This is a genomic window from Enterobacter sp. BNK-13, from assembly GCF_048685015.1.
Taxonomy (GTDB): Bacteria; Pseudomonadota; Gammaproteobacteria; order Enterobacterales; family Enterobacteriaceae; genus Enterobacter; species Enterobacter quasiroggenkampii.
Genome location: NZ_JBLQTP010000003.1, coordinates 1 through 57,039 on the forward strand (window position 1 = coordinate 1; position 57,039 = coordinate 57,039).

Here is a 57,039-nt window from a genome sequence, read left to right on the forward strand (position 1 = left end):
GAGCGCTGCGACAAAATCAGCGCTCTGCCCGGTCAATGCCGAGCCACGGGCAAAATCAGGCGCGCTGAGCGCGCTATGGCGGGCGCGGTCCATCTGCAGCATGTCGCTAAAAAAGGCCTTGTTGTCGGAATTTGTGTCAGCAAACGCGGACACCGAACCGGCCAGCACAATGGCCGGAAGCAGGGAGAGTCGCTTCATAGGTGGTCCTTCAGAGAAAAACGCAGTTCCGTTTACGCCAGAACAGGTAGCCGAAGTTACGGCGATCGTTAGGTAAGTTACGTCCGGTCTCCCAGCGCATCACGCTGCGGCCCACCGGGTGGCATTGTCCGGCGTCAGGGTGTTTGTTCACCATCTGATAGCGCCAGCGCTCTTTCGGGATAATCGGGGACGGATACTCAAAGCAGACCGCTGTGTTCTGCCCAATGGAATTCATGATGAGACCTTCACGGTGCAGCTTGAAGGCCATGCGCTCGGCGACCAGCAGCGACGACTGCAGCGGGCTGTACTCGTTGGAGGTATAGCCGGTAAACGGGTACATCGAGCCCTGGGAGCCTGCACACCAGAACAGCACGTCCAGCGGTTTACCGACCAGGCTCGCCGCTGCATCAGCGGCGCAGGCGGCCTGGGCTATCGTATTGCTGAAGAGCACCGCCTCGGGGTTGATAATAATGCTGAGGCTGCTGTCGTTCCACATCGGATCAAGTTCGGAAAGATACGCGATATCCAGATCGCCGCCCTGCAGACAGCCCGCAGAGGTAATGATATTCAGCCAGTATGTCAGCGGGTATTTGTACCAGTGGACGTGATAGAACGCCCCCGGGGATTCACCATCCTCCTGCGACCCCGTCCCGGTACCAACATTGCCCACGCCCAAGTTAAAGCCGCCGAGATTCACCATGCAGTACGGCGAGCGGGTCACATCCGCCAGTGCCATTGGCTCCCAGTACCCCATCGCCATACCCACGCGGTACAGGATTCCCATCGGGCAAATCTGTATCGGACTTGACGGGTTCGCCGTATCCGGCTGCGAGCCGGAGGCAACCGCCACATTACCAATCGTGACCGGGAAAATGCACTCCCAGCAGATATCGGTGATCGGGTTAACGAAATTACCCTCGCACTCCACAGCGCTGGCGGATGTGGCAGACGACCAGAGCAGGCCGGACACTGTCAGACAAAGAACGGAGAACAGCCTTCTCATTGATGCCCTCCCGCCGGCTCCAGCGCAAAGGTATCAACGCGCAGCGACCTTTTATCTTCCCCCAGGGTTACGCGCGCCGGTACCGCAGTGAGCTCAAAGCGGCGTGACATCGAGCCCTTCTGATCGAAGAAGATCCGCTCGCCCAGCGCTTTTGTCGCTTCCCGGATATCCCCGTTAACGAGAATGACGCGGTACACCATCGTGTCAGGCTTCTGCGCCTTCATCCAGGCCAGATGGGCAGGATTGTCACCGTCGATAAAGTAAAGCGTCTGGTTGAACGGCACGGTATCCAGCGGGTTGATTACATCCCCCTTGCGTGCAAACAAGCGCCCCTGATGATCGGCCATATCTTCCGCCACGGTGTCATCGACGGATTGATGTAGTGGGTGCGGTTCTCGCGGGCAATGGTCAGCCCTTCAACCGGATCGGGGCGCAGGGATTTTTCGATGATCTGCTTTTTATAGGCTTCCTGCTGCATGTCCAGTTCACCGCTGTCCTGCATCGCCTGCAGGCGGGTATTGATGGTGGTGAGCATGTCCTGTTCAGCAATGGGGTAAAGTTCGCCCCAGGTTCCGAGGTCTTTTGCTACTACAGGCGAAAAAGCAATTACCGTCAGGAAAAGTATCGTTCCAGTATGTTGCACATGGGCTCCATAAATTTTGATTTGCATTACGCCACTAAGTTGCACACCATTAGTGTGTAACTGCATACGTGTAAAAAATCATATTTGAAGAGGGTTCTATGTCACATCAAACGCTTCAGCAAACAGTCAAGAAAAGAACAAATGTCACAATTACGGCCAGCCTGCTAAGTGAGGCAAAAGCAAGCGGCATTAATCTTTCTGCATTACTTGAAGATGCACTGCAGGAAAAGCTCAGAGCATCCAGAAGAGAGCGCTTCCTTCAGGAAAATCAGGCTGCATTTGCCCCTCTCATAATGCTTTTATCGAAAAAGCCGGGCTGTTTTCTGATGATGAAGGTGTTATTTGATGGCTCAGTTCGATATCTATCGCAACAAAGGAAAAGGCCGGGAGCACTATCCCTATTTTATGGCTCTTCAGCATGACCTCTTTGAGGGGCTGAGCACCAGAATTGTCGTACCGCTGACAGCTAAAGAAAATTTGATCCCTGTAGGACGAATCCACCCGGTTGTGAATATCGCTGGCAATAACTTCGTCATCCTGACAGATCTGATGACCAGTATTGAGAGCAAACGCCTGGAAACGGCTCCGGTAGCGACAGCCAGCCATTTGCATACTGAGATTGTTAGTGCCATCGACCTGCTAATAACGGGCATCTAACGTGTCCATTCAGTCATACGCTGACTGATATCACCCTGAATTTCAGTGGTGATATCCGGTACGCCGGATACCACGGCAGGTTTAACCAGAATCAGCGCCGAATGACGTTGCTGATAGTCCGTCAATGCGTTATTCAGCGAGAAGGTGAAGCGGCTGGTCAGAGCTTCCAGCTCGCCCTCTTTCAGTTCACGCGCCCGGTGGCCTGCTCGGTAAACCGGTCGATGGTCGCCTTCATGTCAAAAGACACAATGACCGGCGCCCGCCACGAAATCATCGCTGACGTCACTGCCGCATTCAGCGCGGTCACGGCCAGCACCACCAGGCCCAGATTGCGCAGACACTGGCGCTTTGCCTTTTGACGGCGGGTCAGCGGCGGTTTACCTGACGTCACATCGTCTGCTGACTGTCCGGTCGTTAATGCTGTATTACCCATTTTCCTGTCCTTTTCGTTCACTGTGTAACTCATGCCGCCATCTCCCACTCCTCAAGCTCCCGCATCTCGTCCGGGAAGTTTCGCCAGGCGAGTTCGTACACCGCGTCATGAATGCTGACGCCCTCTGCCCGACGCTGCTGTATAAACTCAAAATCCTTACCCTGCGAGCTGAACATCGCGCGGCTGAGCGGGTCCACGAACAGACGGTGAAAGCTGCAGGTGTCGTTAATGCGCAGCATGAAGGAGCTGAACCACTGGCGTTTCGCATCTCCGAACTTGCTGATGATGTCGCGCTCCATCTCGCTGAACTGGTTGGGGCGCCATCTGGTTATAGGCCTTGAACTCGGACGCGTCCTGCTTGAGGATCACCTTGAACGAGGAGTTACCCCAGGCAGCTTTTGCCGCCGCAGAAGCTTCATCCGCATCGAAGTCCTTGATGTTCTGGCTGATGGTGATAAACGCCCCCATATGGCGGCGCACCGTGCGGTAGCCGGTCTCGATAAACTGCCCGACCTTGTCGTTTTTGAAGTTGAGGAGCTTCCAGCCCTCATCGATGGTGCAGCACTTCTTCATGCTGCGCGGCGTGCGGTACATCTTGTCTTCTATGTATATGATGAGGGAGAACATCACCGCGATAAGCAAATCAGGCTTATCGTCCAGGTCGCCCAGCTCCAGCACCACAAAACGCGCATCGTCGCTGAGTGACGGTTCATCGCTGTTAAAGTAGTCGCCGTAGACCCCGCCCTGGCAGTATTTGCCCAGCAGTGTGATGACCTCATCCAGGCGGCTGGCGATTGTCGCAGCATTCTGCTGCATGGCCTCTTCACGCGCCGCACGCATCTGCACCACCACGTCGTCAATGCGGGCTTTGTTCTGCTTCTGGTCGTCGTAAGCGCGCTTCACCGCGCCCAGCAGAAGCTCCAGATGCACCTCATCAAGATTGCCGTTGGGGCTGGCCAGCACGGCCAGCTGGTCGCGGATACGCTCGGCTGAGGTGTTGATATTGCTGATATTGGCAAACGGGTTGAACTTGAGGTTGGAGCCCTTGAGGTACACCCCGCCGACGTTCTCACAGAAGGACTTGTAGCCGTCCCCCATATCGAACACCCAGCCAATCCCGCCGGACTCGAGCACGCTGCGTAAAATCGGCTGCACCAGGTTAGTCTTCCCTGCCCCGGAGGTTCCGCTCACCGCCATGTTGTAGTTGGTATTTCCCATTCCGTCGCCGTAGATGTCCAGAAACGACAGCTGGTTACGATACGACGGTGTCAGCAATCCGCCCGGACACAGACGGTTATCCGCCACCACAGGTGCAAGATTGACGACCTGACGACTTTCAGCGCGACAGGTCGCCCCGCCCATCTTGATGTCGTCCCACAGGTCTTCGGCATGGATAAAGGGAAGCATGGCTATCCAGTTGCGGAACTGCATATAGTCCGGTGAAATCAGCTCGATGCCGTTCTTCTTGAAGGTGTTGATGACCTGCTGCTCGCAGACCAGCGCAGCTTCATCTTCATCCGGACAGAACGCCGTCACGTTGAAGTAGTAACGTACCAGGCAGGTTTCATTTCCGTTCAGACGCTCGCGGATTTCCTTCCACTCCTGCGCCTGCTTGGTTACGGCCGGGAACATCTTCGCGTAGGCGGAGTTCGCCTTCTTGTCCCGGTCCATATACTTGCGGGTCGCTTCCCCCTGCGAGGCGGTCTGCTCTTCCGCCTCCATCACGAAGGTGATTACAAACGGGCTGGAGATACTCAGGTCCGGATGCAGCAGGTTGGCCAGATTGTCCCCGCCCATCCACAGCAGGAAGATGTCCGGGTTATGCTCCATCATGAAGTTCATGGCCCGGGTGGACGTCTGCGCTTTCTCGCCCGGCTTGCTCAGGTTAATCAGCACGTGATCTGGTTTCACCTGCAGGTCTATCGACTGCTCAACACAGCGCTGGTGAAACTCATCGTATTCACCCACCTTCACCGGCTTCGCGTACAGCTGATCGTGACGGTGGTTGATCATCGAGCTGACGAGATTAACCAGGCCCTGCGGGTCGGCGGGCTGGGTGGAGATTTTCGCCGCATCGAGGGAGGCGCGCAGCACTTTCATGGTGTGGGTGATTTCGGTCATCGCCGACGCGCTGTTTTTCTTCGCCTTAACCGCGTATGAGATATACAAGCGATAGTCGCGCAGCGTCAGCGGCAGACGTGGCGGGTTGTTAAAGGACTTCTGCGCGGCCCGCTGATAGTAGGCGCGGGTGATATGGTTAAACTTCTCCGCGTGCTCCCCCTCCCAGCGGAACTGCGAGAGGCCCTCATCCATCTGCTCGCCAATTACCTTGGACGATACAAGGTGAAACGCAATCGGCGTTTTGCGCGGGAGCTTGCTTTTCACCATGTCTTCCAGCACCTGCACAATCTGCTCGTTCGCCCCGATAAGCGGCGTGGCCTCCAGCAGGAACCCGATCGTCTTACGGTTAATAAACAGGCCGGACTCTTTGTCATAGTCGCGGTACGGCAGCACGCTGGTCAGCTGCGGGAAGTCCATGTTGGCCAGGCTCTGCTGCATCTGCGCCGCGCCGTCTTTCTCCTTTGCCGCCGAGGCCAGCCTGCTCAGAATGTTGAATATCTCTTTCATCGTAAACCTCAGTTAATGCGCACGGGCATGACCCACGCCGGACCACTGGTCACGAACGAGATACGCCCGGGCTGATGAAAGGCATCGCTGCTGTCGACCCAGGGTGCCACCCAGACGGTGGCGATATGCTCACCGGCCCGCTGCGCGCGAACCGTTCCGGCAGATGAGGCGGGTAACACGGAATACACAGGTGCGGATGACGCCGGTTTGATGGCGGGTGGCGTGGTCGTGGGTACCGACTGCGCGGGAACATTATGGGATGACACTACCGGCAAGGTGCGCGGCAGTTCAGCCAGGGAAAGCGTTGCGCCCGCAGCCGGCTTTCCCGGCGCGTCGCTGCCGGTTTTATCCCGTGCCAGCTGGTTGGCCTTGCTCATGGTCATACAGCGGTCGGAGGTGGTGGCATCGCAGTCAAAGTCACTTTTAACGCCCGCGCAGCCGCTCAGAAGCAGGATGCAGCCTGCCAGTATTAAGTAAGGTTTAATCATGTTTTAAATCCTGAATGAGGGGTGGTCATGGCGAGTAAAGAACTGACGAGGGATAAACCGGAACGTCAGTTTTCACGGGATTTTTCAGGGTCGTCCAGCCGTCTTGTAAAGCTGTAACGTTCACGTTCAGCCTGTTGGCACCGGAAAATGGCCAGCGCTTCCTTTTCAGCGTCAAGCCATACCGCAACGTCAACCGGCTCTATAACTTTCTTTCCGTTCACTGTCCTGCAAAGCGTTTCGAATGCACCCTTGTCATGTGGCTGATACCCCTTAAGCCTGGCGTTGATTCGTCCCGCCCATGTCGCTGGTATCCCTGACATTACGCACCGGGCTACCACACTGCCGGCAACGCTACAGACAGCCGAAATGATCAACGCCTCCTCTGAGGAAAAGACATCTGACAGATATAACGTCACTGCAAATAAACAGATGAAGCTGACAATCAAGAAGTACACCAGTCCACGCCGGAATGGTTTTTTACCGGCCTGCCATCGCACCAGATCCCTTTCGATGAGCCTCAGCTCGCTTTCACGTGACACTCTGATTTTCCTCCTGTCGGTTAAATGGTGGTTTGCTCTGATCAGTCATAATGTGAAGCCGGAAAGATAAGGGTGCGCTTATGCCGTAAAGGCAGTCGGAGCGCTCTTTTTCTCAAGCAGGTCCTGAATGAGCATCAGCTCCTGGACGATACAGTGCGCCAGGGCTTCTTCGGGATAAGGGTGAGCCAGCATGGCCGGGTCGCGATAGATTTCCATATAGCCGCCAACGGGGATATCCATAGAGGTTATCAGCGCCAGCATCCAGTCCAGGCGGTTTGCCGGACGGGAGGAGTAACGCAGTACCAGCCCGACAGCCGCCAGAGTGGCGCCCACGCAAACCAGCAATGGCGCACTGACGGCAACGGTGACAATCCCGGCGAACGCACCGCACTGCAGCGCCAGCTGCTGACGCGGCAGCGGCATATGTCGATGGCTGATGCGATACAGCAGTTCAGCCCGAAGTTGTTCAAGATTACGGCGCAGGTTAAGCAAATCTTCGTGCCCATAAGACTCAATATGACGAACCAGAGAGGCTTTCATCACTGCCCTCCGGTAAAACCAGCCAGTCGCCGGGTCAGGCTGAACCCCATGCATTTCAGCCCCTTCTCCCGCGCGGCCTGACAGTCCACACAGGTGGTCACGCCCGGCAGCGCCAGGCGGCGCTTTTCCGGGATGGCATTACCGCACCCGCATTCGCGGGCGCTCTCGCCGGTACGCTTCTGCGCAGATGCCAGTAACGCCTGCGCCTGTATTTCGTCGAGGAGCGCCATGCGCTCCTGCATCTTGTCCAGTACATCCGACATACTCTCTTCCTTCTGATGCGTCCGGACACGCTACCGCCCATCCCTTTCACGTCTTTCAGGGCACCGACCGCTCCGGATTGTGGTGGCTGCAACCCGCAGCCGGGTGAGGGTTTACTGCTCTTCAGCGCCGGGAACGGGCGCAACGGCGTCCCCCAGGCGGAAGTCGCCGAGGCTTTTCAGCATTTCAGTGGTGGATGACTGCAGAGCCGGCTGACGTGGTGCAGCCGGTTGCGCGGTCTGCTGAGAAGAAGAGCGTTTAGCCTTCTTCGCCGCCAGTTCCTGTACGCTCTCCAGCTGGAAACCGTCCTGGAACACGAGCGTCACTTCATTACCTGCGCCAATAGGAATGACCGGGTGATACTGCTCGGCGCGTTTGATGTAGTAGTCAGACAGGGTTTTGGCGGCGGAGCCGGTTCCCCCACCGACCCCGGCCCCGATAATGTCGCCCACGCCCGGACTGGCGGTCGCCCCGATGCCCACGGAGGTGGACGAGGCGCTTTCGATCCCCTTCCCGATACCGTCGATAAAGCCCGCCCCACCGGCATAAAGCAGGATCTGGCCGTTACGCATCACCACCTCCCCCTTGATGCCGTTCTTGCCCATAAAGCCGACGTGTCCAGCAATCTTCTGGTCAATGGTGTCCTCACCCATCTGGCAGCTGATGGAGCGGGTGCGCACTTCAGCACGCTCGCTGGAGACGTCGCCGTAGGCTTCGAGCGTGACAAAGCACCCTCGCAGGTCGTACTCCCCGTCGTTCGGCATCTGCACCTTGCCGGTCAGGCGGATTTGCATCGGGACGGTGTTTTTGTTACCGGTCACGGACGCGTTGGCATCTGCTCCTTCAATGACGATGGCTTCCGCGAAGCTGCCGGAATGTATCCAAGGAAACTTAGGCTTAGCGATCAGGTCTTCGGGGCTGTCAAATGCAGTGATGTCCATCGCGCCCTCGCGTATAACAGGCGTATAGACAGGTGCGCCGGGCTGTCCCGTTGAGTGATTACCGGCTGGCCAGAACGTTGTAGGTGGTGGAACTGCACCACTGCCGGACTGCATGCCGGCGCGCGTGCCGCCAGGGAACGGCTCGCCGTTAATGCCCTGTTCCGACGTTTTGCCGTACTCCTCAAGTTGGGTCTGCAGCAGCTTGTTGTCGCCCTCCAGTTCCCCGATGCGTGCCTGGCTGCTTTTGAGGTCCTTCGACAGGGTCTGCATCTCCGCGCGCAGACTTTTCAGCTCCTTCTGCGTTTGCTTGTTGAGGTTCTGCGCCTCAGCGATGGCAGACTTCTGCACCTTACCGTCAAAGGTGTGGTTCACCACGCCGGTCATGTCCGGCGCAGGCTCGCGCGGAGCCTGTACCGCCTTCGTTTTTTTCGCACTCATCGTGGACAGGTACCAGGCCCCGGCACCGCTGGCGCCCATCCCCAGCGCAATCGCCACCAGGAGCGCCACCTGCTTTTTGCGCACAGCCTTATTCACGTTGGCCATCAGGACTGTCCCCCCGCGTCACGAATGATGAAGACGCGCAACGTGGCTCCCGCCATCAGCGTGCTGGCCTGGCTGTCAAACATCACGGAGCGTACGCCCGGCTTCCAGAAGTCCTGCTCACGCAGCTTCACGCCGTAGCTGTGGGGATTGGTGATGCGAATGCGGTCAATACGCAGCGCGTGGCCCGTCCATGCCTGTTCGGCAACGGCCTGCAGGCGGGCCGGTACGGCGATACCGGAAGCATCGGGCTTCACGGGGGTATACCCGTCAGGCAGGACTGACTTCATCGCCTGGTTGTTCAGCGACAGCAGCAGCGATTCGTATGGCTGGGCAGTTTCCCAGACTTTCGCCTCAGGCGTACTGACAGGCATATCCCCAATCAGGCGATAGACTTTCCCCTGCCCTTTCACCGGCGTGGCGGCAACGGGGAAGGTCTGTCCCTTGCGGGTCTCGACGTAGAAGGTGAAGGGCTTATCGGCTACTGCCGTGAAGACCACGGCACCGGATGAGGTAAGACGCTTATCAGATAGCGAACCTGCCGGACCAGAAATAGCCGACACGACGTCCCCCGGGATGTGGATCATGTTGGGGTTGGTGGAACTGACGGACAGCGTGAACTGTCCGTTCTGAGGTAGGGTCAGCGTGCCGGCCGGTACCGCGCTGGCGCTGGCCTGCACAGGCAGGGCAACGCTCAGTGCGGTGGCGACACAGACCGCCATCAGGTTATTTTTCATTGTCGACCTCCACGAAGCGGGCAATGCGGGTCAGCCCGTTGTGGTATTCCAGGTCAAGACGGAACTGCTTGATTTCTGTGTCAGGCCGCGCGGTACCAATCCATGTTTTCAGCACGCCGCGAATATCCACGCGACCACTTGCCGGATAAACGGTAATGTCGGTCTGGTAGAACGCGGAGTTAACGCTGTTGTCCTTGATACGCTTTGACTCATCATCCAGAACGCTGGTGAAGTTCTGAAGGGTTTCCGTTTTGACGTAGGAGAGAAGAAACGCGTGGTTCATGTCCACGGTTTCCGGGGACACGTTAAGGCGCAGAGCCAGGAATGACAGGGTCATCATGCGAAGGTAGTCCGCATCAGCCTGATTTTCTGAGACAGAGAACGGCGCGTTGTACTGCATCGGCGTCACAATCACCGGACGCTTGTGAACAAGATCGATATTGGTGAACGCCAGACGCGCCACGGCCACAGCCAGAATAAAGATGAGGAGGATAAGACCGCCGATAATGAAGGACACCAGTCGGGTGGTGTTATTACGGGCCGTAATATGCATAAGGGTCCCTGCCGCTATTTAATCCATTTCCGGTAACTCGAATCAGGAATAAGTTTGTAAACGACGCGCAGCAGCTCGATGGGCAAATACCAGTAGCACCAGTTATAAAGCCATTTACTGCTCTTTCCGCGTTTCGCTGTTCGAATTAACTGCCACAACACGACGGCGACAACCATGCCGAACATGTAGCTCTTGTTGAGCATTAAAATCCCGCCAAAGACAGCTGCGGGAATAAATTCATCAAGAGGCAGACCCAGAATACGGGTCTGCTCAGACAGTGTTTTAGGGAAACGGTATTTATCTAAATGGTTCCCCTCCATTGTTTAACTCACATAAGAGAAGCCAACGGTGGTGAAAATAATGACAACCGCGAGACCCATCAGAACCATCAGGTTCTTGGTCTTAATGTACATACCGATACTGACAATAATCTCAGCAATAATAACGCACATCAGCACAAGCGAATCGGCGCCGAAGGTAGCAACAACATCATCTTTGCCTCCAGCCAGTAAATCGCTACCAGCGGCATTCGCAACAGACGGCGCAGCAGCCATGATTGCCATCATCGCAATGGATGCTTTATGACGACGAAACGCTGCCTTCAGATAATCCATTGCCTTATTTGAAGACGCACGAATCCCTTTGGACATTGAAGCCAATTTCATGATAATTCCTCTTTAACGGATTTTAAATTTTCAAAAGCGGCAGACAAAGTCATACCGACTCAGAAACCTAAACAGAATTCTGAAGCTGTAGATTTGCCTTTATCCTCATTGCTAATTAAAGATTTTATCAATCACTTTCATTACGAACATATACATTTGGATCAATCATAGTTGCCTTCATATCTAAATGATCTTCAATACGCAATGCTAATTCTTTTCCTATTCGCCTTCCGGATTTAGCCGCTCTTGACTTCAGATCGTTATATACATACCCCTCAAGATAGACAGAAATACGTTTGCCTCTAGGGATTTTCTTTAAAGCTTCAAGATCTATCACTGTAGCTCCTTCATCTCATTGATTTTATGAATATTATGCACTAAAAAAATGGAGCTGACCTGTCCATGTTTGGACAAATTGTAAAGACCGTAACTCGATGATATATAGAAATAAACCCTAGATTATTAGTAAAACCTTTGGACAGTCATTTGACTTTTATCAAGAAAAGTTAGTGACCTAGGTCACATACAAAAAAGCCCCATTCTTGTGAATGGGGCTTGCTATAACTTCCGTTTTATCGCCTTATCAAATACGTCAGAAGGATAAGTTTAAGTTTGTTCCCGGCGATGACTCGTAGCATATCAGGGTTAGATATGCCGTACTGCTCAACCATGTCATTCAACGCCCTGGTCACAGTACGCTCGTTGATCTCAAGGTCTGCTGCTATCTCCTTTTTGGTTAACCCATAACCAAACAAAAGGAAAATTGCTAACTTGTTGTCAGTTAAGCCAGGAAAGTACTTGCTTAAAACTACTAGCTCGCTAGGATCGATGATAGCCATCTTAACCTCACTATTTTATCCGATAGGTTATTGGTGGTCAGCGGTAGTGAGGGTTGCCGCCCTTACTACCGCGTCTTCTTAGATATTAAATATCATACTTTATGTTTCCCTTTAATATTACTCTCCTTTTGGTTTCACTAAAGTCAAATGCATTATACTAAACACGTACGTGATTGCTATATTTCAAAACGAAATATCACCTGCCTTTACAATACCACTCATCCAAAACTTGATGTTCATCACCTCATTCATTTTCGCTCATCACCAACATCAACAACACCTAAACAATCAAAAGATATGAAGAACTAATTTCTTAAACTTAATGCATCAAGGAATTCTAAGTTAAAATATTTCAAATCACAAAAAGTGACATATTCCAGCTTCAAATAACACCCTGTCACTCAGCATCGTCTTCCAGACGCGGATAAAACCGCTCTACTTCCGTTGCCGCATGGTCACGAATTCGTAATTTCATCTGCTGAAGTTCCTCCACTGTCAGATTCCCTTTCACCGACAGCTTCAGTAACTCGTTTGATATACTGTTAGTTTTAACCATATATTCCAGCATGGTTCGGTTAAATTCAGCCTGATTGAATCCGCCCTTGCCCCGTTCAAGCTGAATACAGTACACCCGAATTCCCAGTTCAATCAGCATTGAGGCCGTACTGGATATACTCGCATCCTGTATGCTCGCCCCACCCTGGCGCTTTTCTTCCACAATGTCATTTATCTTATCCAGTGCGGCGTTATTGACGTAAACCTGAATTTTTGGCATATGAAATTCCTTATTGACGGTTCGAAATTAACGAAATAAATATCTCAGGAAAATAAAAACCTGGAGAGTCACTATAGATTCCAGGTTTCTAAAGATGGAGTCGTGACACAGGTCAAAAGGAATCCATTTTTTTCAATTTTAGGATTCTATTCCAGACCCCAATCTTTCTAACTAACTGACTGAAAATAAAGAGTCGTTTACGAATCCATGGCGACCCTAACGGGACTCCATCAGGAGTCGTTGGAGAATCTATCCCGCTTAGAACTCAAATATAAACACGCACAAATTTCACATAAGTAAATGAAGTTAAACGCGTATCATGCAAGATGAAATCTTGCGACGGGTGTGGGGTTTGGGGGCTAAAGAGCAGGCTAGTGGTAATAGCGGTCATCATTCGGCTAGGGGTATTTCGGGCTGACCTGTTTTTGGGTAACATGGCCGACAGGCGAGTTTCTGGATAAAATGGAGAATATCAGGGATGACTGTCAGGGCTATTTTACTGCTGGTTTTGGTGTTGCCGTTCTGGGCTGTTGCTGACTGTTACGACCTGGCAGGACGGGATTATAAAATTGAACCGGACCTGCTGCGTGCGATTTCATTCCGGGAATCATCATGGCGGGATAACGCCCTCAACTACGTTTCGCCAGACAGTTACGCAATAGGCAGAATGCAGATCCATTCTCAGAACTTTAATCACCTGTCGCAGTTCGGGATCACGCCGGAGCATTTAAAAAATGATGTATGTATGAATATTTATACGGGCGCGTACTATCTGGCGATCGCGTTTAAACGCTGGGGTTACTCATGGCGGGCCGTTGGCGCATACAATGCCGGGTTTAAAGATGATCCGACGCAGGAAGCTAAGCGGCTTGAATATGCTGAAGAAGTCAGGCAGATGTATGACGGGATAAAGCGGAGTAATGCATCATCTTAACAATCTGGCTGACCGTATCAGCCAGATTGTCGTGCCAGTCAGATCACCAGTCGAAGGTTTCCTCTCCCTCCACCGGATTTGTATCACAGTCAAAATGAATATACATCGCGTTATATTTTCGCTGCATGTGATACACAAATTTCCGCAGAGATTTCGACAGTCCGGCCTGTTTCATTCTCAGAAGCGGATGATGCATACTGCCGATATCCGGAATATAACCGTATGTCGCATCGAACACCCACGGAATACTTTCCCCTCCTGACGCAATATCTTTCAGGGTGAACGCATCCTGTTTTTCTAGATGTGCCGTTGAACAGAAAATCAGTTTCATCATCATTGTGATGTTCCTCCATGAAATGTGAAAACGCCACCAACGTGGCGTAATGGTATTTAATCGATAGCGCGAAAAATCAGAAGAGCCTCAGGATGTTTTATGATGCTGATATAATCCTTCAGCGCATCCTGACGTTCGACCAGTAACTGGCATGTTCTGGCATATTTCTCTCCCATCGCTGAGGCTTTCCATGAAAGTGAATTCAGTATCATCAGAGTCGCTATTATTCCGGCAGCATCAGCACTGACCTCCCCTTCAAAATAATTACCCAGCACACAAATCTTGTATGTGTCGTCAAAATCAGGCGCAATGTACCCGGTCGTTTTCAACCTGACGGCTTTATGAAGTGAAGTTTCACCCTCACTCCCTTCAGGTATAACAAAATAATTCCAGTAACCACCCTCATAATCTGAGTGTCGGGTCAGCCAGTCCATGATCATACTTTCACCCACCGGAGAAAAAAACAGTTCAGGGATATAACGCAACCGGTTTTCATCCGGCACGATAAGGCGCAGTTCTGGTTTTTTACTGGCAGGCTCACCTGACAGCACACAGATAAACTGGCCAGTGTTATCCTGAATTGCCAGCGGCAAGCCTTTTACCGTCCAGACTTTTACTGATGAATTATCAGTTTCACTGCTCATGCTAAAAGACTCTGCACTTTCAGGAAGCGTGAAATATTCAGGCTGCGTCTGATTTTCAGCACAGGCGAGGATATAGCAAACCAAATCGGCAAACTGAACCGGCGTTATTGCTTCCGTGTTTTCATCGCATCTTTTGGCAGATTCAGCAGCGGCGGTTTTATTGTCTGGTGTGTGCATTCTGGTTTTCTCCTTTTCTGGTGATGTTTCCATCTCCCGGTGAGTTCGTTGCGGAAACCTTCATCTGAACCGCAACTGGTTGAACCTACTGAACCGGACCCAGATGTAGAAGTAGGTGGGTATAAATATGCGCTTGTTAATCGCCCAGCTGGCATTAGTGCGGTACCAGAGGGTCAGCTGTACTGCCACGGCATGATGAAGGCACTCCATATCATGACTACGCACGTCACGGTGTCATTACCTATAATTGCCAGCTTAACGATGAGGAGAAACGTCAGTTTGAGCTCAAGTATCTTCCAGCTGAAAGCGAATACCCTGATATAGCCTGGGAGTTCGTGGACAAAGATTTATATACATATGCCGCTGAATACCTTCAGATGTCGGAAGAAAACAAGGGTACATTTGAAAAAACGGCGCGCTCAAGGTTCAGAAAAGAGATGGAGATGATAGCGTTCCCTAAAGGCGCAGCCGAAGCGTTGATGATGAAGAAAATCGTAAATGCATTGGCAGAAAAAACTGTAAGCGAACCTGTACCTGAGCCGGAGCCAGCACCTGGACCATCAGAGGCAGACAATGAAGCTAACCAGGCCATTCAGTTACTGAAATCCATCTTGGCTCTGGAGTCCAGTGATATGGGACAACTCCCCGAAGCCCGCTGCCAGGTACGTAGCGCGGTTTCTTCACTGCAGAATGCTGGTCGGTTCGAAGAAAATGAAAGTCTGGTTAATTCCGCTGCACGGCATCTATCTGATCTGCTGGTAGCGATCCAGAGGAACGGAGGTGTAGCGTGAGATTAAGCGCACTTGAACGCCTTGACCTTACCGATAAGCTGGATGAGCTGATTGTCAGCGCGACGTCCGCAAATGGCCTGGCTCTGCTTGATCTAAACGACGAAATAGAACAGGTGATGGAGCTATTAGGGTATGGCGCAGCGGCAGTAGAACCGGTACCTGATTCACCAGCTGTTGTTCCTCAAATCGTCACCGACTTTTTGGCTGGAGCCTTTATCAAGCAGTCACATTCCGCGTTCCTGGAGACGTTACGAAACTTGTCGGAGTTTGTGGGGCAATTCCTTACCTTGGATGAAGTTAAGGAACAATCCGAGAACTGGATTGAGGATAGTGGTTTCGCGCTTTGAAGATAGGCCCCATCCGGGGCCTCCTGTCAGCTGCATCCACGAATGTTGTGGCAACTTGAGGCTAGATGATGTCTGATGATGCTTATTGATGTAGTTAAGTATTGTTTATTCGAAGAATATGGTACTATTTTTAGCACATAGATAAAGATTCATAATTTACTACTACTATTATACAAGGACGCATTCATGCCTGTACTGTTAAGGGGGGACTCAAATATGCCAGTAATGCCTATGACGTTTTCTCCTAGCGCTGTTGCACGTAGGTTTGAAGTTCTGAAAGAAGTAACCATACAGGATACCCTGTACCAGGTACTGTTTGACAGAAAAACTCCATTCGCAGCAGTTATCGAAGCAACTCCTTCTATCGTTAACGATGAATTGCGTCACAAAGTCGTAGCTACCTTAGAACTTCAGCGCCGTCCACAGCTTGAAGGCGTTCTGGTTAAAAAGTTCTGGGAAGATTGCGATGTGGCCCAGATTGAAGGCGTTGTAGTAGATGGTGCAATGCGAGACGTCGGCTTGGCCACGTTCGTTTACGAGACTGTCGCCATTGAAGCAGATATGACCCTGCTTAGCGATAATGAGCAATATGCTGGCGGTAAAGCCCTTTGGCAACACATTGCTCGCCAATCTAAAGACCTGGTAGTCTTCATCCTTGATACTGACTCTGCGCGATATCTGCCATTTGACGGCGACCGTATTGAGTATGATGGCAAGAGCATCCCAGAGTCTGAGATCTGGAGTGAACACCCAGACATCAGTAAGCACGGCGTAGTGCTCGTTGCTGAGTCCCGCAATAAAAGCAACGCGGTAGCAGCTTAACTCGTCGCTGGCTTTGAATAAGTGGCTCCCACAATGGGGGCCATTTTTGTTTCTACCCCCTCAAATCACATACTCCCTGACCTGCCCCCAAGATTAGATACAACCTTCTGTTAGTAATGTCAGTTGGTTTTTCTTCATATTTCCCGTTTCGCCAGTCCGCTGCAAATTCAGCTGGCGTCTGGCAATCCAGCGATGAATGTGGACGGCACTCGTGATAATCCTGCCGCCAGTCGTTAATGATTTTCCTGGCGTGAACGATATCGCTGAACCAGTGCTCGTTCAGGCATTCATCTCTGAATCGGCCGTTAAAGCTCTCAATAAATCCGTTCTGTGTCGGCTTGCCCGGCTGGATAAGCCGTAGTTCCACTCCATGCTCAAAAGCCCATTGATCGAGCGCGCGGCAGGTAAATTCCGGGCCCTGATCGGTTCATATCGTAGCCGGATAACCGCGAAACAACGCGATACTGTCCAGAATACGCGTGACCTGAACGCCTGAAATACCGAAAGCAGCGGTGATCGTCAGACACTCCTTCGTGAAATCATCCACACAGGTAAGGCACTTGAGCCTGAGACCGTTTGCCAGTGCGTCCATAACGAAATCCATCGACCATGTCAGGTTCGGCGCATCCGGACGTAGAAGCGGAAACCGTTCGGTCGCCAGCCCTTTACGGCGTCGTCTGCGTTTTACGCTCAGTCCATTAAGGTGGTAAATGCGGTATACCCGCTTGTGATTGACGTGAAGGCCCTCCCGACGCAGTAGCTGCCAGATGCGCCGGTAACCAAAACGTCTGCGTTCAAGCGCCAGTTCAGTGATACGCCCTGATAAATGTGCATCAGCAGATGGACGCTGAGCGTCATAACGGCAGGTCGACAGGGACAAACCTGTAAGTCTGCAGGCACGACGTTGCGACAGACCGGTCGCATCACACATCAACACCACGGCTTCCCGCTTTTGGCCTGTCGTCAGTATTTTCGCCCAAGAGCCACCTAAAGCGCCTCCTTATCCAGCATGGCTTCGGCAAGCAGCTTCTTGAGGCGGGAGTTCTCCTCTTCAAGCGACTTAAGTCGCTTTACCTCAGGAAGTTCCATGCCACCAAACTTCTTGCGCCAGGTGTAGAAAGTGGCATCGGAAATGGCATGCTTACGACAGAGCTCCCGGGCAGAAACCCCGGCTTCCGCTTCGCGGAGAATACTGATGATCTGTTCGTCGGAAAAACGATTCTTCATGGGGATGTCCTCATGTAGCTTATGAAGACATTACTAACATCGGCGTGTGTTAATCAACGGGGAGCATGTCAGCGTGGTTTGCCTTCTGTCGTCGGCCCTGTCGAAACAGAAATGAAGTAGATCCCCAGACAAAGGGAGTTTTGCCATCTTCTTATAAGGCCCCTTAGCTCAGTGGTTAGAGCTGTCGACTCATAATTGATAGGTCGCCGGTTCGAACCCGGCAGGAGCCACCATCATCCTTAACAGCGGCCAATGCATAACTCTTACTTGAACGAAGCTTCGATGGATGCGATTGGGCCTTTCAAGCGATACAGGAGCCCTTCTAATGCGTTGATAGCATTAACCAAAGGCTGATAGATTTTTTCCTGCCTAGACTGGCTCTCGCTCTGAATACGAGCCACATGGGCGTTATATACAGGCCTCATTCTATTCTCGGCCTCATTCTCATCGTCGTGCCGGATTATCCAACCAGTATCAAATCCTCGCATTCCGCCATAACGGCCACGATATTCCGAGAACGAAGCTCTGGTATTGATAGCGAAGTTGATCTCTAGATGGACTTTAGGGCCTATCTCATCCCTCACGCGTACTTTCTCGACCTTAAGATCGCTTATGGTCTCGTCTTCCATCTCGTGGAGTTTTGACAAGCAACCGTTGAGTAATTGCAGACCTTCAACTACAGCGTCTACCAAATTAGGGATTTGGTTTGGTTGTTTTAGATCCAATGCCTTCACAGACCAGAATGTTGTATAGACTGCGACAAAACGGGATATGACGACAAATTCATTCCAAAGATATCTGGCATCAGAGTTAATGGCGGCCTGTATTTCAGAAGCTGTTCTGTTAAGCAACTGCTGAGTATTCTGCTCCAGTAGGTCATCATAACGACCAGAGTTTTTGTATTGCTTAAGATTTCTTATGGCAGTGTCGACATCGATAACTATGGCTCTTGCCTCAACTGCCATTAACTCCTGATGCACATAGTTTTCAATTTGGGCTACGGCATTAGCGAGATCTTCCTTTGTTGCTAATGAGCCTGTAATTCCTTTTAGTAGCTCCTTAACTATCGTTTCACCGGCTGACTTACCAGCGGCAGTTGCAAACGCTATCAATAAATCATCAATTCCAACCATATTGGCCTCGACAATGAAATTGTAGTTATTGGTACCGAACCAAGAGAAGTTCGGCATTGCTGTTGTGTAGTTTTTGCTGGTGGCGGTACGCCACACGGAATGAGTATAGATAGCGGCTTAGAAAGTTTCCGCAAGGTCGCTCAGCTGGTGGTTTAACGTGAGGTGAGTATCGGTGTGGACTGACCCCACCCCGCTAGACAAATTCTGTCCTCACGACGAGGCCTGTTCAAAGGCCTCCGGACTGACGCCGCCGAGGTGGCTGTGGCGCCGGGCCCGGTTGTAGAACACTTCAATGTAATCGACGATATCGGCCCGGGCCAGATCCCGGGTTTTATAGATACGTCTTCTGATCCGTTCTTTTTTCAGTGAACTGAAGAACGATTCGGCCACTGCATTATCCCAGCAGTTACCACGCCGGCTCATACTCGGGCCAGATTAGTGGCCCGACAGAAGCGCTGCCAGTCGTCGCTGCCGTACTGGCTGCCCTGGTCTGAGTGTACGATGACCTCGCCGTCCGGTTTTCGCCGCCAGACGGCCATCATCAGCGCGTCGAGTGCCAGTTCGCGTGAGAGAGTGGGCTTCATCGACCAGCCGACCACATTACGGGCGAAGAGATCGATAACCACTTCCAGATACAGCCAGCCCTGCCAGGTGCGGATATAAGTAATATCTGTGACCCAGACCTGATTGGCCCGGACAACAGTAAACTGCCGCTGCACGCGATTAGGGGCAACCACTGAAGGTCGGCCGGCGATACGACGCGGCGCTTTATAGCCGCGCACGGCTTTGATCCGGTTCAGTTGCATAATACGACCCACCCGGTTTTTGCCGCAGGTCTCCCCGATTTCGTTCAGGTCGCCATGAACCCGCCGGTAACCGTATACGCCTCCGCTCAGTGAATATGAGTCACGGATAAGCGTTAGCAGGCGCTGGTTATCTTTATCGCGTGCCGAGAACGCGGGTTATGCAGCCACGCGTAGAACCCGGCCCGGGCGACATTCAGTACCCGACACATTGTCATCACACCCCATACAGTGCGGTGCTCATTGATAAAGCCGTACTTCAGTCGGGCTCCCTTGCAAAGTACCGCGCGGCCTTTTTCAGGATATCCCGTTCTTCTTCGGTGCGTTTTAGCTGCGCCCGTAGTTTCAGGATCTCGCTTTTGGCTTCCAGTAAATCCCGGGCATGCTGTTCGCTGTTATCGGGTTTAATAGCCCGTAGCCACTGATAGAGGCTGTGTGCAGACACGCCCAGGCGGTCAGATACTTCGGCAACGGAATAACCGCGTTCCGTTATTTGACGGACGGCTTCTTCCTTAAATTCAGGTGTAAATCGTGGTGTGCCCATACGCTCCTCCTATGCTCAAACTATAAGGCAGGATCGTCTACCGGGGCGGGGTCAGTCCATAAATAGCTCTGAGGTGTCTGTTAAACCCGTGGCGATTCATCCCCCCTGTTGGCGGAAGTAGTCCTTACACTTGAAGTACGGATCCCCCATCTTTACGCCAAGCTTTTTGGCCTCTGCCGACCTGGCTATTACGCTGCCATCGTTATTTGAGAGTACAACAACAGGCTTGCCGCGCAGGTCTGGTCTAAACACGGTTTCGCAGCTGGCATAGAAGGAGTTTACGTCAACGAGAGCGAACATAGCCGCCTCCCTTAATGATGGTCATCATACTGACCCACGCAAATATACTGTATGCATACACAGCACAAAAACACAGCAATTTAGATCTACGTTATGATGCAGATGTTGAAAGCGAAGCTGCTGAGATTACAGAATCATATGATTACGTAATCATAAAATAGCAGAAGAAATGGACTAAAAGAGAGGGATTGACGTTGGCTATATGTTGCACACAACCGCTAAAAAAGACTGACTGTACTAATCTTTTTTTCAAGATTGCGCGACATCATGTTGCGCAATTCTGACCTCCCGTTGAAGAAATCAGCACTCGATCAAATTTTGATTTTTTTTTCTTATTTGTTGACATATCGTCCAGGCCTTACGGTGCGTGGACTTAGCTTTTTTTAACATTTCAGGAGTCAATTTAACTATAAAATCAACCCTTGTGCTAAAAATATTCATCACTAGAATAATCTTTAAAGCGATATATGGCGTTTGGAGTAGTCATAAGATCCTACATATAGTGCTTATCTACTGAGTATGTGACAAAAAACAAAGGTTGTGAATAACAGACGGAAATGAAAAAACCCGGCTGTTTAGACCGGGTCTTTCAATCGGTATACGGAGTTCGCACCTCCGGTTACCGTGCCAAATGTATCTGGCGACTGAAGTTAGCTTAAACAAATGCACTGCATTCTTCAAGCAAGCTAAGGCATCCTAATAACACCTGGAACGCCCTAGAAGCACCTGGAAGAGTTTTAAAGCATGATTTAAAAGCGAAATTTCAGCCCAGTATTTTTGGTGATTAGAAGGCCCCACCCAAACCAGAAATCGTGCTGAATGTATCTGGCGGCTAGATACAGCAACTGCAAAGGCAAGCCCAAGGGTGTTTGCGGCGAGGCGCGATGAACAAAGAGGAAGATGCATGGCATTGCTTCTGTTGTTCTTAAAACTCGCGCACCCGGTGACGGCCATCATTACGGCCCTGCTGGGATACTTCAAAGACCGCTAACCCTAAGCCCAGGAGGCTATTATGGTTGCATTGCTGTTGAAAATCGTACCGCCGATGTTCGTGATCATTGACGCGATCATCGAGTACGTAAACCAGCGCCCTTAAGCCTGGTTTTGAAAAAGGCCCGGTGTAATGGGCCTTTTCTTCAATCTACGACGGTGACCATACCTTCGAACTTCATTCGGAAGTAGGAAGCATTACTCATTAACTGGTCTTTGTTCTTTACTCTACCCGCAGCCTTTCGCGCGAATTCAATAGCACCAGTCAATTGTTCATCGACATAGTCGGTGATAAATCGGCGTATTATGTGGCGTTGATACTCAGCGATAGAGATATGGCTGGCAGCGGCTTCTTTACTGTTTGCATTCGCTGCACTTACTAACGCATTCTTTAACGCATTAAAATTCTCACGAGGGATCTCATTAGATGGTATGTCCATTACTTAGCCTCCTCATTCTTTGAATAAACAGGATCGTTACCCTTAGGTAAAGCTACAGAACGTTCCCGATAATACCGTAGACGCTCCATAAAATACTCTCGGTACTGCTCAGGTTGTTCTCTGGCCACCTGCTCCGCGATGACGGGTATATTCTACGCTCTTTGTAGGCAACGCCTGAGGCGGCAAGATCGACGTTAACTTTGTCGCGCTCTTCCTGAGACTTTGCTGCAATGTTCCAATCTGACATACAGCCTCCTTAACAGTCAGTCATTGAGTGATACTGGCAGTGAATTCAACGAATTGTGCGTCCACCAGCTCTTGATCGCCCGGCAGGTATTGTTTGTTACCAGCTGCAGGTAAAACAACAACCTCGTTGCCACCAAACTGATCGGCGGTAATATCCAAAATAAATGCGCCCACAGGGGTTTGGACTTCAAGCCAGTAGTGCCCATGCCCACCAGCGTGATCGAAATATCCGCCATCGGTTTCGCCGTCACCGCCCCGAGGTATCGCTCGGTAATCCGTAAATTGATTTACCGTCATCATTGCAAGAAACGTGGCATAGGCACAGGTGCCTTTCGTTTCGCCAGCCGCATCGCAATCAGCCAGCATCTCCGAAAAAATACGCCGGGTCTTGCTGGCTACTTCAAAAATCTCTTGAGTAACAGACTCAACCAAGTGGGCCCCCAGATTAAGTAAATACCGATTATTTGGCTGCTGATGGAGTGCCAGCTGCTTCGCATACGGCATCCATGTGCTTCTGAATCCACTCACTTAGAGTCAAGCCTTCAGCGTTCGCCTGAGTGACGTACTGGTTTTTGCGCTTTGGTGTAACACGCATTCGGATCATCGCCGTTGCCGGTTCGTCGTCCTTCATTGAATTTAGGGCGCGTGGGTCTCGTTCTTCGGTCATGATTTTTCTGTGTGGAAAGTGATAGCTGTAGGGATATTACCGCAGGATCAGGAAAAGCCCCAAACGGGGCTATCCGTTATTCACTTAGCGTAATTTCAGTCAGGTAGGTTTCAGCTGCTGCTACTCTATGAGCGTTAACTTGCCCGTCTGAGCCATATAAGCGTCCGCAGGTGAGACCTCGTGAATGGCCAGCGTCATACCCGGCAAGGAAATGTTCCTTAACGCCTCCAGCTGATTCGGTTACCCCCTGGGCTGGTGGTGTGGTGTAAACCAAGATTACACGACGTGGATCGGCGTGAGGAGAAACAGGGTTGGCTTTGAATAAATAGCCGCACCCGTCTTTCTGCACGCTCCGTAACTCCTGTTCGTCAGTTCTAGCTACAGGCTCAGCTTTCATTTTCCCATCCCCCAGCGACGTACAATTTCGATCCAAAATCTTCCTTGCTCACTCTTTTCCTCCGGAGCTGATGGCCATGACAGAACCAGGTACGGAGTAGTCCGTAGAATCAAACACGACGCTTACAGCGCGAAGAAACTTAACGGCTTCCAGTTCTGGCATGGGTTGATAGTCAGCGTTTGTCTCAAAGCTTTTGCTGTGATGGTTGTAAACAATGCCCGGCAATTCTTTACGAAGCTTGGCCATATCACGGGTTGTACAGGCATTGGCAACACCAAAGGTCTCCATCACGTAGCGGTAGTTGTAGCTGTCAAAATCGCATCAACAAACTTTGTTCGGGCATTCAGGTTTAAGTCACTGGCTTTAAGGCTTGTCATGGCGGTCTACTCCGTCTCACTAGGTTGGTGAAAACGCTCCGTTTACTTCAGTTTGGATGGCAGTTCATAGGTTCTCCGTAGCACTCTCAGAAAATTTTCATCACCCGAGTTCTACGCTTGACAAGCTGGCTGATTGCCCATGCACAGGTGCTGCCAAACAAAAATAAAATATCGTTAGATTATTGATCCATGCAAAGTTTTGGACGGTTAGTGAAATGGAAGATGCAAGGAAGTTGGCCAAGGAGAAGGCTATAGAACGCCAGCGACGCAAGCAGGCAGACCCGGCATGGAGAGCGGCACAGTACGAGAAGAAAAAGCAGAGCGCCCAGCGCCAGCTGGAACGGCAGCGGGAAAAGTTAGCGTCACCAGAGTATCGCGCTCAGCTGCGCGAAAGAGAGGCAAGCTGCAAAACCAAAAAAGAGCACCAGGGGATTAAAGGGGCGGACGCCGACTGCAGACGAAAAACGCGTTATGGACGCGCTCGGAAAACTCACCTGCATCGCTTGCTGGGTGCATGGCAAGATTCAGCCGGTGATCAGCCTCCACCACATCGACGGTCGTTCGGCGCCAGACGCACATAAAAAACAGCTCCCGTTGTGCTGCTGGCTCCACCAGCTTGCGGCTCCGCCCGAAGTCAGGAAGATTTACCCCTGGCTTGTGCCAGTTCATGCCGATGGGAAGATAGGCGGTAAGGCGGAGTTTGAGCGGTTGAACGGGACGCAGGAGGAACTTTTGAAGCTTGCTCTAAGCCAAATTGAGTAATGCGAACTGGCCGTGAAGTTTAGGCCAGTTGCTTGGATTGAGCTCTAAATATCAGATAGCACGCGTTTCAGAAAGTAATTTTCTCACAAACGTATTACAGAAGTGGTTGTAGCGTTCATATCGGCCCTTCACTTCTTCTTCTACGGCATACCTTTTAGCTCGCATGTATTCGAGATTCTCTTCCTTCCTAACCAAGGATAAATCCTTAAGAAATGCGTCCCAATTATCTTGGATTTTTTTAATGTTTGTAATATCACTTCCCGTAAACATCGAAGCAAGGGCCTGGGTTACAATTGCGACTACAAAGCCAGATGGGACATACCTCATCGACGATAATTTTTTTTTAAAAGTATAGTAATCAACGTTATCAATCATACAGTCACGAAGGCTTTCTTGACCATTTTTAGGCTCTCGAAAACGAGGTCCTATCGTTGTGAAATAAGCTTCGTAAAATACTTCATCCCTTAACTCAGGATCTAACTCATCCAATGCTTCTATAAAGAACGGCAGAGTATTGTAAGTGGATTTTAGGCTATATTCAGCATGGTAGTTATTGATTAGCTTCATGAAAGATAGTTCTTTAACTAAACCATATTTCGCTCTAAGAACTTTATGTCCTGAGGTTAAAGTTTCTAACTTCTGTCTTTCCCAGATAACTATTCTGAATGGAGGTTTGTTATTCTCTACATATTGTTCAAGGTAATTCTTACATGCGTTAGAAAGGTATCCGGAAGCTATGATGAGCAATACGTCAGGTCGTGTTGAATGAGCCCATGATAACGCACCCTGCAGCTTTTCTGGAGGTACGCCCTTGTTATAGTGTTTGCATTCAATATTCCACCTTTCGTTAAACTTTGAACCATCAATATCCGTCTTGTGGAAAATAGCTTCCAGGTCGCGTCCTTGGTCAGAAGGACTTGAACCCAGTGGTGTACCCTTCCTCCAGTCAAGATGTGCAGGCTCCAGGCTTAAAAGCACTTCATAACAAAACTCTTCAAATTGAGTTGGGTCAAGTGAATCGAAATTGAACTCCACGGAATCCCCTTATAGCTTTATTTTTTTCTGGTTTGTGCATGCTGTAAGTCCCGATTATCTATCATTTTTCGGTCTTGCACAATTGCAGGAACGACGGGGAGTGAGGAGTGATTGAATAAGAGAAAAGCGCAGCCATAGATTCAAAAACTAAACATTTTTAGTCCCATTTAAGTCTGGTGTGTTTTATATTCGCTCCGTGGCAATGATGCCACCGGGCGTGGAACCCCGACAAAGTGAATAGCAGTACAGCAGTGTCACATCATAATGGCGGCACTAACAGAGAGGCTACTTAGTCCATCGGTGATTCACTATTTCCGAAGTTCCAGCTCTGTTAGTGCCGCCGCCATCTTTTCCAGGCGGCTCCAGCAATAAACGGAGTGACGAATGGACGTTAAATACCTAAACACCAAGATATCTAATACCACAGGCGGTTGCTACGACTGGTCGGTACAGTTTGGCAAGAAGACGTTTACCGGTGCTCTCGATGAAGCAAAGCGCTGGCTAATGACTCAAACCTGTCTGAAGCTCGAAAGAAGGAAGAAAAAAACTACTTGAATCTAACTGTTTGTAGCGTTTATGATTTTTTGGCCGTAGCAAAATCTACGGACGGGCGTGAGAACCCGGATGAACTGTTAAAGGCGACACAGACGCCATAGCGTCTTTTCTTGTGTCAAGCCATCGCGCACCCATATCGGTAATAACCGTATAAAATCTATGGTGGCGCTGGTGGGGCCGACTTCGGTCGGGCCGGTCTTTATCCTTTAACAGCCGGTTTCTCACCCCCATCAGCGTCACCGCCATTTTGAGCGTGAGAACTCAGGCGGTGACTCCTTAAATGTTAAAGGGGACTGCCGCCATGGCTACTACCACCACCAAAACTCACCCAGAATTCATCTGGCGCTTCTACTCTTGCCAGAAACGCCGTTATCACCTTGTCATTGCCCAGACCGAATCTGAAGCCCGTTCACAGCTTCCTGACTCTCCGTGTATCTTCTCGTCTCGCTTCTCCACTGAGCGCCCGCCAGTCAACTACTGGATCACCCAGGGGGCCTCCGCATGATTGATCTCAACCGCCTCCAGGTTGTCTCTTCAGGACATACCCTCTTCAATGCTTTTGTCATCGTGGTTGATATCGACGCGGTTCTTCGCCGCGCCGCTTGGCCAGAAAACCTTTTTGTCTGGTGCGAAGTCAACGCAGATGACTATGTAGAGCTGTTTCTTGTCAGCGACATGGCCATTTGCATCTTCGAACCTGCTCCAGACGACTACTGCAGCAGCGATTGGATCGTTATCTCCGTGCAGTAAGAGACGTGCCCCTGCCCTTTGGTGGGGGCTTCAGTGCGTTTGAAGAATGGGTTTTACATGAGCAAAGCTACTAAACCAGCAGCCTTTAACGGCTACGAGCTGGCGTTTGTCGTCGGGCATTCTCGACTGTCGCGCAGTGCTGGCCATATCCTCGCATAGTGCGCGAACCTGACCGCTTCCACCAGCGAATACTTTATTCACAAATCTCACCGTACGATCGCCGAGGAAACCGGCTACAGCGTTTCGACGGTGTTCCGGGCATTTCAGGAGGCGGTTGCTCGCGGTCTGTTAAGCTGCACTGCCGTTGCAGATGAGCGAACCAACGCTAGGAAGGCGAACCTATACCGGTTTACGCCTGGATATCTGGCGTTCGTGGCGCGGGTAAAAGAGAAACTGGTTGGTGCAGATCTTAAAATCACGTCGCCGGTGCGAAAGTTGAAGCAGCTGATGGATCAGGTTTTCGCCCTGTCTCCCCCCGGTCAAATTAATAGGCCCTCCCCCGGTCAAAATGACGTAGCTAAGAATAAGAGAACTTCCTCAAGAACAACAAGAAGAGATCTTCCGGGTAAGCCGGAAATGCAATCGCCGGTTATTGGCGCTCAGCAGCTGGCGCACACAATCGCAACAGCAAAAGCAGCCGCGGCTAACAAGCGCTCGCAGCTGGCCATACAGGAACGCCACCAGCAACGTGATGCCATCGGGAGCCAGGCGCGTAAATACGCCTACCTGCAATACAGGAGGGATAACGATTTGCCGGGGATTAGTGACTTCAGCAACGAACCGCGTACCGGACGGTTGAAGGACGCTATTGATGCACTAAAGTTAAGGCTGTCGCAAAATTCGTGAAATTCAACTTAGGGACTGTAGATTAAATTGATAAATGAGGTATGTTACTGTCAGACATAGCAAAAAATCATGGTATGGATTACTAATGGATAAAAGCTTAGAGAAACTTTTACCTGATTTTGGTAAAGCAATACGCCCTCTTGTTTTCAAGCATGTAACAACAAAAAAAGTAGCAAATGCAAAGCATGTCTTATTCATGGCTGGATCACCTGCGGCAGGAAAAACCGAACTCTTAAACAGGCTTATCGAAGAGAACCAATTCGACAACCTGGTTAGAATTGATGCCGATGATTTTCGCTGGTGGTTCCCTTACTACAACGAAGCGAACGCTTTTGAATACCAGCGACCGGCGTCAAGGATGGTAGATTATATTTATAAGGAAGCCCTTGAAAAAGGTTATCAAATCGTTATGGACTCCACGTTTTCAAGCATAAGGAACGCTGAGCAGAATTTTGATCTGGCCTTGAGTATGGGATACAAAGTGATGTTGAATTATGTCTATTTTGACCCGGAACACGCATGGACTTTTGCTCAAGCCAGGTCACGCAAGGTTCCGTTAGAGATACTAAAGGAAAATTTCTTTAAGAGCCGAGCTACTATTGAACATATGCTTGCGAAGTACGAAGGACGTTTCACACTCAATGTATATCATCGCCAGGTAGACCCTGAAAACGAAGGGCACTATGTGGTGAACGAGGTTTACAACGTGTCTCTGAAAGACTGGCCCACATCCCATCATTGCCCATATGCAGACATTAGCGATCTTGCGCACATAGGTGTATAATAAATGTCCGATTTGAGGAGTGCATATGTCTGCTAAAACTGAAACCACTAAACCAACTCCCGCAATTACGCTGTTCGATGCATTCGGACCGAACGTTAGTGAGGAAGTTAAAGCTATCAACCATAGAGCTGCAGAGCTTTCTATGGATGATATGGTTAAGGTTATGGGTCTCCAGGATTCAGCTTCGAAGACGACATCTAAAGTCAAATTTGAAACCAAATCGAGTTTCGCTCTTGATACGTCTGAAATGCTCTCTTTACTAGCATGCTTTGAAGAAAAACAATCAACAGCAGATTTGGGTTCAAGGCTTAAAAAAATTGGATATGACATTGCTGCTTCACGAAAGCAGTCAGAAAACGTACAACATGTCATTTTTCAGATGCTCAACGACCCTTCAATGCAGCGACGCCCGACTATAACCCCTACTCATTCCAGGGGTGGGCTTGTAGTTAAAAGAGCTGTTGATTCAGCCGCTGATCAGCTTCAGAAGTTGCTCGATGAGGGAGTCGATAGTCGTTCGATTTCTATCGCGATTAAATATCAGGACCCTGAAACAGGGTTAACGCGTACTCGTACGGTAGAAGATGATGCTTCTGGTTCTGCTGGTGCTCGGGTTGTCTTTAGAAGAAGGACTCATGAGCGTAAGGTAGGCAAAACTATTCGTGACTACTTCGCGGACCTGCATCCTGCAGGAAGCAAAAAGTAGCTCTTATCAGCATAAAAAACCGCCCTTGGGCGGTTTTTTCATTACTACCGTCTTACTCAATCAATCCAGTTCCCCGGCGCGTATCTTCTCTAGTGTTGATTTCGTGCGAGGCATTTTCCCTTTAGCAGGATTCATGATGCTGCAGTTGGTCACATCAGCGGCTCTACGTGGATCACCATCAGCTGTTAGCCATTGGCTATTTAGCTTGGCATTCCCATCGAAAATAGACATTCGATACTGGGTATAGGATTCACCCATTTCGGCGTAAAGCCTGAAGTTGACGACCGCGCCATTAGTGAAACTTCGAATCTCCAGATCATCCGCTTTAGTCTTGTCGACAAACATCGCCTTGCTACTCTCATAAAGCGAAAGCGTTTTGTTTCCGCAGGCAAACTTATAAACATTTTCACTTGCTTCTGCCCACGAAGTGAATCGCCACGGATAAGAAAGACCAGGACGAAGACGAGTAACCAAAAAATGTGTTTATAAGGCGGTTGGAGTTACGTTTTGACGTGGCGCGGCGGGGTTTCAGCCTCTAAAGAGCCCTTTTTATCCGCTTTATAAACACGTCTGCAGCTATATCCTACCCTCCAGCCCTCCCCTCGGTTTCAAAATCCGGTTTACAAGCACACTCAGCGTTAGCTCCTCACATCCGCTTTATAAACACGATCCGATTTATAAACACATTTATGCTCCATGCGTATCGGCTATCCGGAATACTCTTTCCTTTCTGGAGCTGCATAAGGAAAAAGGGGCTGCCAGCGAACTGACAGCCCCTTCATAAAGGCGCTTGCGGACATAACCAGACGACACCAGAAGCCCTGGAAAGGCGGGGCTTCCCCCGCCTCCAGGTTGCTACTTACCGTTGGATTCGTAAGCCAGAATTGCAGCGACCTCCCTGTCCCCAACCTTTAGCCGGAACTCGCATAAGCGGGACCGGGTAAGGTATGTGAATATTAATAGTGTGAGACACACTATCAGCACGCACCAGGTAACAGAACTTCGCGGCAGTTTCATAGCTTACTTCTCCTTGCCATCTGGCACGTAAGCGGCTAATCTGTTGGTGTCGATTCAAGCAGATTGCCTCGGGTTAATTGAAAAATTACTCGGGGCTTTCTTCTTTCTGTCACACAACAACGGTAACAAACCACCTGGACGTCATGAGACAGAAAGCCTCAAGCGCCGTGGCGAATCATATGGTAAATCAGGTAGAAGCAACAGGTTGCAATAATGCTACCTGTAGCAGAACACCAGACCATAAAGCTCATGGTATCTCCCTTCCGTCCCCGAATCCCTTCCCCCAGTCAGCAATCTGCTCATCCAGCACAGTCAGCTGCTTCGCCACGTCTTCAGCCTGCATGTTGAAATCACATTCCAGACCGCCGCAGAGGCCATCCCACTCAACAGCCATGTCGGTGAGTTTACTGACCACCGTCTGCAGTCGTTTACGCTGGCTCCTGGCAATCTTGAGTTCTTCCCTGTACGGGTTCGCCTTTCTGCTCATACAACCTCCCGGTACATCAGCTTGTTCGGCACCATCCAGCGCTCCATCAGCATGACGGACTCCGGCGCATCAGCAGCCAAAAGCCCGGCCTCACGGGTGACGCACCAGAATGGCTCGCCGTAGAATTCATCGCGTTCAAACTCAGCCAGGGACGGGAACCGCCCGCTCCAGCGCCAGAACATGTCCTCGATGTCATGCAGGTAAAGCTCCGTACCCGACCAGCGGGAACTCCAGCTGCTCACCGTATCCGGGGTATGAAACGCCAGCTCGATTTCCGCCTGCCCCGCCAGCGCCCGGTACGCGCGCTCACGCTGGCACTGCTCTTTACGGCGCTGGCGGGAGTATTTTTCATCCCGCAGTTCATCCTGCCGGCGAACACGCTCGGTCTGCTGAAAACGCACTTCCGGAAACAGGCTCTGACCTGCGCCCGCGGGAAGCGGAAGAAAACAGCAGATACCCCGACTCTCGATCAGCGTATCAATGGCGTTCAGCCAGCTGTCTTTACTGCCGCGCAGCTCCTGCACCGACAGCACCGGCGCGAACAGGTTCAATTCCCTGACGGTGATACGCTTACAGCCCTTCAGGTAGCGGAAAAACGCCCTCGCATACGGATACTCTGGCAGATGCGCGCCGCGTGCGAGTTTCCTGTCGACCTCGCCAATCGCCTGCATCGCGGCGCGTCGCTCAGGACTTTGCGGAACCAGTGAGAGGGTCATCGGGATCATGCCGTCATCTCCTCAACCAGGAACGCTGCAACGCCGCGCACAGAGTACACCATCTTGCAGATACTGCCCGCCGCCGACAGCAGCGAGTTAAAACGCTCCGGGGAGAACCTCTCAGCCCGCAGCATCTCCCGGACAAAAGAGCCGTCCGCAGACGCCAGTACCGCCAGCCACTCCGCGCAGACTTCGCCAGGACTGCACAGACAAAGATGGAACGACTTATCGGGTGCGGCGTAGCGGATTTGCACGGGGAACAGCCCGCCGAACTCGGTGCGATATTCGGCATTGACCTTCCATCCCTGCGGGGCGTCGAGGAACTGCATCACTGACGTGGAAAGGACATGACGCTCGTCATCGCCGCGTTCACGCCAATCTTCGAACTCGCATGGGAACATGTCGCTCAGCTCAGTGCCGATGCCGGTTTTAATAATCTGATCCATGAGTATCTCCTTATTGCCGCCCCACAGGGCGGCTCACCGTATCAGGCGGCGTTTGCCATAGTGTCAGTTTCAGTGGTGCTTTCGTCGACAGGCGCATCCGCTACAGACGCAGGGCCTTTCAGCCATGCCGGAACCCAGCGGTTTTCTTTCATGAAGAACGCGGCATGTTCAGCGGCCTCCCCCTTCTTCATCTTCTCCGCATCCCCTGCTGCGCCCGTCAGACCAGCCTCTTTCAGTGAGGCCACAATCTGCGGCTGCTTCAGGTGCGTGAAGTAGTTCTCTTTCGTCGGATGCCACCAGTCGCGCAGATGGAAGCCCAGCGCCGCTTCCAGCGTGTCGAGCGTACTCCGGGAGGTATGACCCATGTCGCGGGTCTGCACACCGTCCACAGAACAGGCGGTACAGAAGGCCATCAGCGACATCAGCAGGTTGCCGTCGAGGGAAAAGAAGGTGGTGAAGTCCTTCTCCCATCCGGCGGGCAGCAGCGCCTGAAGGCGGGCTTTCTCCTTCATCAGAACGTCGAACGCCGCGCCCTCCTTACCGGACGGGGCATTTTCTGTAAGAGAGCCGTGAGACACCGTCAGGTTGATACGGACCGGATGAGTGGTGGTCAGGCAGCCTGAGAACACGCAGGTACAGAGTCGCCAGACCATCAGCGCCACCGCCTTTTCGGGCTGCAGCATCAGGTCGGCCTGTACTGCCAGCGTACGCTCTGAGGACATTTTCGTGAGCAGCGGTACGCTGATACCCTCTGCGGCATCCGGCGTGCGGGAGGAGTACCCTGACGGTGCACTGTCTTTCTGCGCGTCTTTCGGCATGTCAGCAACAAGACGCATCCCACGCTGAACGAGTGCCCTGCCTTCATACAGGCTGACCACCACGCCAGACTCAGCCTTCATCTCGTCCGTCCACGCATTGATTTCGCCCGTCAACTCGAGCGCCGCAATTTCAGCCTCAATGGCATCAGATTCGTCGCAGACGGAGTCGTACTGGTTGTACTGCTCGTGAAGCTCATTCAGACGATGCTGCTCGTGGCGGGTGTAGACAGGGTCAGGTACGTCCGGCATGACATACACGCGCGCGTCTTCGCCGTGGTGCCAGATGCGGGCAGGACGGCCCTGCGCCCACTTCCAGCCTTCCTGCTGCTGAATGTCCCGCGCAATGCTGTCGAGCTTTTCCTGTACCAGACGGTCGGCCAGCACGCGGTCAGCCGTACCCTCCCCCTCTTCCTGACTGAACAGGTCTTCACGGACATAACCCCCTGCCGCCTCGTAGGCCTCGCGACCGATGAAGACAAACTGCGGGGAGGTAATGCGCAGTTCGGTGTCAGTGACGGCACTTTTCAGCAGATGGGCAGGCGCACTGCTGTATCTGGCCTTCACACCCTCAAAAATTTCAACCTGACGGGTATGGTCTTCTTCCAGACACAGCGCCTGACACTGCTCGACGCTCAGTTCGTCGGCGGCGAGCTTCTCCATCAGCACTGGTGCAAGATTTGCAAGCTTCAGCATCCGCTGCACGTGGCGCGAGCCGTAGCCCATCCCGTCACCGATTTGCGCGGGAGTCTTCCCGTCCGCTGCCAGTCTGCCAAAGTGTGCAATCTGCTCTGCGGGGTGCATCGCGGCGCGCTGGTCGTTCTCGATGAAGGAGGCCAGCTTCGCCAATTCGACCGACACGCGCTTCACGGTGACCGGATGGTCGGCCTGTAAGCGCCCCTCTTCAGCCAGCCACTGCATCGCACTCAGACGGCGCCCACCTGCCGCCACGCCTGACTTATTGTCTTCCATGTCGTGCACAATCAGGTTTTGCAGCAGCCCGACGGAAGCGATGGTTTCAGCCAGACTGCGGACGCTGTCCACGGAATAAGGGATGGTACGAACGTTAAAGGGGGATTTTACGAGATCGGACAGCGAAACGATTTCGGTCTGAGCCGCCTCGATTGCCGCCTGAAGCGCCGCCAGTTCGGCTTTGTTCGGTTTCTTCACGCTGTTCTTTTTCGGTGCTTTTGCTTTAGACTCGGTTACTGACATTGTTAATACCTCGCTTTATTGATGATTGTCCGGCCCTGCGGAGTTGGCGCTCCGGCAGGTCACTCTCTTACTGTGTTTTACGGATGCCGTATCGTTCGATGTAACGGTTGAGCCAGTACCCTGCGCTCGTTTCAAAATTTCACGCCCGCCAGAATATTTCCCTGTCACGGCGAACGCCCAGGCGAAAGTCCTTACCCCGATCGTCCTTGATGGCCACGTATTCATACCCTGCCGCTGCCGCATCGGCCTGTTCCCGGGCTACCCCACCTTCGGGCTGCACATTCAGGATCGCCGCCAGCTCCACCTCTTCCGCCGTGGGCATATGCTTCACCGCTGGCTGGTTAAGAAATTCCTTCAGGACCTTGCTCACTACCTGCCTACTTTCAGAACAGGGTCTGGCTTTTAAAACCACATCATCCGTTGAGTTTCCGGAGCCGCGGTTTTGACGTTTTGGGAGAACCTGCTGGTAGTTCCCGGATGAATGCACTTCACCCGTTTGAGAACCTTCGCCGCAGGGGCGTAAACATCACTGGCAGACGCAGCTGTCCGGGGTGAGCGGGAAATTTATTCCGGTCTAATGAAGTGACGCGGAATGGCCGGGGGAAATTTATTGCGAAAGGCTCTGCCGTTCCTGGACAACCAGGAAGACTGTGGTGTTATCAGCACCCGGCAGGAAGGACTTAAACGGAGAAAAGGCATACGCCGAGAGATGGGCAGGGGCACGCCGCAATGACGGAAAGCCGCGCGCGGCGAAACGGCGTTGCCCTCTACATGGCATCGATGCCGTTGATTTTTTTTCGATGACATGCCGGAAGCGCAGGGTACGGCGCGAGTGAGTGGCGCAGCCGGAACGGCTGCTGCGAGCGTGGAGTTGAGTCATGGGATGGACACCGGAGGCACCTCCCCCTTTTCCTCATTCCCCACACTTGAACAGCCCTTCTCGTAAGTTCAGGCCTGCGGTCGCGTCAGGAAGGAAAAAGGGGCTACCGGTAACCCCTTCATAAAGGCTCTCCAGGCATGTCCAGGCAGCCTCTTCCCCCGCCGGGGTTGGCTACTTAGCGGATTATTCGTTAGCCATGAAAGCCCTATCCTGGCGCAATGCGCAAATCTGGCCGCCTCCACCTGCGACTATTTCATCCACAAATCACACCGCACGATTGCATAAGAGACTGTCTTGCTCACATGGGTGTATAATAAATGTCCGATTTGAGGAGTGCACATGTCTGCTAAAACTGAAACCACTAAACCAACTGCAGCAATTTCATTGTTCGATGCATTCGGACCGAACGTTAGTGATCAAGTTAAAGCTATCAACCATAGAGCTGCAGAGCTATCTATGGACGATATGGTTCAGGTAATTGGCCTCCAGAATTCAGCTTCGAAGGCGCCATCTAAAGTCAAAGTTGAAACCAAATCCAGTTTAGCTCTTGATACGGCAGGAATGCTCGCTTTATTAAAATACGTTGAAGAAAATCAGTCAATTGCGGTTTTGAGCTCAAGACTTAATGAAATGGGATTCGACTTTGCTGTTTCGCGAAAGCCGTCAGAACATGAAAGAAATGTCATGTTTCAGATGCTCAACGATCCTTCAATACTGCGAGGTTCGACTATAACCCCTACTCATTCCAGGGGCGGGCTTGTAGTTAAAAGAGCTGTTGATTCAGCCGCTGATCAGCTTCAGAAGTTGCTCGATGAAGGAGTCGATAGCCGTTCGATTTCTATCGTGATTAAATATCAGGACCCTGAAACAGGGCTAACGCGTACTCGTACGGTAGAAGATGGTGCTTCTGGTTCTGCAGGTGCTCGGGTTGTCTTTAGTAGAAGGACTCATGAGCGTAAGGTAGGCAAAACCATTCGTGACTACTTCACGGACCTGGATCCTGCAGGAAGTAAAAAGTAGTTCTTATCAATTGGTCGCGAATTAATTACACATATGCGCCCAGTTAAAAAATAGTAAGAAATGCACAAAAAGACCGCCTTACGGTGGTTTTTTTGTTTGGGTGATGCATAAAAAAGCCGCCCCTAAGGACGGCTAGAAACTTTGCAGTTTTACCGGTTTCCCGGATCCAGACCCCTGTTAAAGGAACCAGTTGATAAGTTGCATAACTGCTGCAACTAGACTAATTATCGCTGTAATAAGCTCAAACATAGCCCGCACCTCCATCTCTCTGTGGTGCGTGGATCTAAGCATTCCCTACCTTTTTGATGCGTCCAACAGGTCTGCCCTTCTCTTTTGCTAAGAAGATAAGTTTTCCACGCTACCGGCCGAGGAATTCGGGTTTCCAGCCCGAACAAGGACTAACATCCTAACAACTTACGGCGTAGCCACCGATAGGACGCTGATTGCTACTAAAATTGAATAAACTAAGGAGAATATATTCAAATTTTATGAGCCAAAATCTTCAGTTTTCTCTTCAGAAAAAAAAGAACTTTAGCTTCTCTACTTAACGGTCGGTTAATGGCTTATCATTCTTTAGCGCAGGAATTATATGGATAAATCTTAATGTGGACAATGTGTTTGATACAAAAAAAATACTGTAATATACTTGTTCTTGCTAAGAAGATAAGTTTTCCACGCTGCTACTTACTGGCTTCCAATCAGTAAGTTCCAGAAATGAACCCCGCCATCCAAGCGGGGTTTGTGCTTTCTAGCGTTCTAGAAAGACCTCAATCCAATCCCCCGGCACGTATCTTCTCCAGTGTTGATTTCGTGCGCGGCATTTTCCCTTTAGCAGAATTAATGAAGCTGCAGTTGGTCACATCAGCGGCCCTACGTGGATTACCATCAGCTGGAAGCCATTGGCTACTTAGGCTTGGCATTCCCATCGAAAATAGACATTTAATACTGGGTATAGGATCCGCCCGTTTCGGCGTAAAGCCTGAAATTGACCACTGCGCCATTAGTGATACTTCGAATCTCCAGATCATCTGACCTGCCCCCAGTATTAGATACAACCTTCAGTTAGTAATGCCGGTTGATTTTTCTTCATGTTTCCCGTTACGCCAGCCTGCTGCAAATTCAGATGGCGTCTGGTAATTCAGCAATGAATGAAGTCTGGACTCGTTATAGTCCTGCCGACAGTCATTAATGATTTTCCGGGCATGAAGAACATCGCTGAACCAGTGCTAACTCAGGCATTCATCCCGAAAGCGACCGTTGAAACTCTCAATAAATCCGTTCTGAGTTGGCTTATCCGGCTGGATTATGCGCAACTCAACACTATGTTCAGAGGCTCATTGATCCAGCGTGCGACAGTTAAATTCCGGGCCCTGAACGGTTCTTATCGTCGCAGGATATCCACGAAACAGCGCAATGCTGTCCAGAATACGCGTGACCTGAACGCCTGAAATCCCGAAAGCAGCGGTGATCGTCAGACACTCTTTCGTGAAATCATTCACACCGGTCAGGCACTTGATCCTCCGGCCGCTGGCAAGTGCATCCATGACAATATCCATCGACCATGTCAGGTTCTGCGCATCCGGGCGAAGAAGCGGAATCAGTTCAGTCACCAGACCCTAACGGCGCCCCCTATGTTACACCCAGTCCGTTAAGGTGATAGTTTCGGTAAATCCGCTTGTGGCTGACGTGAAGGCCCTCCTGACGCAATAACTGCCAGATGCGCCGGTAACTAAATCGGCGGCGTTCGAGTTCCAGCTCTGTGATGCGTAGAGTCAGTTATGCGTCAGTAGACGGACGCTGAGCCGAATAACAGCAGGTTGAAAGTGACAGACCGGCCAGCCTGCAGGCACGGGGTTGTGACAGATCCATTGTCTCTCACATAACTTCCACGACTTTCCGTTTCTGGTCTGTTTTAAGAACTATCGGCCCAGAGCTACCTGAAGCGCCTTCTTATCCAGCATAGCATCAGCAAGCAGCTTCTTGAGACGAGCGTTCTCCTCTTCAAGTGACTTGAGCCGCTTCACTTCGGACACTTCCATGCCGCCGAACTTCTTACGCCAGGTGTAGAAGGTGGCGTCTGAAATGGTATTCTTGCGGCAGAGTCCCCGGTCCGAAACCCCGACTTTAGCCTCACTGAGGATAATGATGATCTGTTTGTCGGATAACGCTTCTTCAAAGGGATTTTCTCCTGTGGCTTATGAAGACATTAGTAGCATCGCGGTGTATTAATCAACGGGGAGCAGGTCACCAATTAAGTGGTGGGACCACGGTCCCAGTTGAGCGGTGGGACCACGGTCCCAGTTGAGCGGTTGGGACCACGGTCCCAGTTGAGTGGTTGGGACCACGGTCCCAGTTGAGTGGTTGGGACCACGGTCCCAGTTGAGTGGTTGGGACCACGGTCCCAGTTGAGTGGTTGGGACCACGGTCCCAGTTGAGTGGTTGGGACCACGGTCCCAGTTGAGTGGTTGGGACCACGGTCCCAGTTGAGTGGTTGGGACCACGGTCCCAGTTGAGTGGTTGGGACCACGGTCCCAGTTGAGTGGTTGGGACCACGGTCCCAGTTGAGTGGTTGGGACCACGGTCCCAGTTGAGTGGTTGGGACCACGGTCCCAGTTGAGTGGTTGGGACAGCGAACTTAAGACGTAAGCACGTAGAACATGTGGGAGGAAGCTAGCTTTTATTCTTCTTTGCCAAGAGTTCGAGAATCTCCTCAAATTTCTCTATTTCTTCTTCAGAAATCTTTGTGCGATCCAAACTGATGATAACTTTATTCCCTTTGTATTGGGCCGTTGCGCCAGGAATGAATTCACGCTTTACAGGAGTCTGAATAGACTTACGCTGAGAGTCTTTTAGAAGATCGGTAAGTGATTGAATTATTTCTTCAGATTCAAGCAGAACGCCTGCTTTTTTCTTTTCAGCTAATTCTTTTGCACCCTTAAGCAAAATATCTTCTTGCGAAGAAAATAACTTTTGCAGATTGTCTCCAGCCCTGGCTGACAGATCACCAGGATGAGAGAAGAGGGCGATTACCTCACGTGGAAGCTTTGCCGTGCTGATGCATCTCGTTATGATTTTTCGAGAGATATTCTCCGCATCTGCTAAAGCAGATATATTTCCATTAAACTCCGATTGCAGCCTGGAAGAATAGCGTCTTCCTCTTTCATAGGCGCTGGTTGGCCTGTAATCATTTCCAAGCTTACATAAAGCATCCATTTGCTCATCATCAAGATCGCCTACCAAAATACGATATTCACTTGAAGTAAGTATGGCTGTTTTACGTCTCCGACTTCCGTCAGCAACTTCAATTATGTCTGCAAGCTTCCTGCCGAAAGCCGGATTTTGCTGACCAGTCAGTAGAAAAGAAGGGATTAGATCATCCAACGATTCTTCTGTTAAAAACTCCTGATCACGTTCGTTTCCGGACCAAACTTGCGTTGCATTTTCAACGGCGTTTCCAGGAATTGTTTCCAGGACAAACTTAACGTCACGACCGCAAACTGGAAGCGTGATTGAGTTTCCCTTCGCCATAGCACCAACACGTGCAATAAGGGAATCGACCATTGGAGCTGCAGGTGCAACGGACGCAGATGGTGTTACACTCGCCGGTGTTGTTTTGGCAATAATTGGCGCGCGTTTCATTAACGGATCTCCCAACGAGGCTTGATCAGACGGTCAAATATTTCATTACAAACTGGCTCCCAAATCGCGAGGGCATTTCGCCAGGCTCCGGTCGAAGAGCGCTGATCGATTGCTTGTTCAAATACAGTACGCATACGTATCTGACCTTTACCTACCTCGTCAGTCTCACGCACAACGTTCTTAAGAACCATACTGCCCCAGGCATCACGAATCTGCTCTTCCATCCATGGAGACTGCGAACCGTTGTTATTACTATATTTTGTCAGGAGAATTCTGACGTCTGGCTCGAAACCTTGCAGGTCAACGTTTTTCAATAAATCACGCAGCATATCGAAAAACTGCAAAGCAGATGTATAGTCAAAAAGCTCAGCCGGAGTTGGAACAATCAATACATCCGCAGCGCAGACAACATTGATAGTTCCGATACCAAGGTTAGGTGCACTATCAATTACAATCACATCGTAATCCTGGGCAACAGTCTCTATTGCCAGACGAAGCATCATATGAGGTTCTGTTGGTAATTTACCCTCATCGTAACGCCCCATAAGCTCAGTTTCGATTCTATGCAATGCCAGACAGGAAGGGATAATGTCCAGGCCAGGCCAGCATGTTGGCTTGATAGCGTATGAAGCATCGTCACGCTCACCCAGGTAGAAGGGGAGCAAAGTATCTTCGGCGTGAATATGTAAATCAGGAACCCATCCATGGTACATAGAAGCTGTACCTTGTGGATCATTACCTTCTACAAGCAGAACGCGAAGTCCTTTCAAAGCAAGGTCTTGAGCCAGATGGACTGAAACGGAAGTTTTATAAACGCCACCTTTATGTGCCGCAACACCAATAACTGGGGGAACACTTTCACCAGGACGGCGAAGGCGAGTGCCGAAAACATCTCGCATATGGTTGATTTGTTCGATTGTATAACCGACTCGCTGTTCAACCCGACCTCTCATCTCCATATCAGGGTGTGGGAGGCGGCCCGCTTTTTCAGCATCACGGATTGCCTGGGAAGAAACACCAATCAAATCTGCTGCCTCACCAACACGCCAGCGGCGAGTTATTTTTCTTGCTTCAGGGCTATCATCATTAAATTGAGCAATAGCAATAGCTTTTGTCATTTCATGGCCAGCTGCTATGCATTGATCAAGAGTATCCATTAATCCCATAGTATGTTCCTTATAATCAACTTTGCATGATTATATTAAATCTTGGAAAATCTTGCAAAGCAACACCAAAAACGCAAACAAAATGAAAATATGCAAAGTTGTTCAAAAATTAATTAAAGCGCATGTATAGCACACTAAAACAGTAGGGTTAATTAGATTCGGCATCTTATGAAAAAATTGGGTACTCCTTGGCTATTAAGACCCCATATAACCCAGGTTCTTCAATGACAACGTGAAGCCAGAAGGGGTGGATTTGCCTAAGGGATTTTGTATACGGCAGCTTGAAAAGATCCCGAATTTCAGAGGAAACTTTTGAAATCCAAAGGAGCCGTTCTATACAGCGAGCTTAACCAAGCCTACGATGTGGTGGAGCGAGTTGTGAGCCCATGCCTGCACTAATATTCATTTAAATGGCGACGTTCTTCATCAATTACCACTTAGGCCTCGTTAACCTTAAACATTTAATGTCTGCGTGAAACTTCTCGCCATGCTCTGCCAGGCCCCACCAAAGCATTGCTCTAAGTGGCAGCCAGAACGTTGTTCATCAGTACGGCGAGCTGTGATTTTTGGCTTTGCTGTCGACATGCAGAAGACAGCTTTTTTGACCATTCATTATCACTCCCCCATGAAATGTAACCACTTGCTCAGCTTCCGGTGGCTTTGACCTTTGCAGATAACAAATCGCTAAAAACCGCATGGGAACTAAATGCTCAAATGCATTACAGGAGGCTTGATTAGTGAAGAGGGAAGGGGAGGAATCAAGCGGTTAACTAATAGTAAATGACAATCGAAAGGTGGGTCATAACATGCTAATGGGTGTGTCATAACATGCTAGATGGGTGTGTCATAACATGATCGAGTAAAGGATCATTTCGGGCCTATAAAGTGGGTCTCACCATGCAAAAGGTGTGAGCCAACATGATGAGAAGTGTGTCGCATCATGTGTTCAATAAAGCCAGGGAGCAGTGGAATAAAAAGGTGGGTACTAACATGTGAAAGGTGTGCGGCGATATGCAAAAGGTGTGTCACAGCATGCAACTTTTTTTCTTTGTTTGAAATTTAAGCGGATTTTAAGATGATCAAAGTTACAGTGTGACGCGATCATGTTACGACACACCTTTTATCATGCTATGACCCACCATTGCTGGGTCGCTTGCATGATACGACCCACCATTTAGGACTCCAATTCCTTCAACTTTTTGTTGCGCTTATGAATCAGGAGAGTAAGCGTCCTTCCGTCCTTAACGATCGAATACTCGATGTATCCAATGTCCTGAAGTTGCTTCAACGCGGCCTTAATCAGTCTGTTTTGCTCCTTAACAGGAGAGGTCAAATTGAGGCGTTCAATGATACGGTCAAAACGGATCGGGGCAGGGTTGTCCGGCAGACTTGCGATGTAGGTATAAAGGGTTTGCGCGACCTCTTTTCCCTTCAACATATGATATGGCCGTTTACGTAAAAGAATGTTGTAGTCGATTTGATAGAGCTCGTGTAGCCGCTCGTCAGCCTGCAGAGTTATGGTGTCGGTTTCGCGCGTGTATTTGCCATTCTTCAACAGCTGGGTAAAGAACTTATCGCCGGTCTTTTTACTCTTGAACTGGACGGTCTTGGTACCTATACGCGTCAGGGCGTCAAAAATCGTATCTCGCAGGCGTTTATTGAATTGGCGAGAATCGTACTGGCATAGCGCAGCAAACTCTGTGAAGGGCAGCTCAATCGTGTTTGATTGCAATCCATATTTACTGAAGGCACCTATCACTCCCATCCAGACACTAAAATCAGTGGAGATGTTCAGGCGTTCGCCGAAGATGCGAACCTCGTCATAACCCTCCTTACGCGCGAACTCCAGCTGAGAGAAAGTAGAGGATACATCAATGCCCTGAACCTGACCTTTGGGTACAGTCCTGGTACCGGGAACGAATACGCCAAGACGTAATAGGATCGCTGGTTGCACTGACGAAGTGCTTGTGACTGTTAATTGATGTGACTCACCTTCGTTGGTAATCTGAACAGGTAAAAAATTGTTATCCGACATAGGGTTACGCCACCGTAAGTTACTTCCATATAGGGTTATCCACATACGGTGGATAAGTTATTTTTTTACATGCTACGACACACCTTCAGGCATGTTATGACACACCTTATACATGTTGTCACCCACTTTTACCATGTTACGACCCACTTTTTGCATGCTGTGACACACTATTTGCATAATGTGACACACCTGAAAGCTCTGAGAGCCTTACGTGGCGCGGCCTGTAGCGATCGGGGATCTGTTTGGAACTATATGGATCCAATTTGGATCTATTAAAGGATCATCTTATTGGATCTAGTCAATGTATATGTGGATAACTATTTGAAATAGCTGAATCTTGTTAGAAGGTTGGCACATGTACTAACGTGCCAAACCTGAGATAACAGAAACGAGAACGATCTTAACCGCTAAAGACGGCTAATGCTTCGAGGGATTTCTCGTCTTCCCCCTCTGGGACTGATCAGATTTTGCCTGGTGGGTCGCAGTGCCAGCAAGACGCACACATCAAGGAATGGAACCTAGCTAAACGCGTGGGATCGTTATGACGATAATAAGGAAATGGGTCATTAAGCGCTTGCTCATGACTAGGCAACTCCACTCTGTTGCGCCAATGGCTCACACCGTTCATGTCACAAATCCGTCTTACCTAATCCGCATACATCTTTCCCTGAATATCTGACCCATGAAATCCCCTCCATCACGTAGCTTCTGCATTTCCTTGTTAAAATCGAATCCGCCCTCTGCAGGGGATGTCCGATGTTCGGCAGGAACCTTACTGGTCCGCATGGCCGTAACGATAAAATGCTGGAGAGTTACCTGCTTCATTACCTGAGCTTCGTCAGGTTGAAGATAGGGAAGCAAACCGAAGACCTGATGTTCGAAGTTTTTTTGTTCTTCTTTGATTTGATCGTCGGGTACACGCTTAGTCGGAGTGCTCGTTTCATACATTAGTTCATACAAGGAGACGTTATTGGGATAGCCTCGATCTGCCCGAAAAACAATCTCTGCAGCCAGTGAGGCGCTTTCCTGGAGCTTGAGACAATGCAGCTCTGTCGCCCGGCGTCTGGTTTCCGCAAGCTGAGTATCTTCTACTTCCTGCTTTTTCACATTCAGCATAAAAAAAGCCGATAAGACATTCCCCATCCCGGTTGCAAAGGTAATCAGAAGGGTAAAGATAATGCCCTGAAGCAGTCTTTTTCTGGAAAATTCCTCGTTCATACATCTCTTCCTTAACCCGTCAGGCCTTTCGACACGAGCAGAACCTCTCTCATAGCACCTGAAGTTAATATCAGTGAAAGGCATCAGGGGTACATGCTAACGCACCAGCGAAGGTGATGAGCACTGCCAAATTTTGCAGCCGAACGTTATGGTTCATTACTAGACATGAACCACGCATCGTTAAGTTAAGTCAGTGTTCCTATGACTGCGTGCAGTCCATACGCGTGTTTACACCTCTTCTGAAGTATCTTATACAGGTGGTACTGTGCATACATACAGATTCTCTTTATGATAGACTTATCTGTCGAGACTTAAGCGGGATACTATCTGAATGAGTAAAACCAATAAATTAAAGGTCATTGATCTGTTTTGTGGCGCTGGCGGCTTGTCCTGCGGTTTCATGAAAGGGAAGAATGGTGCTCATTTCGAAAGCGTTCTGGCTCTGGACAATGATAAGGCGGCCATCAGAACGTACAATGCCAACTTTGGCGAGCATGGCATGGTCGCCAACATAGAAGAGTGGATCACGGAAAATACCGTGCCAGAAGCGGATGTTGTTATCGGTGGGCCGCCTTGTCAGGGGTTCAGTCTACTCAATAAGAACCGGGAAGGGGATCATCGACGCGCTCTGTGGGAACCGTACATGGATATCATTGAGCGATCGGGCGCTTCAGTCTTTGTGATGGAAAATGTCCCGGGTCTGTTAACCAGTGATGAATTCCAGGACATCTGCGAACGTGCGGAGAGTATGGGCTTTATGCTTCTCAACCCTTCTGTGCTGAATACGGCAGATTATGGTGCCCCTCAGACGCGTAAGCGTGCTATTGCGATTGGCATTAAGAAAGACCGTTTTGTGCGGGGGGGATTCCTGCGTTTCCCCCTGCGCCTTCGCACCAGCATCCTGATAAAGCTGGAGATCTTCCTGCCTGGCTGACGGTCAGAGAATTCATTGGTGATTTACCTGAGCCGGTCGGCACGGAAATGCGCGATCTGCCTCCGCCCTTAGATCTGCATTTTGGGCGAAATCCGACAGCACTGTCTCAGGAACGTTATCGCGCTGTGCCGGTGGGCGGGAACCGTTTTGACTTACAAAAAAACAGACCCGATATTACGCCTGCCTGCTGGATCAAAAAAACGTCCGGTGGTACGGATTTGTTTGGACGGCTGTGGTGGGAACGTCCTTCCGTAACGATCCGCACCGAGTTCTTCAAACCTGAGAAAGGGCGTTATCTCCACCCTGAAGCTCATCGTCCTATTACGCACCGGGAAGCGGCGCGCCTGATGAGTTTCCCGGATCATTTTGTTTTCCTGGGATCAAAAACCGAGATCGCACGTCAGATTGGAAACGCGGTTCCGCCAGTCTTTGCGCAAAAGATTGCGACCTATGTGCTTACTTTAATGGAATATCAGATTCAACATGGCGAGAAGATCGAAGAAGAGCGAACCGGAAACGCTGCGTAAACAGCTTCTGGCGTTAATTACCGATTTTGAACACAGGCTCGCGGATGACTCCCTGCGAGAACAGGTCCTCTTCCTCATCCCGGCCAATCATTTACTGCGGGATCTCGGCAGCTCTCTGATGCATGAGGAGGGCTGCAATTCGGCACGCGACCGCATTCTGGCTTACCTCCTCAAATATCCCCGCCTCATCATTCACGGTGATGAACTGATGGTAGTGGCCGGGATAAGCGAGTATGCGCGGCGGATAAGAGAGCTTCGGGTTCAGTTTGGCTGGTCCGTGTTAAGCGGTACCACGCTGAAGGAAATGATTGAACAAGATGAGATAAAACTGGAGGAACTCCAGGCCCGCACAACGACCGTCCTTAAAACGGATGTCTATGCGCTGATGACGACGGAACAGGACAGGGAGGCCGCTCTGCGTTGGAATGAGGCTAATGTTCTGCGTCGAAGTAAGCTTTCGACGAAAGACAAAATTCTCTCCTATCTGCGTAAAAACGTTGGTCGCCCGGTAACGGGCGAAGAGTTACGTTATCTTGCGAACGACAGTAAGGAATGGGCCCGCCGTACACGCGAGTTGCGTACCGAAGAGGGCTGGCCGATTGCCACCAGGAATTCAGGCCGACCGGAGCTTCAAGTGGGCGCATATTTGCTCGAAGAAGATCGTCAGGCTGAGGTACATGACCGCAAAATCCCTGACCCGGTACGTGTAGCCGTCCTTGAGCGTGATCATCACTCTTGCCGGAACTGCGGCTGGTCGCACGCCCGTAGAACAGCAAATGACCCCCGAACGTTTCTTGAATTGCATCATATAGAGCATCATGCAGACGGCGGTGAAAATAAGCTGGGTAACTTAATTACCCTCTGTAATGTCTGCCATGATGACGTGCACCGCCGTAAAGTGTCGGGGGATGCGCTTTTACAGCTGTTGAAGGGAGACTAAATTCGCAGGTGATAGTGTAATTTGTTACGGGCAGGTCATTCATTGGTGTAGCTGTAGTAAAGTGCTTGCGGGATATTTCTATTTGATACGTCCGCTTTGTGCCAATAACGGACGTTGTTAAGCTCATGCAGTATGGATTCACGAAGAACATACATTATATATTGTCCTGATTAACTCGGGATGAAAGCTTCTGATGGCTCTCTTTTTGCTCGCTGTAACGATCTGCAAGATAACCGGTTTGTCCCTTAAGCAGCACTGTGATTTTAAATCAGCTTCTCGGCTACATCAACGGAACTAAATGTTTCTCGACTATTCTCTAAGGCAACTTGCGGCCTACACAAAAAAGAGCCGGGTTATACCCGGCTCTTTTTAGCTGATTTCAAAATCTTTTAATTCCCCACCTTCAGCAATCAGATTTGAGATCCGCTTCGGCATTCGCCCCTGACCTGACCATGTTTTTGACTCTCCAGTTTCGTCAGTATATCGATACTTCGCGGGGCGGGGGGAGCGCGTTCTTTTAGCCTTACCCGGAGAGCCAATAGCAGCCATAAGTTCGGATGGGTCGATACCCTCATCAAGCATCATCTGACGAAGTGATTCCAGTTTATCGCGGCGCTGACTTTCATTTGCAAGACGTAATGTCTCTTCTTCTCGTCGTTCTATAAGAATAATTTTAAACTTTTCCAGAACATCTTCCAGCACATCTAAGGACATTTCACGAGTCTGGGAACGTAAGGTACGGATATTGTTTAACTGTGTCAGAGCATCTGACATAAAGAGACCTCTTAAAATTTCAGCAAATACCAATGTCGACGGTTGCTCATCAACCCGATTTTTCTTAATGAGCATTTTAATCCGATTGGTACATATTGTTATTAACGAGGTTTAGACTACTGATATAAATCTCTTATCGCAAGACAAAATTAAGAGGAATGTGCAAGAACTAAATCTTAACTCCTACGAAATGTCCCTGCATTTTTGAGGGTACTAAAAACTATGATGCCAGGAGCCATCCGGAGAGCCTTTTTATAGCCTCATAACTATTGCTTCAGTCATACCTGATGAGTTTTAAATCAGGAGAGACATTTAGTGAATTAGCGCGGCCACTTAGTAAGATTTTTCACAAATGGCAAGATGGCACGCAGGTGAGAGACACCTGTATTTTGTCAGAGGGTAGCGAATTACTTTCTCTTTATAGAGGTGTTTCTAAAAAAGTGTAATGTTAAAAAAAAGCCTGCTGTTAGCAGGCCATAAATGTTTTTAACTCATTTTTTGTTCGATTCTGATAAATAGGGTAAGCATGCAATTAAACGTGGAGCAGAGAGCATAAAAAATGCTATAAATATTTCCTGGCCGCATCAAGTATCTCCTGTGACGTTAACTCCCTGTCAGTAGCCACGTAAACAATACCATGATCGCCAGTTAAGGAAGGAAAACCTGCAGACATAATCCGAAGATGTGTTTCTTCACCGTTTGGATATTCCTGCCTGATAGAGGATATACCTTCCAGAACGGTCATAACTTTACAGGATTCAGCATTAAAGAAAACAAGGACTTTAATCATATTCTATTACCCTGTTCTCTCGTGGGTGTTATCTGGCAGATGTCATTAAGGTCAAAGCCATTACGAGGTGCTTTCGGAGATAGCCTCGCTCATTACGCACTTCTTATTTAACAAGCAGTTAGTTTGTGCTTTTAAAATTTTATGCAGTAGTCCTGCACTCCATTACATCGGTCAGCGCACTCATAATTGTGAAAAATATGCTGATCAGATATTATGAATAAACGACTTTCATCTGATTTAAGTTATGGATCTGTCTACTCAGGAATAATCCTTCATCGTTATCGCAGATCCACATTGATTTATTTATCGCAAAGTATTACGTTTGCAGCAGCAGGACCCTTGTCTCCGCGGTGAATGGCGAATTCAACTTTCTGACCTTCAAATAAGGTTTTAAAGTTGTCGCCATCAAGTGCAGATAAATGGACAAAGATATCTTTGCTGCCATCAAGAGGAGAGATGAAGCCAAAACCTTTGTCTTCGTTAAACCATTTAACCAGGCCCATAATTCTAGAGGTCATACTGACTCCGTTATACATGATTGTATTGATAGTAAACGTATAAGATTAAACATATGGACTCAAAAGAGGGGATATCAACGATAGCGCCTGGTAATGAGAACTGCCCGGAAAATTTCTAACTTTCATTAGTACATCGAACTGATGGGATTCATTAAGGCACAGGGAATCGATATAAGCAAATTATCTTTTAGCCGTCCAGAGGTCCTGTAGGGAAAATAAAAGTGGCTGAATGCCATTTTCAATGTATAGTCTTTACGTGTTTTCAATAAGGAATTGACTTGTCCCATAAAATGACAGGAATTGTCAAAAGCTTTGATATTCTTAGTGGTAAAGGCCTCATCATCCCATCTGATGGACGAAAAGACGTTCTGCTTCACATTTCAGCCGTTAACTCTCGCGAATCAGAATTACTCATCCCTGGAAGCCGCATAGAGTTTTGCCGGATAAACGGTCTCAGGGGGCCTGTGGCTGCGAACATTTATCTTTCCTGATTTTCAGTGTGTCAAAATAGATAGATTAAAACTTAACCACATGTGGTACGGTGAAGCTCATTCATTGAAAGGTTAATGGTTATGTCTGTTATCAATTACGCAATGAAATTCTTCAGCAGTGCGTCTACTGCCACTGCTGCCTGTCCTGTTTGTGGCTTAAAATCAGTACAACCGTTGTCAAAAATCCGGCTCAACCAGACCATGCTTTGCCCCGGATGTAAGGCTCTGTTTATCTCCCGACGCTAGCTCGACCAAAACCGCAGAACAGAGCTCATGTCCTATACTTATGTTAGATTCCGGCAGCTGTTAAATCCCTGATGCCTGACGCCCATCCTGAGAGAACGTTTCTGAACTGATTTCTCAACTGCTCCTGCGCGCTAACGTCGCATCAGAGCAATGCTATGAAAATGATCCCCAGAGCGTGGTTTAACCGCTCCCGTATTCTGATGAATGCTGCCGAAAACATAACGTTTTCGGCGAACGATCCTGCCGGTGAAAGCTCGCCGCGGTCAGAACTCTTTTCGACCGTCCAGATGGAACGCTACGGCCAGAAGCTGGCGCGGACTCATAAAGTATCACCGGATAGGCATCCTTATTATCTTCTGAAACGGCTTGGCGACAATGAGGCCGTCATTACCCAAAACTGCTATGAGCTTAACGCGGGTAAAAAGACCAGTATCATGCCCGCCGGTGAATGGCTGCTGGACAATTATTATCTGATTGAGGAACAAATCCGCACTGTCCGCCAGCATCTGCCGAAAAGCTTTGGCAAAGGTCTTCCGTCGCTTGTATCGCCGTTGAATTGCCCACGAATTTATCATATTGCATCAGAGGCCATTGCTCACGGCGATGGCCGCTGGGATGCCGCCAGCCTGACCAGCTATCTCACTGCCTATCAACAGGTGACGCCGCTGATGCTGGGTGAAGTCTGGGCGTTACCGGGAATGCTGCGCCTTGCGCTGATTGAAAATCTTCGTCGTATCAGTATGGAAGTGATAAAAGCGCAGCAGGACAGAAACCTTGCCGATACGTGGATAACAAGGATTGTCGAATGCGCAGAGAGTGCGCCTGGTGATTTAATTATGGTGGTTGCCGATATGGCGCGCTCCCGACCTCCGTTAACCAGTGCGTTTGTCGCAGAGCTGGTGCGGCGCCTGCAGGGGCATGGCAACGCGCTGTCGTTACCTCTGACCTGGGTTGATCAGTGCCTTCGGGAACAGGGGATCACCACTGACGTTCTCATACATAGTTTCAATCAGCAGCTTGCCGCCAGCCAGCTGTCCGTCAGTAACAGCATCGCGGGCCTGCGATTATTGAGTGAAACGGACTGGGCTGATTTCGCCGAAACGATAAGCGTTGTCGAACAGGCATTACGCAATGATCCTGCCGGCATTTATCCCCGTATGCACTTCAATACCCGGGATCATTACCGGCACGTAGTTGAGGTTCTGGCCAGAGACAGCGGTCTCAGCGAGCCTGAGGTTGCTGAGAAGGTGCTGGCGCTTTCAGAGGAAAAAGCGCCCGATACACCGGAACATCATGTTGGTTATTATCTTGCGGGCGAAGGTCGACAGGCGCTGGATATTCATCTCCTGGCAGACGCCTCAAGGCTCATACGCTTGCGGCACAGTTTCAACAGAATAACCCTGCTGTCATGGCTTGGAAGCCTGGCGTTGCTGACAACCGCAGCGACCGCAGCAATAATGCACGAAACCGCCATGCAGGGCGCAGACTGGCTATTGATCGCGGTGATATTGCCTCTGATTATTGCTTTAACTCAGTTAATGAGCGATTTACTCAGTGATGCAACCACCCGTTTTCGCGTTCCTCGACCCTTGCCGGGGATGGATTTTTCAGCCGGTATTCCCGCTGACAATGCCACCATGTTAGTCATTCCCTGCATGTTGACCAGCCACGAAAGTTTCAGCCAGCTCCTCACCAGTCTTGAAGTTTGCTGGTTGGGGAATCAAAACGAAAATCTCAGGTTCGCGCTGCTCACAGACTTCGCTGATTCTGAAAATGAACCCTCGCCGGAAAGTCACGCGCTGCTCAGACAGGCTATCGCCGATACGCAGGCGCTTAATCGCCGCTACCCCTCCGGCCGACCACGTTTTTATCTGTTACATCGTCAGCCTGAATGGAACCCCTCGGAAGGAGCGTGGATGGGCTATGAACGCAAGCGGGGAAAACTGGCGTTACTTAACAGCTGGTTGCGCCATCCCGGAACGCAATTCGTCAGCGTTGCAGACATGCCTGCCCATCTTTTACCGGGTCACATAAAATACGTCATTACCCTGGACAGCGATACGGTGCTCCCGCGCGATACGGCACACAAACTCGTCGCGGCGATGGCCCATCCGCTGAATACGCCAGAGTATGATCCGGTACGCCAGAGGGTTGTCAAAGGATTCGGTATTTTACAGCCCGGTCTTGCGGAGGAGATACCACGCAACGGTCAGGGGCGTTACGCAGCCCTGCGCAGCAGCGTACCGGGCAATAACCCTTATTCGATGATGTCTTCGGATATCTATCAGGATCTCTTTGGGGAAGGCTCGTTTGTGGGCAAAGGGATTTACGATGTTGATATTTTTATGCAGGCCACTGCCAACATCTGCCCGGAAAATCTGGTACTCAGCCACGATCTGCTTGAAGGATGCTATGCACGTTCGGGTCTGCTGAGCGAGGTGTTACTCTACGAACAGTACCCTAATAATTATCTGTCGGATGTTGCACGACGTTCACGCTGGATCCGGGGTGACTGGCAACTGCTTAACTGGCTGAAACCACGCGTCAGAAAAGCCGATGGAACCCATGTCAGGAATCCGCTGACCGCGCTTTCTTACTGGAAATTACTCGATAATCTACGTCGCAGTCTGGTCGCCCCCTCTTTACTGATATTGCTGTTCTTCACTCTGCTTTGGGTACCCAATCCTGTTTACTGGCTGGGCATACTGTTGCTGATATGGCTGTTGCCAGCCATCCTCTGCATCAGCCATGACCTTCTGCATAAACCTCTGCGTCGCCGCGTGAAGCCGCATCTGTTACTGGTGGGGGCGGGCGCGCTGAAGCGTTTGTCAGGTATCAGCCTTAATTTTGCGATACTGCCGCACGAAGCCGGATATTCGCTGAAAGCGATCGCCGTGACGCTATGGCGATTGGGGATCAGCAGGCGTCACCTCAGCCAGTGGGTCAGCCACAGCCAGGACAGCGATCGTGCCAGACCCGCTGTTGCAAGCTTTTATCAGGCCATGTGGATAAACGTTGCCAGTGGCGTGACGCTGACAATACTGACCGGACAGTTTGCCCCACAGCTGCTGGGGATTGCGTTACCGATCGGTTTGGTATGGTGTGTGGCCCCGCTGCTGATGAGCTGGCTGAGTCGCCAGCCCGTGCGTAAGGTGTTTTCGCCAACTCAGGAACAAAAACAGCTGTTACGCCAGACAAGCCGTGAAATCTGGGCTTTTTTTGAAACGTTTGCCACAGAAAAAGAGAACTGGCTTCCGCCTGATAATTATCAGGAAATACCACAACCGACGGTGGCACACCGAACTTCTCCTACCAATATTGGTCTTTCCCTTATGGCTAACCTGACGGCATGGGACTTTGGCTACCTGCCCGGCGGAGAGGTGCTCCGGCGCGTGTCGCTCACGCTCGACACGCTGGATAAAATGGAACACTACCGGGGCCATCTCTACAACTGGTATGACACCCGGACACTGGTCCCCCTCAGTCCACGCTATATCTCAAGCGTCGACAGCGGCAACATGGCCGGGCATTTGTTGACCCTGCGTGCAGGCTTGTCCGCCATGCGTCATCAGCCTGTTTTAAGCAGCCAACAGATACTGGCAGGACTGAACGATACGCTGGATATTCTGGAAAAACAGTGGGGTAAGAACCCACCTGACAGCCTGAGACTGCTGCGCAAGCATTGCCTGAACGCGGTGTCGCTCTCTCCGCAGGCGTTTTTCAGCGAACTGAAAAGCATGCGCACCCAGTGTAACCATCTGACCAGCGCATGTCATCAGGGATCTCCTCTTCAGATGCGCTGGGCTGGACATCTGGAGCATCAACTGGTTCAGCTTTGCCATGAGTGGTCTCTGTTGCTTGGCTGGTTACCTGCATGCTGGAATGAACAGACGCTGCCGACGCTGAGCGAGCTTGCCCGTCCGACATTAACCGGTACAGGAACGCCTCCGGCGTTAGCGGCGGAGCAGGCCCGAATGCGACTCAATATTATCACCGAGCTGGAACAGCGGCTGGATGAGCATGCCCGGATGGATTTCGCCTTTCTGTACAGTGAAGCAACCAGTCTGCTCAGCGTCGGTTATAACTGTGACACCAATATGCCTGACAAGAGCCACTACGATCTCCTGCCGTCTGAAATCCGGCTGACCAGTTTTCTTGCCATTGCGACTAATCAACTGCCTCTTAAAAGCTGGTACGCGCTGGGTCGACTGTTTACCTCGATTGATAACGAAACTGCCCTGATGTCATGGAGCGGGTCCATGTTTGAATACCTGATGCCGAATCTGGTGATGCCCACCAGCCCCGGCAGCCTGCTCGATGAAATGAGTCAGTCGGCGGTTATGCGCCAGATTCACTGGGGGAAAGAACGCGGGGTACCGTGGGGTGTTTCAGAGTCTGGCTATCATGCTTTTGATGTTCAGCATAATTATCAGTATCAGGCATTTGGCGTACCGGGTCTCGGTCTGCGCAGGGGGCTTGCCGATGACATGGTGGTTGCTCCTTACGCCACGCTGCTGGCGCTGATGGTTTCCCCACAGAGAGCCTGTGAGAACCTGTTCAGGCTGCAAAAAAATGGTGCACGCGGAGAATACGGTTTTTATGAAGCGCTGGACTATACCCCCTCACGTCTTGCAACCGGCCAGCTCTATGCGGTGGTACAGTCCTGGATGGCGCATCACCAGGGTATGGCATTTCAGGCGCTGGCTCATGTGCTGCTTGACGCCCCCATGACTGAACGCTTTATGTCCAGTACGGTATTCCGGTCAGCGAGTCTGCTGTTACAGGAGCGCGTGCCGGATGCGGTCGATCTGTACAGTCCGCGCCGTCATTTTGAATCTCATGAGGGCAGGGTCAAACCCGTCCGCTATGAACCCCGTATTTTCTATAGCGTGGATACCCCCACCCCGGATATTCAACTGCTGTCCAACGGCCATTATCATCTGATGTTGACCGCGGGGGGCGGTGGTTACAGTCGCTGGAATGATATTGCACTAACCCGCTGGCGCAGTGATACCACCCGTGATAACTGGGGAGCATTTTGCTACTTCCGCGATACCCAGACGGGAGATGTGTGGAGCAATACCTGGCAACCGACAGGCTACACCAGCGGACAAGACGAGGAAGTGTTATTCACCGATGCGGGGGCAGAATTCAGACGCAGCTTCGGGGGACTCAGCGTCAAAACTCAGGTGGTGATCTCTCCGGAGGATGATGTTGAATTGCGACGGCTCACACTGATTCATCGTGGTCGCAAACCTCGCTCTCTGGAGCTGACAACCTATGCTGAAGTGGTACTGGCACCTGATGTCAGCGATCTGGCACACCCGGCATTCAGCAATTTGTTTATTCAGACTGAGCTGGCTCCTGAGCGTGACGCTATTCTTTGCCACCGGCGCCCGCGCTCACCGGATGAACCGGGCCCTTGCCTGTTTCACATGATGGTGGTGCACGGCGATAACCGACATAACGTGTCGTTTGAAACGGACAGGGCAAAGTTTATTGGACGTGGCAGAAACCCTGCGAATGCACAGGCAATAGAGACGGGAGGGATGCTAGGCAACACGTCGGGCTCGGTGCTGGATCCGATACTGGCAATTCGCAACGCCATCATTCTGCAGCCGGGGCAGCCGGTTACGATTGATATCATTTATGGCATCAGCGAGACCCGTCAGCAGAGCCTGGCGTTGCTGGAGAAATATCGCGATTACCCTATCGCCGATCGCGTCTTTGAACTGGCCTGGTCTCACAGTCTGGTGGTATTGCGCCAGATGAACGCCAGTGAAGATGATGCCACGTTGTTCAATAGTCTCGCCAGCGCTGTGCTTTACCCTGTCCAGGAGCTGCGCGCCGAAGGCCAGGCGATCGGCCGCAACCGGCGTGGCCAGTCCGGACTGTGGGGCTGGGCAATTTCAGGGGATCTGCCGATAGTGCTGCTGAGTATAACCAGCGAGGAAAGTATCACCTCAGTGACCACACTGATTCAGGCACACCGTTACTGGAGACAGAAAGGGCTGGATGTTGATTTGGTTATCCTGAATAACAGCCCCGGCGGCTACCAGCAGGGATTACAAAATCAGATTATGGAGTTAATTTATGCCGGGTCTGAAGCCAGTCTGCTGGATAAAAAGGGCGGGCTTTTTGTCCGGAACGGTGAGCATCTCTCCGCTGAGGATAAGTTGCTTTTGATGAGCGTGGCCTGTCTTTATCTTGATGACCGCGCAGGGGGTATTAATGAGCAGCTTAACCAGCGTATTCATACCCTGAAATCGCCGGCAAGGGCATTCATTCCGCGTGCTGTGCGCGACCGTAATCAACATACGGACTGGAGCCCTGATACCAGTCAGTTATGCCATTTCAATGGGTACGGTGGATTTTCTCAGGATGGGCGGGAGTATCAGATCGTCCTTCGGGAAAATGCGCTTACACCGGCTCCCTGGTCGAACATACTGGCAAATTCTCGTTTTGGCTGTGTGATCTCAGAGGCAGGGCAGGCCTATACCTGGTATGAGAATGCCCATGAATACCGGTTGACGCCGTGGGAGAACGATCCGGTGAGCGATCGCAGCGGCGAGGCATTTTACCTGCGCGATGAAGAGAGCGGGGAGTGCTGGTCGCCGACGGCTTTACCTGTTCGCGGACACGGTGATTACCTGACCCGCCATGGTTTTGGCTACAGCGTTTTTGCCCATCGTGAGAGTGGTATAGACAGCGAGTTGACGGTCCTGGTTGCTGAAGAAGATCCGGTTAAACTGGTGCTCCTGACGCTCAGCAACTCTTCGGGACGGACACGTCAACTTTCCGTCACAGGCTATGTAGAGTGGACGCTCGGAGAAACACGAACGCGCTCAGCCCCTCACATTGTGACACATGTGGCCAGAACGCCCGGCGGCTGCGGGGTGCTTGCGAATAACTTTTATGGTGATAATGGTGGCGGCCGAACTGCATTTTTTGCCGTCAGCGGTAATGACTGTTCTCTGACAGGGGATCGCCGGGAGTTTATTGGCCGTAATGGTTCCCTTCACGCCCCTTCGGCCATGAAACTGCAAAAGCTTTCTGGTAAGACGGGGGCCGGTCTGGATCCCTGCGGAGCGGTGCAATCGGCGGTTACATTAATTGACGGGGACCAGAGGACGTTTATTTTTATCCTCGGCGCAGAGGAGAATGATGTCTGTGCTCAGGAGACGCTGGCCCGCTACATGAACGAGGATACGGTCCGCCAGGAGCTGAACCGGATTCATAATCACTGGCACAATGTTCTCGATAAAATCGTAGTTAACACCCCCGACACGTCCGTAAATTTACTGGTTAATGGTTGGCTGTTGTATCAGACGGTCGCCTGCCGTCTTATGGCCCGGAGTGGCTACTATCAGTCTGGCGGTGCATTTGGTTTTCGCGATCAGCTGCAGGATACGCTGGCTCTGAGCCACGCTGCTCCGGACCGGATGCGTGAACAGATAATACTCTGTGCATCACGGCAGTTTATCGAGGGGGATGTGCAGCACTGGTGGCACCCGCCACACGGCAACGGTGTGCGTACCCGCTGCTCCGATGACTATCTTTGGCTGCCGCTTGCTGCTTGCCACTATGTTGAAACAACGGGGGATATGGATGCACTGGAAATACGCATTCCTTATCTGGAGGGACGCTCGCTTCAGCCTGGTGAAGAGTCTGTCTATGACACGCCGGTCATCAGCGGCACCGAAGAGACACTCTGGTTACACTGCGTCAAAGCTATTCACTATGGACTTCGCTTCGGGGAGCATGGCCTGCCGCTGATGGGGGCTGGTGACTGGAATGACGGGATGAACCGGGTGGGTATCGAAGGCAAAGGTGAAAGCGTCTGGCTGGGCTTCTTCCTGTACGACATTTTGCAGCGGTTTGCAGCGCTGGCGGAGCGCAGGCTGGATGAAAGCGTCGCCGCGATGTGCCGTTCACAGGCTCTGCGCCTGCAAAGTAATCTCGAAGCCCACGCCTGGGATGGGGAATGGTACCGGCGCGGGTATTTTGACGATGGTACTCCCCTGGGATCGAAAACCTCACAGGACTGCCGGATTGATGCGATTGCGCAGAGCTGGTCTGTATTGTCCGGCGCCGCGAGCCCGGGACGGTGCGCA

The 57,039-nt window shown here is 50.7% G+C and carries 55 protein-coding genes, 1 tRNA gene and 11 pseudogenes (1 of these 67 only partly in view); 20 read left to right on the forward strand and 47 right to left on the reverse strand.

The genetic code is table 11. The annotated features are described in order from the left end of the window. The 3 genes and pseudogenes from ACMGGQ_RS23045 to traW all read right to left on the reverse strand — a co-directional run. A partial coding sequence (locus ACMGGQ_RS23045; RefSeq protein ID WP_420290597.1) for a hypothetical protein occupies positions 1-198 on the reverse strand: 198 nt, incomplete at its 3' end. Between the two features lie 10 nt (positions 199-208). After that, the gene (gene traU / locus ACMGGQ_RS23050; RefSeq protein ID WP_420290593.1) at positions 209-1,201 is read right to left on the reverse strand and encodes a conjugal transfer pilus assembly protein TraU; all 993 of its coding nucleotides are present in this window, start codon (positions 1,199-1,201) and stop codon (positions 209-211) included. After that, positions 1,198-1,871, reverse strand: a pseudogene (traW, locus tag ACMGGQ_RS23055) (type-F conjugative transfer system protein TraW). Before traW ends, traU begins: the two are co-directional and overlap by 4 nt. A 71-nt stretch (positions 1,872-1,942) precedes the next feature. Between traW and ACMGGQ_RS23060 the strand changes: the two are divergent. Both ACMGGQ_RS23060 and ACMGGQ_RS23065 read left to right on the forward strand, forming a co-directional pair. After that, positions 1,943-2,266, forward strand: a complete 324-nt coding sequence (locus ACMGGQ_RS23060) for a type II toxin-antitoxin system CcdA family antitoxin (protein ID WP_420290598.1) — start codon at positions 1,943-1,945, stop codon at positions 2,264-2,266. Then, positions 2,190-2,501 carry a CcdB family protein gene (locus ACMGGQ_RS23065; RefSeq protein WP_196351418.1) on the forward strand — a complete coding sequence of 104 codons (312 nt, stop codon included), beginning with the start codon at positions 2,190-2,192 and terminating at the stop codon, positions 2,499-2,501. Before ACMGGQ_RS23060 ends, ACMGGQ_RS23065 begins: the two co-directional genes overlap by 77 nt. Here the strand turns inward: ACMGGQ_RS23065 and ACMGGQ_RS23070 are convergent. The 15 genes and pseudogenes from ACMGGQ_RS23070 to traM all read right to left on the reverse strand — a co-directional run bounded on the left by ACMGGQ_RS23070 (position 2,498) and on the right by traM (position 12,440). Next, positions 2,498-2,626 (reverse strand): TrbI F-type domain-containing protein, encoded by a 129-nt coding sequence (locus ACMGGQ_RS23070; protein WP_420290599.1) that lies wholly within the window; start codon positions 2,624-2,626, stop codon positions 2,498-2,500. The genes ACMGGQ_RS23065 and ACMGGQ_RS23070 overlap by 4 nt on opposite strands. A 56-nt stretch (positions 2,627-2,682) precedes the next feature. Further along, positions 2,683-2,934, reverse strand: coding sequence for a hypothetical protein (locus ACMGGQ_RS23075; protein ID WP_420290600.1), 252 nt, complete (start codon positions 2,932-2,934; stop codon positions 2,683-2,685). A gap of 29 nt (positions 2,935-2,963) precedes the next feature. Continuing rightward, positions 2,964-5,562, reverse strand: a pseudogene (gene traC / locus ACMGGQ_RS23080) (type IV secretion system protein TraC). Between the two features lie 8 nt (positions 5,563-5,570). Next, a complete protein-coding gene (gene traV / locus ACMGGQ_RS23085) occupies positions 5,571-6,050 on the reverse strand; it encodes a type IV conjugative transfer system lipoprotein TraV (RefSeq protein ID WP_420290601.1) in 480 nt (159 codons plus the stop codon). Positions 6,051-6,115: 65 nt separating this feature from the next. After that, positions 6,116-6,589, reverse strand: a complete 474-nt coding sequence (locus ACMGGQ_RS23090) for a hypothetical protein (protein WP_420290602.1) — start codon at positions 6,587-6,589, stop codon at positions 6,116-6,118. A gap of 78 nt (positions 6,590-6,667) precedes the next feature. Further along, on the reverse strand, positions 6,668-7,129 hold the full coding sequence (locus ACMGGQ_RS23095; protein WP_248223495.1) for a hypothetical protein: 462 nt from the start codon (positions 7,127-7,129) through the stop codon (positions 6,668-6,670). Next, positions 7,129-7,392 carry a TraR/DksA family transcriptional regulator gene (locus tag ACMGGQ_RS23100; protein ID WP_420290603.1) on the reverse strand — a complete coding sequence of 88 codons (264 nt, stop codon included), beginning with the start codon at positions 7,390-7,392 and terminating at the stop codon, positions 7,129-7,131. The genes ACMGGQ_RS23095 and ACMGGQ_RS23100 overlap by 1 nt, the downstream gene beginning before the upstream one ends. A gap of 111 nt (positions 7,393-7,503) precedes the next feature. Then, the gene (gene traB / locus ACMGGQ_RS23105) at positions 7,504-8,874 is read right to left on the reverse strand and encodes an F-type conjugal transfer pilus assembly protein TraB (protein ID WP_420290604.1); all 1,371 of its coding nucleotides are present in this window, start codon (positions 8,872-8,874) and stop codon (positions 7,504-7,506) included. Continuing rightward, positions 8,874-9,608 (reverse strand): type-F conjugative transfer system secretin TraK, encoded by a 735-nt coding sequence (traK, locus tag ACMGGQ_RS23110; protein ID WP_420290605.1) that lies wholly within the window; start codon positions 9,606-9,608, stop codon positions 8,874-8,876. Before traK ends, traB begins: the two co-directional genes overlap by 1 nt. Beyond that, a complete protein-coding gene (traE, locus tag ACMGGQ_RS23115) occupies positions 9,598-10,161 on the reverse strand; it encodes a type IV conjugative transfer system protein TraE (protein ID WP_420290606.1) in 564 nt (187 codons plus the stop codon). Before traE ends, traK begins: the two co-directional genes overlap by 11 nt. Positions 10,162-10,175: 14 nt before the next feature. Then, positions 10,176-10,481: a type IV conjugative transfer system protein TraL gene (traL, locus tag ACMGGQ_RS23120; RefSeq protein ID WP_129036198.1), complete on the reverse strand. Its 306-nt coding sequence runs from the start codon at positions 10,479-10,481 to the stop codon at positions 10,176-10,178. A gap of 3 nt (positions 10,482-10,484) precedes the next feature. Beyond that, a complete protein-coding gene (gene traA, locus ACMGGQ_RS23125; protein WP_420290607.1) occupies positions 10,485-10,826 on the reverse strand; it encodes a type IV conjugative transfer system pilin TraA in 342 nt (113 codons plus the stop codon). A 127-nt stretch (positions 10,827-10,953) separates the two neighbouring features. Further along, positions 10,954-11,163, reverse strand: coding sequence for a hypothetical protein (locus tag ACMGGQ_RS23130; RefSeq protein WP_420290608.1), 210 nt, complete (start codon positions 11,161-11,163; stop codon positions 10,954-10,956). 235 nt (positions 11,164-11,398) lie between these two features. Continuing rightward, positions 11,399-11,665, reverse strand: coding sequence for a helix-turn-helix transcriptional regulator (locus ACMGGQ_RS23135; RefSeq protein WP_420290609.1), 267 nt, complete (start codon positions 11,663-11,665; stop codon positions 11,399-11,401). A gap of 397 nt (positions 11,666-12,062) precedes the next feature. Next, positions 12,063-12,440 (reverse strand): conjugal transfer relaxosome DNA-binding protein TraM, encoded by a 378-nt coding sequence (traM, locus tag ACMGGQ_RS23140; RefSeq protein WP_420290610.1) that lies wholly within the window; start codon positions 12,438-12,440, stop codon positions 12,063-12,065. Positions 12,441-12,918: 478 nt separating this feature from the next. Here traM and ACMGGQ_RS23145 point away from each other — a divergent pair, with 478 nt between their 5' ends. Next, complete coding sequence (locus ACMGGQ_RS23145; RefSeq protein WP_248223464.1) at positions 12,919-13,374, forward strand: transglycosylase SLT domain-containing protein; 456 nt, start codon at positions 12,919-12,921, stop codon at positions 13,372-13,374. Positions 13,375-13,417: 43 nt separating this feature from the next. Here the strand turns inward: ACMGGQ_RS23145 and ACMGGQ_RS23150 are convergent, their stop codons facing one another. Then, positions 13,418-13,711, reverse strand: coding sequence for a DUF5983 family protein (locus ACMGGQ_RS23150; protein WP_248223462.1), 294 nt, complete (start codon positions 13,709-13,711; stop codon positions 13,418-13,420). A 53-nt stretch (positions 13,712-13,764) separates the two neighbouring features. Continuing rightward, on the reverse strand, positions 13,765-14,529 hold the full coding sequence (locus ACMGGQ_RS23155; protein ID WP_420290611.1) for an antirestriction protein: 765 nt from the start codon (positions 14,527-14,529) through the stop codon (positions 13,765-13,767). Positions 14,530-14,864: 335 nt separating this feature from the next. Here ACMGGQ_RS23155 and ACMGGQ_RS23160 point away from each other — a divergent pair, with 335 nt between their 5' ends. The 3 genes from ACMGGQ_RS23160 to ACMGGQ_RS23170 all read left to right on the forward strand — a co-directional run bounded on the left by ACMGGQ_RS23160 (position 14,865) and on the right by ACMGGQ_RS23170 (position 16,489). Beyond that, positions 14,865-15,320: a hypothetical protein gene (locus ACMGGQ_RS23160; RefSeq protein WP_420290612.1), complete on the forward strand. Its 456-nt coding sequence runs from the start codon at positions 14,865-14,867 to the stop codon at positions 15,318-15,320. Beyond that, complete coding sequence (locus ACMGGQ_RS23165) at positions 15,317-15,667, forward strand: ddrA (RefSeq protein WP_420290613.1); 351 nt, start codon at positions 15,317-15,319, stop codon at positions 15,665-15,667. The genes ACMGGQ_RS23160 and ACMGGQ_RS23165 overlap by 4 nt, the downstream gene beginning before the upstream one ends. A gap of 216 nt (positions 15,668-15,883) precedes the next feature. Further along, complete coding sequence (locus tag ACMGGQ_RS23170; RefSeq protein WP_420290686.1) at positions 15,884-16,489, forward strand: hypothetical protein; 606 nt, start codon at positions 15,884-15,886, stop codon at positions 16,487-16,489. A 52-nt stretch (positions 16,490-16,541) separates the two neighbouring features. Here ACMGGQ_RS23170 and ACMGGQ_RS23175 read toward each other — a convergent pair. Then, positions 16,542-17,716: pseudogene (locus ACMGGQ_RS23175) on the reverse strand (IS3 family transposase). A gap of 157 nt (positions 17,717-17,873) precedes the next feature. On the opposite strand from ACMGGQ_RS23175, the gene ACMGGQ_RS23180 reads away from it, so the two are divergent. Then, positions 17,874-17,949, forward strand: a tRNA-Ile gene (locus ACMGGQ_RS23180). A gap of 30 nt (positions 17,950-17,979) precedes the next feature. Here ACMGGQ_RS23180 and ACMGGQ_RS23185 read toward each other — a convergent pair. From ACMGGQ_RS23185 to ACMGGQ_RS23220, 8 genes and pseudogenes are all read right to left on the reverse strand, one after another. Beyond that, entirely contained in the window at positions 17,980-18,849 is an 870-nt protein-coding gene (locus ACMGGQ_RS23185; protein ID WP_420290614.1) for a hypothetical protein, read from the reverse strand. A 210-nt stretch (positions 18,850-19,059) separates the two neighbouring features. Continuing rightward, a pseudogene (locus ACMGGQ_RS23190) lies at positions 19,060-20,196 on the reverse strand (IS3 family transposase). 102 nt (positions 20,197-20,298) lie between these two features. After that, positions 20,299-20,496, reverse strand: a pseudogene (locus ACMGGQ_RS23195) (DNA polymerase V subunit UmuC); the annotation flags it as partial. Positions 20,497-21,632: 1,136 nt separating this feature from the next. Further along, entirely contained in the window at positions 21,633-21,926 is a 294-nt protein-coding gene (locus ACMGGQ_RS23200; protein WP_420290615.1) for a hypothetical protein, read from the reverse strand. Beyond that, a pseudogene (locus tag ACMGGQ_RS23205) lies at positions 21,926-22,173 on the reverse strand (DNA polymerase III subunit theta). The gene ACMGGQ_RS23200 and the pseudogene ACMGGQ_RS23205 overlap by 1 nt, the downstream one beginning before the upstream one ends. 20 nt (positions 22,174-22,193) lie before the next feature. Then, positions 22,194-22,604: a hypothetical protein gene (locus tag ACMGGQ_RS23210; RefSeq protein WP_420290616.1), complete on the reverse strand. Its 411-nt coding sequence runs from the start codon at positions 22,602-22,604 to the stop codon at positions 22,194-22,196. 28 nt (positions 22,605-22,632) lie between these two features. After that, a complete protein-coding gene (locus tag ACMGGQ_RS23215) occupies positions 22,633-22,839 on the reverse strand; it encodes a hypothetical protein (protein WP_420290617.1) in 207 nt (68 codons plus the stop codon). Between the two features lie 445 nt (positions 22,840-23,284). Further along, on the reverse strand, positions 23,285-23,524 hold the full coding sequence (locus ACMGGQ_RS23220; protein WP_420290618.1) for a hypothetical protein: 240 nt from the start codon (positions 23,522-23,524) through the stop codon (positions 23,285-23,287). A 304-nt stretch (positions 23,525-23,828) separates the two neighbouring features. Here ACMGGQ_RS23220 and ACMGGQ_RS23225 point away from each other — a divergent pair. Next, a pseudogene (locus ACMGGQ_RS23225) lies at positions 23,829-24,375 on the forward strand (Ref family recombination enhancement nuclease). A 51-nt stretch (positions 24,376-24,426) separates the two neighbouring features. Here ACMGGQ_RS23225 and ACMGGQ_RS23230 read toward each other — a convergent pair. Further along, entirely contained in the window at positions 24,427-25,410 is a 984-nt protein-coding gene (locus ACMGGQ_RS23230) for a restriction endonuclease (protein ID WP_420290619.1), read from the reverse strand. A gap of 856 nt (positions 25,411-26,266) precedes the next feature. Here ACMGGQ_RS23230 and ACMGGQ_RS23235 point away from each other — a divergent pair. The 5 genes from ACMGGQ_RS23235 (at position 26,267) to ACMGGQ_RS23255 (ending at position 29,051) form a co-directional block, all read left to right on the forward strand. Further along, the gene (locus tag ACMGGQ_RS23235) at positions 26,267-26,470 is read left to right on the forward strand and encodes a host cell division inhibitor Icd-like protein (protein ID WP_420290620.1); all 204 of its coding nucleotides are present in this window, start codon (positions 26,267-26,269) and stop codon (positions 26,468-26,470) included. After that, positions 26,467-26,715, forward strand: coding sequence for a hypothetical protein (locus tag ACMGGQ_RS23240; protein WP_420290621.1), 249 nt, complete (start codon positions 26,467-26,469; stop codon positions 26,713-26,715). The genes ACMGGQ_RS23235 and ACMGGQ_RS23240 overlap by 4 nt, the downstream gene beginning before the upstream one ends. 372 nt (positions 26,716-27,087) lie before the next feature. Continuing rightward, positions 27,088-27,561 carry a hypothetical protein gene (locus ACMGGQ_RS23245; RefSeq protein ID WP_420290622.1) on the forward strand — a complete coding sequence of 158 codons (474 nt, stop codon included), beginning with the start codon at positions 27,088-27,090 and terminating at the stop codon, positions 27,559-27,561. Between the two features lie 85 nt (positions 27,562-27,646). Beyond that, complete coding sequence (locus ACMGGQ_RS23250; protein ID WP_420290623.1) at positions 27,647-28,345, forward strand: zeta toxin family protein; 699 nt, start codon at positions 27,647-27,649, stop codon at positions 28,343-28,345. A gap of 25 nt (positions 28,346-28,370) precedes the next feature. Then, positions 28,371-29,051: a hypothetical protein gene (locus ACMGGQ_RS23255; RefSeq protein WP_420290624.1), complete on the forward strand. Its 681-nt coding sequence runs from the start codon at positions 28,371-28,373 to the stop codon at positions 29,049-29,051. A 60-nt stretch (positions 29,052-29,111) separates the two neighbouring features. Here ACMGGQ_RS23255 and ACMGGQ_RS23260 read toward each other — a convergent pair whose 3' ends face one another. From ACMGGQ_RS23260 to ACMGGQ_RS23295, 8 genes and pseudogenes are all read right to left on the reverse strand, one after another. Further along, positions 29,112-29,525, reverse strand: a complete 414-nt coding sequence (locus tag ACMGGQ_RS23260; RefSeq protein WP_420290625.1) for a hypothetical protein — start codon at positions 29,523-29,525, stop codon at positions 29,112-29,114. Positions 29,526-29,906: 381 nt separating this feature from the next. Continuing rightward, positions 29,907-30,035 (reverse strand): type I toxin-antitoxin system Hok family toxin, encoded by a 129-nt coding sequence (locus tag ACMGGQ_RS23265; RefSeq protein WP_420290687.1) that lies wholly within the window; start codon positions 30,033-30,035, stop codon positions 29,907-29,909. Then, positions 29,977-30,126, reverse strand: a pseudogene (locus ACMGGQ_RS23270) (DUF5431 family protein); the annotation flags it as partial. The gene ACMGGQ_RS23265 and the pseudogene ACMGGQ_RS23270, both read right to left, overlap by 59 nt. 189 nt (positions 30,127-30,315) lie before the next feature. Continuing rightward, positions 30,316-30,555 carry a hypothetical protein gene (locus ACMGGQ_RS23275; RefSeq protein ID WP_420290626.1) on the reverse strand — a complete coding sequence of 80 codons (240 nt, stop codon included), beginning with the start codon at positions 30,553-30,555 and terminating at the stop codon, positions 30,316-30,318. Continuing rightward, positions 30,552-31,280: a plasmid SOS inhibition protein A gene (locus ACMGGQ_RS23280; RefSeq protein ID WP_420290627.1), complete on the reverse strand. Its 729-nt coding sequence runs from the start codon at positions 31,278-31,280 to the stop codon at positions 30,552-30,554. Before ACMGGQ_RS23280 ends, ACMGGQ_RS23275 begins: the two co-directional genes overlap by 4 nt. Continuing rightward, positions 31,277-31,717: a conjugation system SOS inhibitor PsiB gene (psiB, locus tag ACMGGQ_RS23285; protein ID WP_420290628.1), complete on the reverse strand. Its 441-nt coding sequence runs from the start codon at positions 31,715-31,717 to the stop codon at positions 31,277-31,279. The genes ACMGGQ_RS23280 and psiB overlap by 4 nt, the downstream gene beginning before the upstream one ends. Positions 31,718-31,758: 41 nt before the next feature. Then, positions 31,759-33,747 (reverse strand): ParB/RepB/Spo0J family partition protein, encoded by a 1,989-nt coding sequence (locus ACMGGQ_RS23290; RefSeq protein ID WP_420290629.1) that lies wholly within the window; start codon positions 33,745-33,747, stop codon positions 31,759-31,761. A 67-nt stretch (positions 33,748-33,814) separates the two neighbouring features. Then, positions 33,815-34,069: pseudogene (locus tag ACMGGQ_RS23295) on the reverse strand (DUF905 family protein). An 897-nt stretch (positions 34,070-34,966) separates the two neighbouring features. Here ACMGGQ_RS23295 and ACMGGQ_RS23300 point away from each other — a divergent pair. Then, a complete protein-coding gene (locus ACMGGQ_RS23300) occupies positions 34,967-35,647 on the forward strand; it encodes a hypothetical protein (protein WP_420290630.1) in 681 nt (226 codons plus the stop codon). A 1,058-nt stretch (positions 35,648-36,705) separates the two neighbouring features. Here the strand turns inward: ACMGGQ_RS23300 and ACMGGQ_RS23305 are convergent. The 5 genes and pseudogenes from ACMGGQ_RS23305 to ACMGGQ_RS23325 form a co-directional block, all read right to left on the reverse strand. After that, positions 36,706-37,797, reverse strand: a pseudogene (locus tag ACMGGQ_RS23305) (IS3 family transposase). A gap of 520 nt (positions 37,798-38,317) precedes the next feature. Continuing rightward, positions 38,318-39,286, reverse strand: a complete 969-nt coding sequence (locus ACMGGQ_RS23310) for a ParB/RepB/Spo0J family plasmid partition protein (RefSeq protein WP_420290631.1) — start codon at positions 39,284-39,286, stop codon at positions 38,318-38,320. Beyond that, positions 39,286-40,452, reverse strand: a complete 1,167-nt coding sequence (gene sopA, locus ACMGGQ_RS23315; RefSeq protein WP_196351355.1) for a plasmid-partitioning protein SopA — start codon at positions 40,450-40,452, stop codon at positions 39,286-39,288. The genes ACMGGQ_RS23310 and sopA overlap by 1 nt, the downstream gene beginning before the upstream one ends. Before the next feature lie 1,174 nt (positions 40,453-41,626). Next, the gene (locus ACMGGQ_RS23320) at positions 41,627-42,487 is read right to left on the reverse strand and encodes a replication initiation protein (RefSeq protein WP_248223368.1); all 861 of its coding nucleotides are present in this window, start codon (positions 42,485-42,487) and stop codon (positions 41,627-41,629) included. A 642-nt stretch (positions 42,488-43,129) separates the two neighbouring features. Further along, a complete protein-coding gene (locus tag ACMGGQ_RS23325; RefSeq protein ID WP_420290632.1) occupies positions 43,130-43,705 on the reverse strand; it encodes a hypothetical protein in 576 nt (191 codons plus the stop codon). 331 nt (positions 43,706-44,036) lie between these two features. Here ACMGGQ_RS23325 and ACMGGQ_RS23330 point away from each other — a divergent pair, with 331 nt between their 5' ends. From ACMGGQ_RS23330 to ACMGGQ_RS23340, 3 genes are read left to right on the forward strand one after another with little or no spacing between them, the layout of a single operon-like run. After that, the gene (locus ACMGGQ_RS23330) at positions 44,037-44,639 is read left to right on the forward strand and encodes a DNA cytosine methyltransferase (RefSeq protein ID WP_420290633.1); all 603 of its coding nucleotides are present in this window, start codon (positions 44,037-44,039) and stop codon (positions 44,637-44,639) included. Positions 44,640-44,686: 47 nt separating this feature from the next. Beyond that, the gene (locus ACMGGQ_RS23335; protein WP_420290634.1) at positions 44,687-45,166 is read left to right on the forward strand and encodes a DNA cytosine methyltransferase; all 480 of its coding nucleotides are present in this window, start codon (positions 44,687-44,689) and stop codon (positions 45,164-45,166) included. After that, positions 45,123-46,106, forward strand: coding sequence for an HNH endonuclease (locus ACMGGQ_RS23340; protein ID WP_420290635.1), 984 nt, complete (start codon positions 45,123-45,125; stop codon positions 46,104-46,106). Before ACMGGQ_RS23335 ends, ACMGGQ_RS23340 begins: the two co-directional genes overlap by 44 nt. Positions 46,107-46,260: 154 nt before the next feature. Here the strand turns inward: ACMGGQ_RS23340 and ACMGGQ_RS23345 are convergent. The 4 genes and pseudogenes from ACMGGQ_RS23345 to ACMGGQ_RS23360 all read right to left on the reverse strand — a co-directional run. After that, positions 46,261-46,423 (reverse strand): annotated as a pseudogene (locus ACMGGQ_RS23345) (arsenical resistance protein ArsH); the annotation flags it as partial. A gap of 52 nt (positions 46,424-46,475) precedes the next feature. After that, on the reverse strand, positions 46,476-46,880 hold the full coding sequence (locus ACMGGQ_RS23350) for an H-NS family nucleoid-associated regulatory protein (RefSeq protein WP_323283376.1): 405 nt from the start codon (positions 46,878-46,880) through the stop codon (positions 46,476-46,478). Positions 46,881-47,442: 562 nt separating this feature from the next. Next, the gene (locus ACMGGQ_RS23355; protein ID WP_010434226.1) at positions 47,443-47,670 is read right to left on the reverse strand and encodes a hypothetical protein; all 228 of its coding nucleotides are present in this window, start codon (positions 47,668-47,670) and stop codon (positions 47,443-47,445) included. A 299-nt stretch (positions 47,671-47,969) separates the two neighbouring features. After that, the gene (locus ACMGGQ_RS23360; RefSeq protein ID WP_420290636.1) at positions 47,970-48,188 is read right to left on the reverse strand and encodes a cold shock domain-containing protein; all 219 of its coding nucleotides are present in this window, start codon (positions 48,186-48,188) and stop codon (positions 47,970-47,972) included. Positions 48,189-48,466: 278 nt separating this feature from the next. Here ACMGGQ_RS23360 and cspF point away from each other — a divergent pair, with 278 nt between their 5' ends. The 3 genes from cspF to ACMGGQ_RS23375 all read left to right on the forward strand — a co-directional run. After that, a complete protein-coding gene (gene cspF, locus ACMGGQ_RS23365; protein ID WP_001446195.1) occupies positions 48,467-48,679 on the forward strand; it encodes a cold shock-like protein CspF in 213 nt (70 codons plus the stop codon). A gap of 81 nt (positions 48,680-48,760) precedes the next feature. Next, entirely contained in the window at positions 48,761-48,925 is a 165-nt protein-coding gene (locus ACMGGQ_RS23370; protein ID WP_213076230.1) for a YnfU family zinc-binding protein, read from the forward strand. 155 nt (positions 48,926-49,080) lie between these two features. Then, positions 49,081-57,039, forward strand: partial view of a GH36-type glycosyl hydrolase domain-containing protein gene (locus tag ACMGGQ_RS23375; RefSeq protein WP_420290637.1) — the 5' portion only. Its footprint extends 624 nt past the window's final position; the window shows 7,959 of its 8,583 coding nt (coding positions 1-7,959); its start codon is at positions 49,081-49,083; the stop codon falls past the right edge of the window.

Coding starts and splice junctions, on each gene's coding strand:
- traU (WP_420290593.1), bottom strand. CDS start 1,201: ATGAGAAGGCTGTTCTCCGTTCTTTGTCTGACAGTGTCCGGCCTGCTC.
- ACMGGQ_RS23060 (WP_420290598.1), top strand. CDS start 1,943: ATGTCACATCAAACGCTTCAGCAAACAGTCAAGAAAAGAACAAATGTC.
- ACMGGQ_RS23065 (WP_196351418.1), top strand. CDS start 2,190: ATGGCTCAGTTCGATATCTATCGCAACAAAGGAAAAGGCCGGGAGCAC.
- ACMGGQ_RS23075 (WP_420290600.1), bottom strand. CDS start 2,934: ATGGGTAATACAGCATTAACGACCGGACAGTCAGCAGACGATGTGACG.
- traV (WP_420290601.1), bottom strand. CDS start 6,050: ATGATTAAACCTTACTTAATACTGGCAGGCTGCATCCTGCTTCTGAGC.
- ACMGGQ_RS23095 (WP_248223495.1), bottom strand. CDS start 7,129: ATGAAAGCCTCTCTGGTTCGTCATATTGAGTCTTATGGGCACGAAGAT.
- ACMGGQ_RS23100 (WP_420290603.1), bottom strand. CDS start 7,392: ATGTCGGATGTACTGGACAAGATGCAGGAGCGCATGGCGCTCCTCGAC.
- traB (WP_420290604.1), bottom strand. CDS start 8,874: ATGGCCAACGTGAATAAGGCTGTGCGCAAAAAGCAGGTGGCGCTCCTG.
- traK (WP_420290605.1), bottom strand. CDS start 9,608: ATGAAAAATAACCTGATGGCGGTCTGTGTCGCCACCGCACTGAGCGTT.
- traE (WP_420290606.1), bottom strand. CDS start 10,161: ATGCATATTACGGCCCGTAATAACACCACCCGACTGGTGTCCTTCATT.
- traL (WP_129036198.1), bottom strand. CDS start 10,481: ATGGAGGGGAACCATTTAGATAAATACCGTTTCCCTAAAACACTGTCT.
- traA (WP_420290607.1), bottom strand. CDS start 10,826: ATGAAATTGGCTTCAATGTCCAAAGGGATTCGTGCGTCTTCAAATAAG.
- ACMGGQ_RS23135 (WP_420290609.1), bottom strand. CDS start 11,665: ATGGCTATCATCGATCCTAGCGAGCTAGTAGTTTTAAGCAAGTACTTT.
- traM (WP_420290610.1), bottom strand. CDS start 12,440: ATGCCAAAAATTCAGGTTTACGTCAATAACGCCGCACTGGATAAGATA.
- ACMGGQ_RS23145 (WP_248223464.1), top strand. CDS start 12,919: ATGACTGTCAGGGCTATTTTACTGCTGGTTTTGGTGTTGCCGTTCTGG.
- ACMGGQ_RS23150 (WP_248223462.1), bottom strand. CDS start 13,711: ATGATGATGAAACTGATTTTCTGTTCAACGGCACATCTAGAAAAACAG.
- ACMGGQ_RS23155 (WP_420290611.1), bottom strand. CDS start 14,529: ATGCACACACCAGACAATAAAACCGCCGCTGCTGAATCTGCCAAAAGA.
- ACMGGQ_RS23170 (WP_420290686.1), top strand. CDS start 15,884: ATGCCAGTAATGCCTATGACGTTTTCTCCTAGCGCTGTTGCACGTAGG.
- ACMGGQ_RS23185 (WP_420290614.1), bottom strand. CDS start 18,849: ATGGTTGGAATTGATGATTTATTGATAGCGTTTGCAACTGCCGCTGGT.
- ACMGGQ_RS23200 (WP_420290615.1), bottom strand. CDS start 21,926: ATGGACATACCATCTAATGAGATCCCTCGTGAGAATTTTAATGCGTTA.
- ACMGGQ_RS23215 (WP_420290617.1), bottom strand. CDS start 22,839: ATGACCGAAGAACGAGACCCACGCGCCCTAAATTCAATGAAGGACGAC.
- ACMGGQ_RS23220 (WP_420290618.1), bottom strand. CDS start 23,524: ATGGAGACCTTTGGTGTTGCCAATGCCTGTACAACCCGTGATATGGCC.
- ACMGGQ_RS23235 (WP_420290620.1), top strand. CDS start 26,267: ATGGCTACTACCACCACCAAAACTCACCCAGAATTCATCTGGCGCTTC.
- ACMGGQ_RS23240 (WP_420290621.1), top strand. CDS start 26,467: ATGATTGATCTCAACCGCCTCCAGGTTGTCTCTTCAGGACATACCCTC.
- ACMGGQ_RS23250 (WP_420290623.1), top strand. CDS start 27,647: ATGGATAAAAGCTTAGAGAAACTTTTACCTGATTTTGGTAAAGCAATA.
- ACMGGQ_RS23255 (WP_420290624.1), top strand. CDS start 28,371: ATGTCTGCTAAAACTGAAACCACTAAACCAACTCCCGCAATTACGCTG.
- ACMGGQ_RS23275 (WP_420290626.1), bottom strand. CDS start 30,555: ATGAGCAGAAAGGCGAACCCGTACAGGGAAGAACTCAAGATTGCCAGG.
- ACMGGQ_RS23280 (WP_420290627.1), bottom strand. CDS start 31,280: ATGATCCCGATGACCCTCTCACTGGTTCCGCAAAGTCCTGAGCGACGC.
- psiB (WP_420290628.1), bottom strand. CDS start 31,717: ATGGATCAGATTATTAAAACCGGCATCGGCACTGAGCTGAGCGACATG.
- ACMGGQ_RS23290 (WP_420290629.1), bottom strand. CDS start 33,747: ATGTCAGTAACCGAGTCTAAAGCAAAAGCACCGAAAAAGAACAGCGTG.
- ACMGGQ_RS23300 (WP_420290630.1), top strand. CDS start 34,967: ATGTCTGCTAAAACTGAAACCACTAAACCAACTGCAGCAATTTCATTG.
- ACMGGQ_RS23310 (WP_420290631.1), bottom strand. CDS start 39,286: ATGAAACGCGCGCCAATTATTGCCAAAACAACACCGGCGAGTGTAACA.
- sopA (WP_196351355.1), bottom strand. CDS start 40,452: ATGGGATTAATGGATACTCTTGATCAATGCATAGCAGCTGGCCATGAA.
- ACMGGQ_RS23320 (WP_248223368.1), bottom strand. CDS start 42,487: ATGTCGGATAACAATTTTTTACCTGTTCAGATTACCAACGAAGGTGAG.
- ACMGGQ_RS23325 (WP_420290632.1), bottom strand. CDS start 43,705: ATGAACGAGGAATTTTCCAGAAAAAGACTGCTTCAGGGCATTATCTTT.
- ACMGGQ_RS23330 (WP_420290633.1), top strand. CDS start 44,037: ATGAGTAAAACCAATAAATTAAAGGTCATTGATCTGTTTTGTGGCGCT.
- ACMGGQ_RS23335 (WP_420290634.1), top strand. CDS start 44,687: ATGCGCGATCTGCCTCCGCCCTTAGATCTGCATTTTGGGCGAAATCCG.
- ACMGGQ_RS23340 (WP_420290635.1), top strand. CDS start 45,123: ATGGCGAGAAGATCGAAGAAGAGCGAACCGGAAACGCTGCGTAAACAG.
- ACMGGQ_RS23350 (WP_323283376.1), bottom strand. CDS start 46,880: ATGTCAGATGCTCTGACACAGTTAAACAATATCCGTACCTTACGTTCC.
- ACMGGQ_RS23355 (WP_010434226.1), bottom strand. CDS start 47,670: ATGATTAAAGTCCTTGTTTTCTTTAATGCTGAATCCTGTAAAGTTATG.
- ACMGGQ_RS23360 (WP_420290636.1), bottom strand. CDS start 48,188: ATGACCTCTAGAATTATGGGCCTGGTTAAATGGTTTAACGAAGACAAA.
- ACMGGQ_RS23370 (WP_213076230.1), top strand. CDS start 48,761: ATGTCTGTTATCAATTACGCAATGAAATTCTTCAGCAGTGCGTCTACT.